This is a genomic window from Halorubrum rutilum (assembly GCF_024494565.1).
Map to the genome: position 1 here is coordinate 114655 of NZ_JANHDN010000008.1, position 55245 is coordinate 169899.

Below are 55245 nucleotides of genomic sequence, written 5' to 3' on the forward strand. Positions count from 1 at the left end.
GCGAGCGAAGCGAGCGCAGGGCACGTCAGGACGCGAACGCCGAAGCAGGCGCTCCGCGACGCGGAGCGCCTGCGAGAAGTGAGCGTCCTGACGGAGATTTGAACTCCGGTCCCTGGCTCCGCAAGCCAAGAGGATAGTCCACTACCCTACCAGGACTCAAGCAGACGTACCGCGGTGGAACTTAAGACGGTTACGGTCCGGAGGCCGCGTGGCGGAGGGTCGCACGCGACGCGGCGGGCGAGAGGCGACCGCGCGCGAATTGCACACCTTTTGTATCGAGGGGACCGATGAACGGATATGACTGAACCTCGATCCGCGGCGTCGCCGCCGCGGAGCCGACGAGCGACCGCGCCTCGGGCCGGCCCAGCGGCGGGCGCGCGTTCGGCCGCGGAACCCCGGCAAGGACAACGCTTATCCGCGGACTCGACAACCGAGGAGGTACGCGTATGGGAGCCATAGAGGACGTCTACGAGGACCTCGACACCGACGTCGAGTTCGAGGAGTTCGAGGCGGCGGTCGAGGACAAGGTCGAGCAGATGGGCGGGCTCGCCGACGAGGAGACGGCCGCGATGCTGATCGCCCACGAGCTGCGCGACGAGGAGGCCGACACGATCGCCGACATCGAGCCGGGGATGAACGAGGTGAAGTTCCTCGGGAAGGTGACCTCCATCGGCGAGGTCAAGACGTTCGAGCGCGACGACGAGGAGGCCGAGGAGGGGCGCGTCTGCAACGTCGACGTCGCGGACGCGTCCGGCTCGGTGCGCGTCGCGCTCTGGGACGACATGGCCGCGGCGGCCGACGAGGAGCTGGAGGTCGGCCAGGTGCTCCGCGTCATGGGCCGCCCGAAGGAGGGGTACAGCGGGCTGGAGGTGAGCGCCGACAAGGTCGAGCCGGACGAGGACGCCGAGGTCGACGTGCAGGTGCTCGACACCTACCGCGTCGAGGACCTCTCGCTCGGCGCCGCCGACGTCGACCTCGTCGGCCAGGTGCTCGACACCGACTCGATCCGGACGTTCGACCGCGACGACGGCAGCGAGGGGCGCGTGGCCAACCTCACCGTCGGCGACGAGACCGGTCGCGTGCGCGTCACCCTCTGGGACGACAAGGCCGACCTCACCGAGGAGTTCGAGCCCGGCGAGGTCGTCGAGGTCGGGGACGGCTACGTCCGCGAGCGCGACGGCGACCTGGAGCTCCACGTCGGCGACCGCGGCACCGTCGAGCGCGTCGACGAGGACGTGGAGTACGTCCCGGAGACGACCGACATCGCCGACCTGGAGATCGGGGAGACGGTCGACATCGGCGGGGGCGTCATCGAGACGGACCCGAAGCGCACCTTCGACCGCGACGACGGCAGCGGGGGACAGGTCCGGAACGTCCGCGTCAAGGACGACACCGGCGAGATCCGCGTCGCGCTGTGGGGCGACAAGGCGGACCGCGAGATCGAGCTGGCCGACCGCGTCGTCTTCACCGACGTCGAGATCCAGGACGGGTGGCAGGACGACCTGGAGGCGTCCGCGAACTGGCGCTCGACGGTCACCGTCCTCGACGAGGGCGCGGAGACGGCGAGCGGGGCCGCCGGCGGCGCGGCGGGAGCGAGCGGCGGGAGCGGCGACGGGGGCGACGAGCGCGGCGGGGAGAACGCCGGGCTCGGAGCCTTCGCGGAGGACGGACAGAAGGCGGCCGCCGAGGCCGTCGCGGGCGAGACCGGCGACGGCGGAAGCGGCGGCGAGAGCGCCGGATCCGGCGGGGCCGCGGCCGCGACGGCGGAACGGTCGGCCGAGGACGTCGAGTTCACGGGCACCGTCGTGCAGACCGGCGACCCCGTCGTGTTGGACGACGGCCAGCGGACGAAGAGCGTCGAGACCGACGCCGGCCTCCGGCTCGGCGAGGAGGTGACCGTGCGGGGCGCGGAACGCGACGGGACGATCCACGCGGACGACGTGTTCTGATCGCCGAGAGGCGGCTCCGGACTCCCGCTCGTCGGGTCCGGGATGCGGGAAGCGACGCGTCGAGTCGCCGCGACGCCAGCGCTCGGGCGCGGAGACGGCGGTAACGGAAAGCGTTATACCGTGCACGGACGCGACTGTGTGTATGAGTGTCGAGTTGCCGTTCGCGCCGGTGGACGGGATCATCCGGCGGAACGCCGGGGAGCTCCGCGTCAGCGCCGACGCCGCCGAGGAGCTGGCGCGCCGCATCCAGTCGCACGGCGCGGAGCTGGCGATCGACGCTGCCGAGCGGGCGACCGAGGACGGGCGAAAGACGCTGATGGCGTCGGACTTCGGCGTCGAACAGGTGATCGCTCGCGAGGACCTCACCCTCCCGGTCGCGCCCATCGACCGGATCGCGCGGCTCCGGATCGACGACCGCTACCGGGTCGGCGTCGACGCGCGGATCGCGCTGGCCGACATCTTGGAGGACTACGCCGACAACGTCGCGAGCGCGGCCGCGACGCTCGCGCGACACGCCGACCGACGGACCGTACAGGCCGAGGACATCGAGACGTACTTCGCGCTGTTCGAGTAGATGCGGTTCGGCTACAGCGAGCGGTGTCTCGCGCACGACACGGGGGAACGACACCCGGAGAACCCGGACCGACTGCGCGCGATCCGCCGCGGGCTCACCAAGCGCCACGGCGTCGAGTACGTCGAGGCGGACCCGGCGGCCCGCGAGGAGGTCGTCGCCGTCCACGACGCGGCGTACGTGGACGAGCTCGAGGCGTTCGTCGACGACGGCGGCGGGAGCTGGGACCCCGACACCGTCGCGAGCGAGGGGACCTGGGACGCCGCGCTCACGGCCGCCGGCCTCGCGCAGTGGGCGGCCCGATCGGCGCTCGACGGGGCCGACGGCCGGAACACGCCGTTCGCGCTCGGCCGCCCGCCCGGACACCACGCGGTGCCCGACGACGCGATGGGGTTCTGCTTCTTCAACAACGCCGCCGTCGCGGCCCAGACCGCCCTCGACGAGGGCGCCGCGGATCGGGTCGCGATCTTCGACTGGGACGTGCACCACGGGAACGGCACCCAGGACGTGTTCTACGACCGCGGCGACGTGCTCTACTCGTCGATCCACGAGGACGGGCTCTACCCGGACACCGGCGACCTCGAAGAGATCGGCCGCGACGACGGCGAGGGGACCACGGTGAACCTCCCGCTCGGCGCCGGCGCCGGGGACGCCGACTACCGCTACGCCATCGACGAGGCGATCGGACCGGCGATCGACCGGTTCGACCCCGATCTGCTGATCGTCTCGGCGGGGTTCGACGCCCACCGCCACGACCCGATCTCGCGGATGCGCGTCTCGTCGGAGGGGTACGCGATGATGACCGATCGGATCCGGTCGGTCGCCGACGACGCCGGCGCGGTCGAGGCCTACGTGCTGGAGGGCGGCTACGGGCTCGACACCCTCGCCGAGGGCGTCTCGATGGTCCACGAGACGTACGACGGCCGAACCCCGGTCACGGACGACGAGGAGCCGGACGCGAAGACGGAGTCGCTGGTGGCGGAGCTGCGGGAGCTGCTCGACCTGTAGGCGGCCGGTCGCCCGACGAACGGCTCGCTTCGCTCGCCGTGTCGTTCGTCGGAAACGCCCGGAGCGGGATGTGAACCACGGTCGTTCCGCTCGTGTCACTCGCTTCACTCCCTGATTCAAATCCCTTCGTCTGCGTTCGTCGACGCCGGACTCGCTCGTCGCTCCGCTCCTCGCTCGTAATCGGCGTCGACAGAAGCGCCCGGAGCGGGATTTGAACCCGGAGGACTTCGCTCACTGCGTTCGCTCGTCCTCAGATTCAAATCCTTTTGCGACCGTTTTCGACGAACGGCTCGCTCCGCTCGCCGTGTTGTTCGTCGAAAACGCCCGGAGCGGGATTTGAACCCGCGTCACGACCGTGACAGGGTCGTATGATGGGCCACTACACCATCCGGGCAAACAGCGACAGAAGCCCCGAAACGGGGGACGCCCGGAGCGGGATTTGAACCCGCGTCACGACCGTGACAGGGTCGTATGATGGGCCACTACACCATCCGGGCTTGTCGCACTCGTTCGTACCCCTGTCTGGCAAATAAGGCTTGTCATCGCCGGCGACGGTGGGGACGGATACCAGGGACGAGACGGCCGGCGACGGGCCGATCGCGGCGGTAGCCTTTTGTATGATAACCGCGTGAGTGAGAGTATCGTACGCCCGTCGTCGTGAGCCGCGCGCGGCGGCGCCGGTTGGCAAGTCTTATGCCGCTGGCCCATATAGCGATCTGTAGTATCTCGTGATAGCTTCTCTCAATAACCACCACCCATGGTAGACGTAAGCCAACACGAACTCGTTCCGGACCACGTCCTCCTCGACGACGACGAGGTCGACGAGGTCCTGGCCGAGTACGACGTGAAGCGGACGAACCTACCGAAGATCAAACGCACGGATCCCGCGCTCCCCGACGAGGCCGAGGTCGGCGACGTGGTGAAGATCGTTCGAAACTCTCGCACGACGGAGGAGGCCGTCGTGTACCGACTAGTCGTCTCATGAACAGGCAAGACCGACGCGTGGTCTCACGCGAGTACTTCTCGGACGAACGGCTCGCCGAACACCACTTCCGCTCGTTCAACAACTTCCTGGACCGCGGCATGCAGGAGGTCGTCGACGAGAAGGAGACGATCGAGACCGACATCGGCGACAAGGAGGGCCAAGAGCCCGTCTACGTCGAACTCGGCGACGTGCGGATGGTCACCCCCCGCGTCCGCGAGGCCGACGGCTCCGAGGAGCTGCTGTATCCCCAAGAGGCGCGGCTCCGGAACATCACCTACTCGGCGCCCGTCTTCATGGAGATGTCAATCGTGCGCGGCGGCGAGGACGAGCCCGAGCAGGTCGTCGACACGACCGAGACGAAGGTCGGTCGGATGCCGATCATGGTCGGCTCGGACAAGTGCAACATGGCCGGCTTCTCCGACGAGGAACTCATCGACATCGGCGAGGACCCCGTCGACCCCGGCGGCTACTTCATCGTCAACGGCTCCGAGCGCGTGCTGATGACCTCGGAGGACCTGGCGCCGAACAAGATCCTCGCGGAGTACGACTCGAAGTACGGCGACGAGATCCAGGTCGCCAAGACGTTCTCCCAGCGCCGCGGCTACCGCGCGCTGGTCCTCTGTGAGCGCAACCGCGAGGGGCTCCTCGAAGTGTCGTTCCCGTCCGTCTCGGGCTCGATCGACTTCGTGACCCTCGTCCGCGCGCTCGGGCTGGAGTCGGACGAGGAGATCGTCCACCGCGTCTCGGACGACCCCGAGATCGTGAAGTTCATGCTGGAGAATCTGGAGGAGGCCGACGTGCAGACGACCGAGGAGGCCATCGAGACCCTCGGCGAGCGCGTCGCCTCCGGCCAGGGGAAGAACTACCAGCTCAAGCGGGCGAACTACGTCATCGACCGCTACCTCCTCCCGCACCTCCACGAGGAGGGCGTCGAGGAGGAGGACGTGCGGATCAACAAGGCGTACTACCTCTGCCGGATGGCCGAGGCGTGCTTCGAGCTCGCCTTGGACCGCCGCGAGTCCGACGACAAGGACCACTACGCCAACAAGCGCCTGAAGGTCTCCGGCGACCTGATGCGCGACCTGTTCCGGACCGCCCTGAACAAGCTGGCGCGCGACGTGAAGTACCAGCTGGAGCGCGCGAACATGCGGAACCGGCAGCTCACCGTCAACACGGTCGTCCGCTCGGACGTGCTGACCGAGCGGCTCGAACACCCGATCGCGACGGGCAACTGGGTGGGCGGCCGCTCGGGCGTCTCCCAGCTCGTCGACCGGACGGACTACATGGGCGTGCTCTCGCACCTGCGGCGCCTGCGCTCGCCGCTGTCGCGGTCGCAGCCGCACTTCGAGGCGCGGGACCTCCACGCGACCCAGTGGGGTCGCATCTGTCCCTCCGAGACGCCGGAGGGGCCGAACTGCGGGCTCGTGAAGAACTTCGCGCAGTCGATGGAGCTGTCGCAGACGGTCGAGGACGAACAGGGGCTGAAACGAGAACTGGCGTCGATGGGTGTCGAGGGGATCCCCGGCATCGAGGGCGTCGAACGACAGACGGCGGACGACTGATCATGGCACAGGCAGAACGCGAAGCGAAGGTGTACGTCAACGGGAGCCTCGTCGGGACCCATCCGGACCCCGAGGCGCTCGCCGAACAGATCCGCGAGGCGCGCCGCCGGGGCGACGTCTCGGACATGGTGAACGTCTCGGTCAAAGACCGGACCCAAGAAGTGATCGTCAACGCGGACGCGGGGCGCGCCCGCCGGCCGCTGATCGTCGTCGAGAACGGCGAGCCCCTGCTGGGCGACGAGGAGGTCGAGGCGCTCGAACGCGGCGACATCGAGTTCGAGGACCTCATCGACCGCGGCTACGTCGAGTTCATCGACGCCGAGGAGGAGGAGGACATCCTCGTCGCCGTCGACGAGGAGGACGTGACCGAGGACCACACGCACCTCGAGATCGACCCGCAGCTCGTGTTCGGTATCGGCGCGGGGATGATCCCGTACCCCGAGCACAACGCGAGCCCCCGGATCACGATGGGCGCGGGGATGATGAAGCAGTCGCTCGGACTCCCCTCGGCCAACTACCGGATCCGGCCGGACACGCGTCAGCACCTGCTGCACTACCCGCAGCTGGCGATGGTGAAGACGCAGACCTCCGACCAGATCAGCTTCGACAAGCGGCCGGCGGCGCAGAACTTCGTCGTCGCCGTGATGTCCTACGAGGGGTTCAACATCGAGGACGCGCTGGTGATGAACCAGGGCTCCGTCGACCGCGCGCTCACCCGCTCGCACTTCTTCCGGACGTACGAGGGCGAGGAGCGCCGGTACCCCGGCGGCCAGGAGGACCGCTTCGAGATCCCCGAACAGGACGTGCGCGGCGCGCGCGGTGAAGACGCGTACACGCACCTCGACGAGGACGGCCTCGTCAACCCCGAGACGAAGGTGGACGAGTCCTCGGTCCTGCTCGGCAAGACCAGTCCGCCGCGCTTCCTCGAAGAGCCCGACGACATGGGCGGGCTCTCCCCGCAGAAGCGCCGCGAGACCTCGGTGACGATGCGCTCGGGCGAGTCGGGCGTCGTCGACACGGTGACGCTGATGGAGGGCGAGGACGGCTCCAAGCTCTCGAAGGTGAAGGTGCGCGACCAGCGCGTCCCCGAGCTGGGCGACAAGTTCGCGTCCCGACACGGCCAGAAGGGCGTCGTCGGCCACCTCGCCCCGCAGGAGGACATGCCGTTTACCGAGGAGGGGGTCGTCCCCGACCTCGTGATGAACCCGCACGCGCTCCCGTCCCGGATGACGGTCGGCCACGTGCTGGAGATGCTCGGCGGCAAGGTCGGCTCGCTGCGCGGCTCCCGGGTCGACGGGACGCCGTTCCAGGGCGAGGACGAGGAGGAGCTCCGCGAGGGGCTCGAAGAGCACGGGTTCAAGTCCTCCGGCAAGGAGGTCATGTACTCCGGCGTCACCGGCGAGAAGATCGACGCCGAGATCTTCGTCGGGACGATCTTCTACCACAAGCTGTACCACATGGTGTCGAACAAGCTCCACGCCCGCTCGCGCGGGCCGGTCCAGGTGCTCACGCGCCAGCCGACCGAGGGGCGCGCCCGCGAGGGCGGCCTGCGCGTCGGGGAGATGGAGCGCGACACGATCATCGGCCACGGCGCGTCGATGGTGCTCAACGAGCGGCTGCTGGAGTCCTCGGACGCCGAGACGGTCCACGTCTCCGCGGAGACCGGGCTCGTTGCCGTCGAGGACCGCGAGCAGCGCCGCGTGTACGACCCGGTGACGGGCGACGAGGACGACATCCACGAGCTGGAGGTCAGCTACGCGTTCAAGCTGCTGCTCGACGAGATGATCGCCCTGGGAATCCGACCGAAACTCGAACTGGAGGACGCGATTTAGATGTCAATGCAAACACCGAAAGTGCTCGGCGGGATCGACTTCGGCCTCATGGACCCGGAGACGTACCGGGACATGTCGGCGACGAAGGTGATCACGGCCGACACGTACGACGACGACGGCTACCCGATCGATATGGGGCTGATGGACCCGCGGCTGGGCGTCATCGACCCCGGGCTTGAGTGTCGGACCTGCGGCTCGCACTCCGGCTCCTGTAACGGCCACTTCGGCCACATCGAGCTGGCCGCGCCGGTCATCCACGTGGGCTTCACCAAGCTCATCCGGCGGCTGCTGCGCTCGACGTGCCGCGAGTGCGGCCGGCTCGCCCTGGACGACGCGCAGCGCGACGAGTTCCGCGACCGATACGAGCGCGCGAAGGAGCTCGGCGACGACGAGCACGACGTGCTGAAGGCCGCCGTCCGGCAGGCCCGGAAGGCGTCGACCTGCCCGTTCTGCGGCGAGCCGCAGGCGGACATCAAACACGAGAAGCCGACCACCTACTACGAGGTCCAGGACGTGCTCTCGGGCGACTACTCCGAGCGCATCGCGGCCGCGATGCAGCCCGACGAGGAGGCGGACGATCCGGGCACGTCGCCCCAGGAGCTCGCCGAGAAGACCGACATCGCCCTCGACCGGGTCAACGAGATCATGGCCGGCGAGTTCCGCCCGCGCAAGGAGGACCGCCGCGCCATCGAGACGGCGCTCGACGTCGACCTCACGGAGGAGGACATGAACAAGCTGATGCCCTCGGACATCCGCGACTGGTTCGAGGACATCCCGGACGAGGACCTGGAGGTCCTCGGCATCGACGCGGAGGACTCCCGACCGGAGTGGATGATCCTGACGGTCCTCCCCGTTCCGCCGGTCACCACCCGCCCGTCGATCACGCTCGACAACGGCCAGCGCTCCGAGGACGACCTCACGCACAAGCTGGTCGACATCATCCGGATCAACCAGCGGTTCATGGAGAACCGCGAGGCGGGCGCCCCGCAGCTGATCATCGAGGACCTCTGGGAGCTGCTCCAGTACCACGTCACCACGTTCGTCGACAACGAGATCAGCGGGACGCCGCCGGCGCGCCACCGCTCCGGCCGCCCCCTCAAGACCCTCAGCCAGCGGCTGAAGGGCAAGGAGGGTCGCTTCCGCGGCTCGCTGTCCGGGAAGCGGGTGAACTTCTCCGCCCGGACCGTCATCTCGCCCGACCCGACGCTCTCGCTGAACGAGGTCGGCGTGCCGGACCGCGTCGCCAAGGAGATGACCCAGACGCTCAACGTCACCGAGCGCAACGTCGAGGAGGCGCGGCAGTACGTCCGGAACGGCCCCGAAGCCCACCCCGGCGCCAACTACGTGCGCCGCCCCGACGGTCGCCGGCTGAAGGTGACCGAGAAGAACTGCGAGGAGCTGGCCGAGAAGGTCGAGGCCGAGTGGGAGGTGAACCGCCACCTCGTCGACGGCGACATCGTGATCTTCAACCGGCAGCCCTCGCTCCACCGGATGTCCATCATGGCCCACGAGGTCGTGGTGATGCCGTACAAGACGTTCCGGCTCAACACCGTCGTCTGTCCGCCGTACAACGCCGACTTCGACGGCGACGAGATGAACATGCACGCGCTCCAGAACGAGGAGGCCCGCGCCGAGGCGCGCGTCCTCATGCGCGTCCAGGAGCAGATCCTCTCGCCGCGGTTCGGCGGGAACATCATCGGCGCGATCCAGGACCACATCTCCGGCACCTACCTGCTCACGCACTCGAACCCCGAGTTCACCGAGACGCAGGCGCTCGACCTGCTCCGGGCGACCCGGGTGGACGAGCTGCCCGAGCCCGACGGGGTCGACGACGACGGCCGCGACTACTGGACCGGCCGGACGCTGTTCTCCGAGCTGCTGCCCGACGACCTCACGCTGCACTTCTCGTCGTCGACCGGCGACGACGTCGTCATCGAGAACGGCCAGCTGGTCGAGGGGACGATCGACGAGGACGCCGTCGGGGCGTTCGGCGGCGAGGTCGTCGACACCCTCACCAAGGAGTACGGCGAGACGCGCTCGCGCGTGTTCATCAACGAGATCGCGGCGCTGGCGATGCGCGCGATCATGCACTTCGGCTTCTCGATCGGGATCGACGACGAGTCGATCCCGCCGGAGGCCGAAGAGCAGGTCGACGACGCCATCGAGAGCGCCTACGACCGCGTCCAGGAGCTCATCTCGACGTACGAGGCCGGCGAGCTGGAATCGCTGCCGGGCCGCGGCGTCGACGAGACGCTGGAGATGAAGATCATGCAGACGCTCGGGAAGGCCCGCGACTCGGCCGGGGAGATCGCCGACCAGCACTTCGGCGACGACAACCCGGCGGTCGTGATGGCCCGCTCTGGCGCGCGTGGCTCGATGCTGAACCTCACGCAGATGGCCGGCTCCGTCGGCCAGCAGGCGGTCCGCGGCGAGCGGATCAACCGCGGCTACGAGGACCGGACGCTCTCGCACTACAAGGAGAACGACCTCTCCGCGGAGGCGCACGGCTTCGTGGAGAACTCCTACCGCGGCGGACTCACGCCCGAGGAGTTCTTCTTCCACGCGATGGGCGGCCGCGAGGGGCTCGTCGACACGGCGGTCCGGACCTCGAAGTCCGGCTACCTCCAGCGCCGCCTCATCAACGCGCTCTCCGAGCTGGAGGCGCAGTACGACGGCACGGTCCGGGACACCTCGGGTCGGATCGTCCAGTTCGAGTTCGGCGAGGACGGCACCTCGCCGGTGAAGGTCTCGTCCGGGGAGGGCGACGGGATCGACGTCGACGACATCGTCGACCGCGTCGTCGACTCGGAGTTCGAGTCCGACGACGAGAAGGAGCGGTTCCTCGGCGAGCGCACGCCGCCGACGAACCTCTCGGAGCACTCCGGACCGGGGCTGAACAAGGCCGCGGGGGTGGAGTCGGATGACTGAGTACGACCACGTCACCGACGACATGGAGGCGGTCGTGGAGGCGACCGAACTCCCCGCCCGCCTCAAGGAGGAGGTGTACGAGGCGCTCGAACGGAAGGCCGAGGAGACCGGTGAGATCACGGTCGAGCAGGCCACCGAGGTCGCGACGGGCGTCGAGAATCGATACGTCGAGACGCGGGTGGACCCCTTGGACCCCGTGGGGACCGTTTCTGCACAATCGATCGGTGAGCCCGGTACGCAGATGACAATGAACACCTTCCATTACGCCGGGGTTGCGGAAATTGACGTCACCCAGGGGCTCCCCAGGCTCATCGAGCTGGTGGACGCCCGGAAGACGCCGGACACGCCGATGATGACCGTCCACCTGGAGGGCGAGTACGCGACGGACCGCGAGAAGGCCCACGAGGTCGTCTGGTCCATCGAGGCGACGCGCATCCTCGCGCTCGGCGACGTGTCGACGAACGTCGCCGACATGCTGGTGCGGATCGACCTGAACGACGACACCCTCCTCGAACGGTGGCCGACCCACTCGGACCCCTCGGAAGTGGCCGGTATCATCGCCGAGACCATCGAGGACTCGCTGGGCGTCGACGCCCGGCAGTCGGGGACCGTCGTCGAGTTCGGCCCGAGCGAGCCGAGCTACCGCGAGCTGCTCCAGCTCGTCGAGCGGCTCCGCGACATCGTCTTCAAGGGGATCGAGGAGATCGAGCGCGTCGTCATCCGGAAGGAGGAGATCGACGGCGAGGAGGAGTTCGTCCTCTACACCGAGGGGTCGGCGTTCGGCGACACCCTCGACATCGAGGGCGTCGACGCCTCGCGGACGACGTGTAACAACATCCACGAGATCTACCGCAACCTCGGGGTCGAGGCGGCCCGCGAGACGATCATCGACGAGACGAAGAACACGCTCGAAGAGCAGGGGCTCGACGACGTGAACGTCCGCCACCTCATGCTGGTGGCCGACATCATGACGAACAACGGCGAGATCGACTCGATCGGTCGCCACGGTATCTCCGGGAACAAGGACTCCGTGCTCGCGCGCGCGGCGTTCGAGGTGACCGTCAACCACCTGCTCGACGCCGCGATCCACGGCGAGTACGACGAGCTCGACGGCGTCATCGAGAACGTCATCGCCGGGAAGCCGATCTCGCTCGGCACCGGCGACGTCGACCTCCGGATGGGGTCGCGGGTCGTGGGCGACGACTGATGCACGTCGAGCTCTCCGACGAGGCGCGGCGCTACATCGGTCGCTTCGACGAGCTGACTGGGGTCGCGCCGAAGGACTGCCTCGTGGAGGGCGACCGGCTCGTGTTCCTCGTCCCGGCCGGCGAGATGGCCGCCGCGATCGGGCAGGCCGGCGAGACCGTCGAGGAGGCGGAGCGGCGGCTCGGGAAGTCCGTCGAGCTGGTCGAGGACGCGGACACGCCGGAGGCGTTCGTCGCGAGCGCGCTCGCGCCCGCGGCGGTCAACGCCGTGACGATCTCCGAGCAGAACGACCGGGTGGCGTACGTCGAGGTGCCGGAGCCGGACCGCGGCGTCGCCATCGGCGCCGACGGCGCCAACATCGAGACCGCACGGATCCTGGCGAAGCGGCACCACGACATCGACGACGTACAGCTGACCTGAGCGTCGGCGACGAACGACGGACGCTCGCCACCGTTGAGCCGATAAGCCGTCGCGAGCGCCCGTCGTTTCGGCACCCTGATTTCGCAAAACTCCCTCAGATCGTTCGAGCGGTGCCTCTCGGCCGTTCTGAGGGCGTTTCTCCGCGTCGAAAGACGACGCTTAAGTAGCTCCGTTGGGAAGTGGGAGTACGATGGCGAACGGCAAATACGCGGCCCGTAAGCTCAAACAGGACCGGCAGAAGCGCCGCTGGTCCGACTCCGAGTACGCTCGGCGAGAGCGCGGGCTCAAGAAGAAGTCCGACCCCCTCGAGGGCGCCCCGCAGGCCCGCGGGATCGTCTTGGAGAAGGTCGGGATCGAAGCAAAGCAGCCGAACTCGGCGATCCGAAAGTGCGTCCGCGTCCAGCTCATCAAGAACGGGAAGCAGGTCACCGCGTTCTGTCCCGGTGACGGCGCCATCTCGTTCATCGACGAGCACGACGAGGTCACGATCGCCGGGATCGGCGGGGCCAAGGGTCGCGCGATGGGCGACCTCTCCGGCGTCAACTACAAGGTCGAGAAGGTCAACGGCGTCTCCATGATCGAACTCGTTCGCGGCAACGCGGAGAAGCCCGTCAGATGAGCGGCGAGGAGACCGAGGCGCCGTCCGACGGGGACGTCGCCGCCGACGAGCCGGAGCCGGACGCGCCCGCGAGCAGCGAGGCCGCCAACGAGAACGCCAAGCTGTTCGGCGTCTGGGACGTCACCGAGATCGCCTACGAGGACCCCTCGACGAAGCGCTACATGACCGTGACGCCCATCGCGCACACGATGGGCCGTCACGCGTCCAAGCAGTTCAAGAAGAGCGAGATCTCGCTGGTCGAGCGGCTGATCAACCGCCTGATGCAGACCGACGAGAACACGGGGAAGAAACAGCAGGCGACGCGGATCGTCCGCGACGCCTTCGACATCGTCCACGAGCGGACCGAGGAGAACCCGGTCCAGGTCCTCGTCCGGGCGGTCGAGAACGCCGCGCCCCGCGAGGAGACCGTCCGCCTGAAGTACGGCGGCATCTCCGTCCCGAAGGCGGTCGACGTCGCGCCCCAGCGCCGCGTCGACCAGGCGCTGCTGTTCATCTCCGACGGCGTCGCCAACGCGACGTACAAGTCGACGACCTCCGCCGCCGAGGCGCTCGCCAACGAGCTCGTCACGGCCGCGGACTACGACGCCGACCGCTCCTACTCCATCGCGCAGAAGGAGGAGCGCGAGCGCGTCGCCGCCGCGGCCCGCTAACGCCGGTTCGGAGTTCGGACCGACGGGACGCGTTTCGCGGATTTTCCGTTTCGATCCGACGCGGAGAGCGGCGGCGCTATATCGGCACGGGCGCGTGTCGTGACCGGAAAAGTCGCGATCGACAGCGGGAGTGGGTATAGTACGTTGTGAGAGAGATCGTTTATAAGTCAGAACGTGGTGTTGCTGTTGGTGGTTTATACGTGATCGACGCTGCTGCGGAGAAGACCCCCAAAGCCCCAGCCGCGCTCGGCGAACCCCAGCGACGAAAGGACCGCAAGGAGGGAGCGTTAGCGACCGACTGAGGACCGCAGCGAGCTGTGGGAGTCGAGCGCGGCTGCCCCTTTGAATCCCACCCCCCGCAACCGCACGGCAGCCTCACGCCTCCCCAGCCTCGCGGTTCGCGCTCTGTGAGCGCTCACCGCGTCCCTCGCACCGTCGGCTCGCGGCCCTTCGGGCCGCTCGCCGGGGCGCGCCACCGCCACGTCTATTTATAAGTGATCGTCGCCGTCGCTCACGGCTATTTAAATACCGAACCGGCACCGCCGATCTGCAACACTCACTCCCGCCATCGCCCACGGCCGACAGCATCAACGTTGCATCGATCGGATGGCCGCCGCTACGAGGGCGACCACGTCGAAAAATGTGAATTCGGATGTCCGAACCGCGGGTCTTCAAGGGCGCGCTCAGTCGTCGGCCGGCGCCGCGCCGGAGCCGCCGTCCGAGTGCTGCTGTTTGACCCACGAGAGCTTGCCGCCGGCCGCGAGGATGTCGCGCTCGCGCTCGGAGGCGTCGAGGTCGGCGGTGAACTCCCACTCGCCGTTAACGCTCACGGTGAACTCTTCCTGCCCGGAGCGGACGCCCGCGGGCACGTCGTCGACGATCGCGAGGTCGTCGCCCTGCTCGATCTTCTCGTACGTCTCCGCGTCGATCGCGAGCGGGACGATCCCGAAGTTGAAGAGGTTCGCCTTGTGGATGCGGGCGAAGCTCTGCGCGAAGACGGCCTCGATGCCGAGGTACATCGGACAGAGGGCGGCGTGCTCGCGCGAGGAGCCCTGCCCGTAGTTCTCGCCGGCCACGAGGACGCCGCCGTCGGCGTCGAGGGCGCGCTGCGCGAACGTGTCGTCGACGCGAGAGAGCGTGAACTCGGAGAGCTTCTCGATGTTCGAGCGGAACTTCAGGATGTCCGCCGTCGCCGGGATGATGTGGTCGGTGGTGATGTTGTCCTCCATCTTGAGGAGGGCCTCGCCGCCGTCCACGTCGATGTCGTCTTTCAGCGGCACGTCGCCGATGTTCGGCCCCTTGACGAGGCCGTCGTCGATCGCCTCGTCGGGCGAGATGATGTCGGAGTCGTCGCGACCCATCCCGGGGCCGTACTTGTCGCCCATCTCCAGCCCGGGCGCCTCGAGGTCGCCGAGGTCGTCCGCGAGGTCGCGGGGGTCGACGATCTCGCCGGTGATGGCCGCCGCGGTGGCGACCTCGGGCGAGCAGAGGAAGACGGAGTCGTCCTCAATGCCGGAGCGACCCTCGAAGTTGCGGTTGAAGGTGCGCAGGGAGACGGAGTCGGAGGCGGGCACGTGGCCGATACCGATGCACGCGCCGCAGGTCGCCTCGGAGAAGTTGACGCCGGCCGCCATCATCTCCGCGGTCCAGCCCTCGCGGGCCAGCATCTCGGAGGCCTGCTTAGAGCCGGGCGCGACGATCATCTCGGTGCTCTTGGCGACCTCGCGGCCCTCCAGCATCTTCGCGCTGGGGAGGATGTCCTCGTAGGCGCCGTTGGTACAGGAGCCGATGATGACCTGCTCGACGTCGGTGCCCTCGTACTCGCTGACGGGGGCGACGTTGTCGGGCATCGAGGGCGCGGCCACGAGCGGTTCGAGGTCGGAGAGGTCGACCTCGATCGTCTCGGCGTACTCCGCGTCGTCGTCGGGCTGGAGGTCGACGTACTCCTCCTCGCGGTCCTGGCGCGCGAGCCAGTCCTTCGTCTTCTCGTCGGTCGCGAAGATCGAGGAGGTGGCGCCGAGCTCGGTGCCGAGGTTCGTGATCGTCGTCCGCTCGGGGATCGAGAGGTTCTCGGCGCCGGGACCGGTGTACTCGAAGATCTTGCCGACGCCGCCCTTGACGGTCAGCTCGCCGAGGAGGTGGAGCGCGACGTCCTTCGCGGTCGCCCACTCGGGGAGCTCGCCCTCGAGGTGAACGTTGACGACTTCCGGCATCTCGACGTAGTAGGGGCCGCCGCCCATCGCGACGGCGATGTCGAGGCCGCCCGCGCCGATCGCGAGCTGGCCGAGCCCGCCGGGGGTCGGCGTGTGCGAGTCGGAGCCGAGGAGGGTCTTCCCCGGCGCGGCGAAGTTCTCCTTGTGGACCTGGTGGCAGATACCGTTGCCGGGACGAGAGAAGTAGGCGCCGTACGTGCCGGCCGCGGAGCGGAGGAAGCGGTGGTCGTCGGTGTTCTTGAAGTCGAACTGGTACGTCTGGTGGTCGCAGTACTGCGCGGCGAGCTCCGTCTGGACCTCGTCGAGGTCCAGCGCCTCGAACTGGAGCCACACCATCGTCCCCGTGGTGTCCTGCGTCAGCACTTGGTCGATCTCGATGCCGATCTCCTCGCCGGGCGTCAGCTCGCCCTCGACGAGATGGTCATCGAGGATCTTCTCCGTAATCGTTTGTCCCATATCATCCGCACGTGGCCCTCCCGTGGATATAAAACCCGCGAGTTTCCCGAAAGATCGACCGTGTTAGACCCGCCGAACCGGCAGTTCTTGGGGGATTGTCGGCGGGGTACCGCCCCTCGTGTGAGGGGTAGACGTAACGAGAGTATAAGGCTCATAAAGGCCGTTACCGGCCGAATTGACCGGATTCACGACGCGAAGGCGAACGGGCCGCTCGCCCCCCGGCGGCGTGCGACACCGTTTAGGCTCGCCCGCGGGTTCGGTCGAGCATGTTCGACTCGGGAGCGACGGTCGCGGCGGCGCTCGAAGCCGGCGACGCCGACCTCGACGGCGCGCAGCGACAGCCGAACGGCGTCGACCTGACGGTCGGCGAGGTCTTCGAGCAGACGACTCCCGGGCGGATCGGCCGGGACGGCAAGCGCGTCGGCGAGCGCGAGCCGGTACCGACCGAGGACGGCGCGTACCGGCTGGAGCCCGGGACGTACGTGGTCCGGTACGGCGAACCGGTGCGGATCCCGGACGGGCGGATCGGGTTCGTGCTCCCGCGGTCGACGCTGTTGCGGAACTCCTGTACCCTCGACACCGCGGTCTGGGACGCCGGCTACGAGGGCGTCGGCGAGGGGCGCCTCGACGCCGGCCACGCGATCGAGATCGAGCCGGGAGCGCGGATCGCGCAGCTGGTGCTCGCCGAGGCCGACCACGACGGGACGTACGAGGGCGCGTACCAAGAGGAGAACCTCTGAGCGCGTCGCTCGTCGGCGTGAAAGGAACGAACGCCGCGCCCGTGCCGGAAAAAGTGGCGCGGGCGCGGCGTTCAGTAGGTCCCCGCTGACGCTTCGGCCCTCCAAGCGAAGCGTCACGTGATGGAAGCGGTGGAACGCACTTAAGCGTAGCGGGGGCGGCAGCGCTGTCGGATTCAGAGTCGATGAAGTCGGGTCGAGATCAACCGACGCGACCGCGCTACTGCTTCGCCGGGTGGTCCTCGCGGAGCCGGGACTGCCCCGGACCGAGCAGTCGCTCGCGGAGGGTGCCGTCGCCGCGAGGGGCGTCGCCGGCGTCGGCTGGATCGGGAACGAGCCCGCGCTCGCGCAGCTCCGGCACCACGAGGTCGACGAAGTCCGTCAGCGAGTCGGGGCGGACGACCTCCTTCACGTTGAACCCGTGGACGCCGACCTCCTCGTGCCAGTACGCCAGCTCGTCGGCGATCAGTTCGGGGGTTCCGACGACCTTCGGCGAGGTGGTGCCGAGCCCGCAGAACTCCGCGACCTCGCGGACGGTCCACTCGCGGTCCGGCTGCGCCTTCGTGAACGCGTTCATCGTCCCCTGGATCGCGTCCGTCTCGATGTGCTCGACCTTCTGGTCGGGATCGAGCGCCGAGAGGTCCATGTCGAGGAAGCCGGAGAGGAGCGCGAGCGTCGCCTCGACGTCGACGTGACGCTTGTACTCCTCGTACTTCGCCTCCGCGAGCGCCTGGGTCTCGCCGACGACGGGGACGAAGCCGATGAAGAACTTCAGGCTCTCGGGGTCGCGACCGTGGTCCGCGGCGCGCGACTTCACGTCGGTCATGTACTCGCGCACGCCCTCCTCGGTCGGCTGGCTGGCGAAGACGGCCTCGGCGTTCGCGGCCGCGAACTCCCGCCCGCGGTCGGAGGAGCCGGCCTGGTAGACGACGGGGGTCCGCTGCGGCGAGGGCTCGCAGCCGTGGGGGCCGGGCACCGAGAAGTGCTCGCCCTCGTGGTCGATCGCCGACACCTTCTCGGGGTCGGTGTACCGGCCCGCCTCGCGGTCGATCTCGACCGCGTCGTCGTCCCACGACTCCTCCCACAGCTCGTAGCAGACGTCGAGGAACTCGTCGGCGCGGTCGTAGCGCGTCTCCTTGTCCATCCGCTCGTCGAGCCCGAGGTTCTCGGCCGCCGACTGCAGGTAGGAGGTGACGACGTTGATCGCGACCCGGCCGTCGGTGAGGTGGTCGAGCGTGGAGAACTCCCGCGCGAGCTGGTACGGGTGGGTGTACGTCGTCGAGCGCGTCACGGCGAATCCGAGGTCGTCGGTCACCTCCGCCATCGCCGGGACGACGAGCTGCGGGTCGCTCGCGGGCGTCTGGACCGCCTTCTCCACCGCGGTGTGGCGGTCGTCGCCGTAGACGTCGTAGATCCCGCGCACGTCGGCGAAGAACACCGCGTCGAAGCCGCCGCGCTCGGCGGTCCGCGCGACCTCGGTCCAGTACTCCCGGTCGGTGTACTCCGGCGAGCGGTCGCCGGGATAGGTCCACGACCCCGGCGAGACGTGCTCGACGGAGGCCATGGTGAAGAGGTTGAGATGCAGGCGGTCGGACATGGGGCCACGTACGCGGGGGCCGCGTAATACCCCACAGAAAGGGGCGTCACTTGTCGGGGTCGGGGACGCGCCCGGCGGCGACGGGGATTCCGGCGAACGCCTACGGCGACGTCGTCTCCGGCGATGAGACGTACGCGGCGAAGTCGGAGGTCGTGATGATGCCGATCGGCGTGTCGCCGTCGACGACGGGCACGTGGTGGAAGCCGTGTTCGACCATGAGCGCGGCGACCGCGGAGACGGAGTCCTGCGCGCCGGCCGTGATCGGGTCGCGCGTCATGTACCGCTCGACGGTCGTCTCCGCCTTGGGCTGGCTCTTCGCGACGATGTCGACGAAGTCGGTCGTGGTGAGGATGCCGACCAGGGCGCCGTCGTCGTCGACGACCAGCGCCGAGCTGACGTCGTTGTCCAGCAGCACGGCGGCCGCGTCCTCGACCAGCGTGTCGGGCGTTACCGTGTGGAGATCGCTCGTCATCAGGCGCGCGACGAACACGTCGTCGATGTCGTCCATGGCCGAGAATCCGTCGCTCGGGGTATAAGGATTCCCACGCGGCGCGGCGGCGGACCCGGGTCGACGCGGGGGGAGCCTCACAGGAACCGCGAGAGCCCCGACTGCCGGCGCGGGCCGTCGCCGTCGGGGTCGGCCGTCCACGCGGTCCGCTCGTCGCGGAGCCCGTCGCGGTCGACCGCCGGCGGGTCGGCGGGGTCGTACGCCTCACACCCCGCGCCGCAGTCGCGCCCCGGGTCCACCACGCGGTCGAAGCGCTCGCAGTACGGCCGGCCGTCCGCGGTGCCGGCGGCGTGGGCGCACTCCGGCGGGGCGGGGCGCCATCCCTTCCCGTAGGCGCGCTCCGCGATCCGGCGCCGCTTGCGGGCCAGCGCGTCCGGCCCGACGAGGGACACGTCGGTGCGGAGCGACCGCTCCTCGCGGATCTCGACCCCGGGGGCGTCGGGGTCGAGCGGGGAGGGCTCCCGGACCACCTCGCGCTCGCCCGTCTCGGGGTCGAACCGCCAGACGCCGACCGGATCGGGAATCCGGTTGAGGTGCGCGCGGGTGACGTACGAGGCGGTAGCGAGAACCGCCTCGTCGAACAGCCCGAGGGCGGCGTCGTACCGCAGCTGGGCCGCCAGGTCGCCCGGCGTCCCGAGGTCGGGCTTGTTCTCGACCGCGGTCAGCGAGCCGACCCAGTCGTCCGGGTAACGGGCGGTCGCGCGCACGACCGGGCGCCCGTCGCGGCGCTCGCGTTCGAGGTAGCCGACCTCGACCGCGCGCTCGACGACCGCGGCCGCCCGGTCGGGCGGGAGGTCGAACGCCTCGGCGACGGGGACCGCCTCGCCGGGACCGACCGCCGCCTCGATCGCGGGGTCCGGGATCCGCTCGGGCGCGATCGCCGCCCGGCGGTCGAACCCCGGCCCGGGCTCCAGCACGCAGACGTCGACGATCCGGCCGCCGGGGTTCGTGACCCCCGCGCCGAGCTGGCGGGCGACGACCCGGTCGGGCGATTCGAGCGCGGCGCACAGGGCCAGCTCGAACCGGAACTCCATGTGGGCGGGGAGGGGCGCCGACGAGTAAAGCGCGTCGGCGCGGTGGGGCGTCTCGGCGCGAGGGCGCGACGGCGTCGGCGGGGAGAGCGGCGGCGCCGCCGGGGGGAGCGCGACCGCGCCGCCGCGGTCGAAACCGGTATTCCCCGCCGGCGTCAACGCCGACCATGCGCCGGGTCACCCGGAACCTCCTCGTCGCCATCGCCCTGGTCGCCGTCGCCCTGCTCGCGCTGGGCGCCCTCCCGAGCTACCTCGGGAGCGGCGACCCCTACTACCTGACCGCCGAGCCGATCGAGACGGACGAGTCGGCGATAGACGTGAACAACGTCTCCGAGCGTCGGTACCCGTTCCTGACGAGCGCGCTCGCGAGCGACGACGGCCGATCGGACCCGTACCTGGCCGACTCGTACGGGATCAAGGAGTGGTTCACCCACACGCCGTTCGACGAGGTGGACGCGCTGACGCGACAGCTTCCCGAGGCCGCGACCGACGACGGGGTCCGCGTGCGGTACGAGGGCGCCGTGTACCGCGTGGAGGTGGTCCAGCCGTGAGCGACGACGACGGGCGATCGAGCGGCGAGGGCGACGCGGCCCGTCGCGACGACGCCCCGGCCGCCGACCTGCGCGACCTCCCGGCCTTTTCCGACGGGCGCAACCACTCGCTGCCGGGCGAGCCGGAGTGGCCGGTCAGGGAGGTCGCCGTCGAGTACGACCCCGGCTGGTTCGTCGGGGGGTACGACCGCGTCGAGCAGCCGGACGGGTCCGAGAAGAACTACTACTGGGCGGAGCTGCCGCCCGCGACGGTCGTGATCGCGGTCGCCGACGACCGGGTGCTGTTCGTCGAGCAGTACCGGCCGACGGTCCGGAACACCCAGCTGGAGCTGCCCGCCGGGATCGTCGAGCGCGGCGAGTCGTACACCGCGGCGGGGGCGCGAGAGCTCGCCGAGGAGACCGGCTTCGCGCCCTCGTCGACGTCGCTGCTCCAGGAGGTGTGGTGCTCGACGGGCGTGCTCCGGCACAGGCGCGGCTACGTGTTCGCCGAGGGGCTCGACCCGGTCGACGTCGACCACGACAGCAACGAGTTCCTCGTCCCGCGGACGGTCCCGGTCGACGAGGCGCTCTCGGTCGCCCGCGAGCCGCCGACGAACGACGCGACGCTGGAGGGGCTGCTGCTCGCCGAACACGAGGGGGTACTGTAGGCGGGCGACCCCGGCGGCCGGGCCGGCGACGCGAAATCCGACGAACGTCCAGTTCGCCCGGACGAAGCGGAGGTATTAGTCGTCTCGGCCCCTGTCTCCGTTCATGAGCCAGACCTCGGAGCAGTCGGTGTTGCTGTCGGACGACCCGCCCCTCGACCTCCGGCTCTCGGAGTCGGAGCTGGAGGCGACCCGCGAGCGCATCGTCTCGTTCATCGCGGACGTCGTGGACGACGCGGGCGCGGAGGGCGCCGTGCTCGGCCTCTCGGGCGGGATCGACTCGACGCTGACCGCGCACCTCGCCGTGGAGGCGCTCGGCGAGGACGGCCTGCACGGGCTCACGATGCCCTCGGCGGTCAACGACGCGGACGTGATGAGCGACGCCGAGCGCGTCGCCCGCGACCTCGGGATCGAATACGACGTGATCGAGATCCAGCCGATCGCGGAGTCGTTCTTCGACGCCGTCCCCGAGGCCGCCGAGGACCGGACGGCCGCGGGCAACGTCTACGTCCGGACCCGCGCCGTGCTGAACTACTTCGTCGCCAACGCGGAGAATCGGGTCGTCCTCGGGACAGGGAACCGCGCCGAGGCGATGACCGGCTACTACACGAAGTACGGCGACCAGGCGGTCGACTGCAACCCGATCGGCAACCTCTACAAACAGCAGGTGCGCCAGCTGGCCGCGCACGTCGGCGTCCCGCGGGACCTCGTGATGCAGGAGCCGACCGCGGGGATGTGGGAGGGCCAGACCGACGCCGAGGAGCTGGGCCTCGACTACGACGTCGTCGACGCGATCGTAGCGGTCCACGTCGACGGCGGCCTCTCCCGGGCGGCGACGGTCCGCGAGCTCGACGTGCCCGCGGAGGCGGTCGACCGCGTCGTCGACCTCCACGAGCGCAGCGCCCACAAGCGGTCGATGCCGCCGGCCCCGGAGCCGTAGGAGCGTCAGCGGGGATGAGGAGAGTTTCGAGGACGGAGCCGACCGGTCAGGCGTCGTGCGCGCGCTGTTTCGTGACCTCCGCGATACCGGCGTTGGCCGAGCAGTTCGGGCACGCGTGGATCCGGCCGCGCGCGTCCGAGAACACGCGGGCGAACCGGTCCGAGACGTGCGCGTCGCAGTGTTCACACGTGGGCATGGCAGGGGCTCCCCTCGTGTGAGGTGGCGTCGTGTATCATGGTTCTCGTGCGCGTGAGAGTTGGTCACGAACGCCTAAGTGAGCTTTCCGAACTCCGTCCGAAATTACCCCAAAATCCAGGGGACCCAGAAAACGGTCGCCGCGCGTCGGGACCGAGGCGCACGGCCCCGGTCGCGCTCCCGGTCCACGCCGAACCCGTCAGAACGCCCGCAGCGCTTCGAGCACGTCCAGCGCGGAGCCGTCGTCGATGGCCTCGCGGGCCGCCGTCAGCCCGTCCTCGATCGAGTCGGCGTCCTCGCGGGCGTAGATCCGGAGGGCGGCGTTGACCGCGACCGCGTCGGCGAAGGCGCCGTCGCGCTCGCCGGCCAGGACCGCCTCGGTGATGGCGGCCGACTCCGCGGCCACGTCGTCGACCGCGAGGTCCGCCTCCTCCAAGTCCATCCCGTAGTCGGCGGTCTCGATCTCGAAGTCGTCGAAGGACGCGCCGTCGCTGCCGGCCTCGGCGTCGCCCTCGCCGTCTCCGGCGCCGTCGCTCCCGCCGGCCGCGTCCCACTCGGCGACCTTGGTGTAGCCGGGACGCACGTCGTCGTACCCCTCCATGCCCTGGAACATCAGGACGCGGTCGAGGTCGTGGAACTCGCTCGCGACGAACGTGTCGACCACCTTCTTCGCGAACGCGAGGTGGTAGAAGGAGCCGAGGTGCGTCGAGGCGCCGGCGGGGTTCGCCAGCGTCTCGATCGTGTTGACGAACGTCCGGACGCCCATCATGTCGCGGCGGTCGAACAGGTCGTCGATCGCGGGGTTGAACGCGGGTTGGTAGTAGAAGCCGAAGCCCGTCTCGTCGACCATGTCGGCCGAGTCGGCGGGCGTCAGTTCGGTGCGGACGCCGAGCTCGTCGAGGACGTGCTTGTACGCGTCCTGCTTCTGGGTCGGGACCCGGTCGCCGGAGTGGACGACGACCGGGGTGCCCGCGGCGGCCGCGACCGCGCCCGCCGCGACGCCGAGGATCGCGGACCGTCCCTTCCCGTCGTAGTTGGCACCGCAGTCGACGGGGTCGGCGTCGGGCTCGGCGTACTCGACGCGCTCGCACATCACGTCGACGTACGCGCCGAGCTCCTCGGCCGTGTTCCGCTTCCAGCGGTTCGCGAGCCAGAACGCCCCGAGCGTCGTCGGGTCGGGCTCGCCCGCGAGGATCCGCTTGAACGCCTCGGTCGCCTGCGCGCGCGTCAGGTCGTCGGCCGACTTGTGGCCGGAGCCGCAGACCTCGGTCATCAGCCGCTTGAGGGGCCAGTCGCCGAACTCCTGGGTCGCCTGAGCCATACGCCCCGTTCGGGTCCTCGAACGAAAAGTCCCTCGCTCGGCTCCCGTGCGGTGGGAACGACCCGGGCGGACCGGCGCCGATCGGAACGCGCGCGAGCCGCGGGACCCGTCGACCGGACGCCTCGTGCCGGCTCCGTGCCATTCGTTCGCACACAAAAACAGATCGGTCGCGTAGTTTCTGACGTGTTTAATTCAGTTTTGTCCAGTATTTGTTCTCAGAAGAACTGTGTTAGAGTGCAAAAAGCGTTAGAACTATATGTGCGTCCATCTATTGGAGAATCGTACCCGATGACGTCCAAATCCGTCGCGACCGCGCTCACGCTGTATCGCTCCCGCACCCTGACGCTCGAACAGGCCGCCACCGTCGGCGGCTGCTCGGCGGCGCAGTTGGAGGAGAGCGCCCGGGCGTTCGCGCCCGCCTCGGGCCGGGCCCCCGCGGACGACTGACGGCGGTCGGCGGTCGTCACGACGCGCTCGCCTCGACGGGCCGGACGCTACGTCGCGAGGCGAGCGTCCGTCGCCGTCTCGTTTCCGCCGCTCGTCGCGTTGCCGCCCGCGGAACCGCCGTTCCCCGCCCCGGCGTCGTCGGTCGCGTCGTTCCGGTCCCCGGTCACGAGGAACTCCACCACGCCGGCGAGGAACTCGTCGTTGTCGCCGACGTTGTAGCGGTCCGCGGCGATGAACCGAGCGTCGCCGACCGCGAGGACGTTCCCGTCCCGCAGCGCGACCGTGTGCTCGCGCTGCGCGTCGCTGTCGGCCGTCCGGGCGGTCGGGCTCGTCACCAGTATCGGTTCGGCGTCGTCGGTCGAACGCACCTCGGTCGGGGTGTACAGGACGACGTCCTCGGCGTCGGCGATCGACCCGTTCCCGTCGGTCAGCGAGGCGCCCTCCGGCGGGCGCACGAGCACGTGGCGGTAGTTCCCGTCGTTGCGCTCCTGGTCGTACACGTACCGCGTGTCGAAGTAGAGGTCGAAGCGCCCGCCGAGCTCGCTCAGCTCGCTCTCCTGCTCGGAGAGGGACGAACCGAGCACGCCCGCGGAGACCTCGAATCGGTTCGGGTTGCCGAATATCACGACGCGTCCCCCCTCGTCGGCGAACGTCTCGATCGCGTCGAGCTCGCGCTCCGAGTAGGCGGTCTCCGGGTCGACGATCACGAGTCCGTCGGCCCCGTCGAGCGAGTCCGCGAGGCCCTCGGACGGGTACTCCACGTCGTGGTTGGCCGCCGATATCGCCTCCGCCAACGGTCCCAGTCGGCTTCGACTGTCGGGCCCGGCGTCGACCACGACCGTCCCGCCGGCCGGGACGACGGGGGGTTCGGGCTCGATCGACCCCGTGGACGGCAGCCCCGTGGTGACCGTCCGATCGGGGTCTAACGCCCGGAACTCCGGCTCCGGCGCCGTATCGACGAACAGCGTCGGGACGACGGCGGCCGCGACCGCGATCGCGGCGGCGACGGCGACGGTGACGAGCAGCCCCCTCGCGACGGTGCCGCGCCGCCCCGCGAGGAGGCCGCCGTCGCCGGACGCCGCCTCGGACCCGTCGCCGGAGGTTCCGGGGTCGTCGCCTCCGGACGTTCCGGGATCGCCCGCCTCGGGCCCCTCCGAGTCGTTCTCGTCCGGCGTTTCGGTCACGGGCTCACCTCCGGGACGCCGCCGAGGCGCTCGGCGTCGGGGAAGTCCTCATTGGTCGCGTTTCCGGCGTCGACGGCGGCGCCGAGGTCAGTCCGGTCGGTCCGTCGCTCGGCTCCGCCGGGAGGCACCGCGGCGGAACCCCGCGAGTCGAGCCGCACCAGCGTCTCGTCGCGCGCCTCGACGGCGCCGGGGTGAGCCATCAGGACCGTCGGGAACGACCCCCGACGCGTCGCGTCCGCGGTTCGGATCGGTTCGAACCGCTTCTCGTCCGCGTTCCCGGCGTGGTACGTGGCCCTGAGCGCGTAGGTGGCGGTCCACTCACCCTCGCCGACGTCGGTCGGCGTGATGACCTCGACCGCGGGGCGGTCGAGCCCGGCGCGGTCGGCCGCCGCCGCGACCGCGGTCCGCCGGTCGCCTATCGCGTCCGCCATGCCGTTGTCGACGGCGGTCGACCCGCCGAAGATCGTCGCCGCGGCGACCTCGTTCTCCGTGAGTTCGAGCCGGTCGCCGCGGTGCTCCGCGACCGACCCGACGAAGGCGTTCCGCGACGTTTCGAGGGTGGTGAAGAACTCGCGCTCCCCGAACCCCTCGACCTTGTCTGGGCCGGTCGCCCCGAGCACGGCGTTGGGCTCGACGTCGGGCGGGACGGTCCCGAGCACGCCGACGCTCCCCACGAACGAGCTCGGCTTCACGTACACCTCGTCGGCGGGAGCGATCGCGAAGTAGGCCCCGGAGGCCGCGACGCCGTCGACCGTCGCGACCACCGGCACGGACTCGCGTAACCGCAGCGTCTGCATGTACATCGACTCGCTGGCCGCGGCCGACCCGCCGCCGCTGTTGGCGACGATCACGACCGCGTCGGCCTCGGCGCGGGCCTCGGCGAGCATGGCCCGGTACTCGGTCGCCTGTTCCCCGTCGATCGTCCCCTGGATCGGAACGACCGCGACCGTCCCGTCCGGACCCGTCGCCGTGTCCACGGCCGCGGGCGCGAGCGCCGCCCCGAGCAGCACGCCGAGGACCACGAACAGGACGTAGCTGTCGACGGCCCACGAGAGCGCGGACCGCGTACGCTCGAACATCGTGTGATATGCACACGCACAGCATGATAAGTGCCGCGCCGGGCGTCCCGAAACGCGTAGGTACGCGCGTCACGTAGCGGTCTCAATGAGTCTGGACGCCGACTGGCGGGCCGACCTCGACGCGGTCGACGCGGCCCTCATCGACGAGTACCAGAGCGGCTTCCCCGTCGCGGAGCGCCCCTTCGAGCGGGTCGCCCGCGAGGTCGCGGCCGAGACGGGGAGCGAGGTCGACGCCGAGGAGGTCCTCGACCGCGTCCGCGGGCTCCGCGAGCGCGGGGTGTTCCGGCGGTTCGGGGCCGTCCTCAACCCCCCGGTCATCGGCTCGTCGACGCTTGCGGCCGTGCGCGCGCCGGAGGACCGGTTCGACGAGGTCGCCGAGGTGATCAACGGCTACCGGCAGGTGAACCACAACTACCGGCGCGACCACGAGTGGAACCAGTGGTTCGTCGTCACCGCGGGCTCCCGCGAGACGCGCGACGCGATCCTCGCGGAGATCGAGGAGCGCACCGGCTGCGAGGTGCTCGCGCTCCCGATGCTCACGGACTACTACATCGACCTGGAGTTCCCCGTGGTCAACGGCGACCGATTCGCGCGGGAGTCGGGCGAGGCGCGAAGCGCCTCGAACTCCGCGAGCGGGGAGCGGAGCGACCCGCGAGCCCCCGACCACACCGCGGTCTCCGCCACCCGCATCTCGGAGAGCGCCCGCGGCGACCTCGCCGCGCTGGAGGCCGACCTCCTCCTGGCGATCCAAGACGGCTTCCCGCTGTCTTCGACCCCCTACGCCGACGTGGCGAGCGAGGTCGGGGCGCCCGTCGACGACGTCCTCGCGGCGGTCGAGCGCCTGCTCGCCGACGGCTGTATCAAGCGGATCGGCTGCGTCGTCAACCACGTCGTCACGGGGTTCACGAACAACTGCATGGTGGTCTGGGACGTGCCCGACGACGAGCTCGACGCGCGCGGCGAGGCGGTCGGGAGCCTCCCGTACGTCACCCTCTGTTACCACCGGCCGCGCCGGCCCGATCAGGGGTGGGAGTACAACCTGTTCACCATGATCCACGGGCGGGAGGCCGAGGCGGTCGACGCGAAGATCGACGAGCTGGCGGCCGAGCACCTCCCCTTCGCCCACGAGCGGCTCTACTCGACGGAGACGCTGAAACAGACCGGCGCGCGCTACGAGGACCTCGTCGCCGACGGCGACGGCTGAGGGGACCGGAAGAAGTGGGAGAGCGTCGGAGGAAGCCGAAGAGACCGGTACGTTCACGGGGGTCGCGACCCCCGGATCGGTATGTCCGACGCGTTCGACCGGCTCGGGTACGGGACGTACGAGCTGCGGCACGGCGAGGAGTGCGTCTCGGGGGTCAGACGCGCGATCGAGACGGGGTACCGGCACATCGACACCGCGCAGGGGTACGACAACGAGGCGTCGGTGTCGGCGGCGATCGACGCGACCGACGTCGACCGCGAGGAGCTGTTCGTCGCGACGAAGCTCTCGACGGACAACCTCTCGTACGACGACGCGGTCGCGACCGCGCGGGTGAGCCGCGACCGCCTCGGCGTCGACTCGATCGACCTCCTCTACGTCCACTGGCCGATACACACCTACGACCCCGCGGAGACGCTGCCCGCCCTCGACGCCCTCGTCGACGAGGGCGTCGCCGACCGGATCGGGCTCTCGAACTTCCGGCCCGACCAGCTGGCGGAGGCCGTCGACCGCCTCGACCACGACGTGTTCGCCCATCAGGTCGAGTGTCACCCGCTGCTCGGACAGGAGGAGTTACGCGAGCTCGCGGTCGAGCGCGGCCACTGGCTCGTCGCGTACTCGCCGATCGCGCGCAACCGCGTCGCCGACGTGGACGTCCTGCGGGAGGTCGCCGCGAAACACGACGCGAGCCCGGCGCAGGTGAGCCTGGCGTGGCTGCTCTCGAAGGAGCGCGTCGCGCCGATCCCGAAGGCCGCGAGCGTCGGTCACATCGAGGAGAACTGGGCCGCGCGCGACCTCGACCTCGACCCCGAGGACGTCGAGCGGATCGACGCGATCGACCGGCGCGAGCGCGTCGTCGACGTCGAGGGGGCGTCGTGGAACCGGGCGTGACCGGGGCCCGGTCCGGGCGGATATATAGCCGTTCGGAACCGAACCGGCCGGTACGTCCGCCTCATAGTCGGTTTTAGGGGGCGTCCCGCCGATCTCCCGAGCGTGATCGATCCCGACGATCCGTCGCGACGGCCGGCGCTGATCGCCGCCACGCCCAGCGCCGAGCGGGTCGCCGAGTGGGTCCGGACGCTCGCGCTGCTGGCCGGCGTGCTCGGGGCGCTGATCGCGCTGTTGACGCTGGAGTCCCTCGTCCGGCTGTGAGCGAGGCCGCGGTCGGCCTCCGCGTCGCCGCCGGCGAGCCCGGGGCGCGACCGGCGCCGGGCGAAACTGAACGCCGTTGGGCGCCGGACCGGAGGCGTGACGTCCCGTCCGGCGCGGTTTCACTTCCGCTTTCGGGCGCGTTTTTAAACCCCGTCGGGACGAGATGTCGGATATGAGCCAGTCCACGTTCGACGACGACGACCTGTTCGGGGAGGCGGCCGCGGAGACGCGCGCGGAGGTCGAAGAGCACCTCGCGGCCGCCCGGGCCGAGCTCCCCGACCCGGACGACGTGTGGGAGACGGACGCGGACAACGTGCTCGGCGCCCTCAACGGGCTGAAGTCGGCCCTCGACGTCGGCGACGCGGTCGACTCCGTCCGGTCGGCGAAGAAGGCGTACGTGCTCGGCGAGCGCGCCGACGCCTTCGAGGACGCCGACGACCTGAAGGCGGAGATCGAGGAGCTGGAGTCGCTCGTCGGCGACATCGAGAGCGCCGCCGAGGCGGTCGGCTCGCTCACCGGCACGGTCCCCGCGATCCGCGGGGCCCTGCAGGACGCGGCCGAGGCGGGCGACGACGAGTAGTCGGCGTCTCGGTCGCGACGGAGGGAGCGACGTTCCGACGGGTGATCCGAGCGGCGCGCCGAGCGCGGGGGCTGCCGGGGTACCAACGTCGCTTTAGTCGTAGGGGGATTACTCGCCGTATGGACTGTCCCGTCTGCGGAACCGCGGTCGTGGCGTTCAGCGAACTGCCGGACGAGCTGCGGGAGCGCCTGGAGGCGGACCCGGGGCGACAGCGGCAGTCGGTCGAGCACCGGCGGGAGAAACACACCGCGTGTCCCGACTGCGCGTTGGAGATACACGGGTGCGGCCAGCCCTACGCGATCCCCGAGGACGCGACGCCGGCGCGCTGAGGGTTCCCGATGGCTTTTTAAGTAGACTCCCGGTCGACGACCGCCCTCGCGAGCTCCGCGAGCGCGTCGCTCGCGAGCCCCAAGAGCGCCTCGCCGCGCGCCGCGTCGCCGGCGGCCGGATCGCCGACGGCGCCGTTCTCGGTGAACTCGTCCGAGTCGTGCGCGAGGTTGACGCCCGAGACCCACTCGCCCCACCGGTCGGCGGCCCCCTCGCTCGCGGCCGCGACGCGGTCCTCGCGGACGAGGTCGGGGTTGGTCGCGCGTAACAGCGCCGTCTCCAGCGGACCGGCGTGGCCCATGTCGCCCGCGTGCTCGCCGACCGCCTCGAACCAGGTGAACGCGACCGCGTAGCCGTCGTGGGCGTCGTCGCGGGAGAACCGGCGGGCGACCTCCGCGAGCGCCTCGACGTTGCCGCCGTGCCCGTTGACGAACACGACCCGGTCGATCCCGTGGCGCGTCAGCGACGCGGCCGCCTCGCGGACGTACGCCCGGAAGGCGTCGGGCGAGACCCACATCGTCCCGTCGAAGGCGCGGTGCTCCTCGGCGACGCCGACCGGGATCGGCGGGGCGACCGCGACCGCGCTCGGGGTCTCTTCGGCCCCGTTGCCGTCGGCGGTCGCATCCCCCTCCTCATACGCCGCCGCGCCCGCTTCCGCGACCGCGACGGCGTTGAGCGTGTCGGTCCCGAGGGGCGCGTGGGGGCCGTGCTGTTCGGTGCTGCCGACGGGGACGAACGCGACGTCGACATCGGCGTCGCGCACGTCGGTCCAGGTGGCGTCCGCGAGTCGCATACCGACCCCACGGTGGGGCGGGCCGTATAGCCGACGGTCTCCGGGCGGGAGCGGGGCGGTCAGCCCGCCAGACTCGGTCCCGACCGAACCGAAGGGGGAGCGGATCGGCCCGGGGAGTTATTCCGCTCGCCGACGACGCGCCACGCATGAGCAACGAGAACGAGGATCACGGTCGAACGGCGGGGGTGACGTTCGGGCCGCTGAAGCGGGCGCTCCGCGAGCACCGGTACCCGGTGTCGGTCGGGGAGCTGGTGGAGCAGTACGGCGGCTTCGAGCTGGAGACCGACGGCGGGGGCGAGCGGCTCGAAACGGTGCTGGAGCGGTGCGAGCGGACGCGGTTCCACGAGCCGCGGCAGGTGCGCGACGCGGTCCTCGACGCGCTGGGCGAGGAGACCGGAGACGGCGCGGCGACAGAGGGAGCCGGAGGGGAGGAGCGCGGGGACGGCGCCGCGGACGGCTGGAGCCGGCTGTCGACGTGAGCGGTCCGGGGAACCCGAACGGACCGGCCCGCGCGCCTCAGTCGTCGTCTGACTCCGCGTCCTCGATCAGGCGCGCGGTGCGCTCCTGGGCGCGGTCGATGAACTCCTGCGGGAGCTCGTCGATCTCGCCGGCCTGGACGCCCCAGAGGTGGGCGTACAGCCCGCCGTTCTCCAGCAGTTCGGCGTGGGTCCCGCGCTCGACGACCTCGCCGCCCTCCAACACGAGGATCGCGTCGGCGTCCTTAATCGTGGAGAGCCGGTGGGCGATCGCGAACGTCGTCCGGTCGGCCGTGAGCCGGTCGAGCGAGCGCTGGATCAGCATCTCCGTCTCGGTGTCGACGTCGGAGGTCGCCTCGTCGAGGACGAGGATGTCGGGGTCTTTCAGCACCGCGCGCGCGATGGTGACCCGCTGGCGCTGGCCGCCGGAGAGCTTCACGCCGCGCTCGCCGACCATCGTGTCGTAGCCGTCCGGGAGGTTCTCGATGAACTCGTGGGCCTCGGCGGCCCTGGCGGCCTCGCGGACCTCCTCGTCGGTCGCGTCGAAGGTGCCGTACGTGATGTTCTCGCGGACGGTGCCGTAGAACAGGTACGACGACTGGCCGACGTAGCCGATCGACCGGCGGAGCGACTTCAGGGTCACGTCGCGCACGTCCTGCCCGTCGATCTCGATCGACCCCTCGTCGACGTCGTACATCCGGAGCAGCAGCTTGAGGACGGTCGACTTCCCGGCGCCGGTCGGGCCGACGAGGGCGAGCGTCTCGCCGCCCTCGACCGCGAAGTCGACGTCGGAGACGATCGTCTCCTCGTCGTAGCCGAAGCTCACGTCGTCGTAGACGACTTCGCCCTCGTCGACGACGAGGTCCTCGGCGTCGGGCTCCTCGGCGAGCCGGGAGGGCTCATCCATCAGCCCGAAGATCCGCGCGGAGGAGGCGCGGGCGCGCTGGTACATGTTGATTATCTGTCCGAACTGCGCCATCGGCCAGATGAACCGCTGGGTGTAGAGGATGAAGACGACGAAGTTCCCGACGGTGAGCGTCCCGGTGAACGGGCCCGGCGGCGTCTCCCGGAACACCCAGAGCCCGCCGACGACGAACGTGAGCACGAAGCCGATGCCGGCGAGCACGCGGAGCGCCGGGAAGAACTTGATCCGGGTCCGGATCGCGTCCCAGTTGGCGTCGAAGTAGTCCATCGAGACGTCGTCGACGCGGTCGGACTCGTACGGCTCCGTGTTCGACGACTTGATCACCTGGATGCCGCCGAGGTTGTTCTCCAGCCGCGAGTTCATCTTCCCGACCGACGAGCGCACCTCGGCGTACTTCGGCTGGATGGTCCTGATGAACAGGTAGGTGAACCCGGCGATGATCGGGACGGGGAGGAGCGCGACGAGGGCGAGCTGCCAGTTGATCCACACGAGCAGGAACCCGATCCCGAGCACCATCACCGACAGGCGAAACAGGGAGTTCATCCCGTCGTTGAGGAACCGTTCGAGCCGGTTCACGTCGTTCGAGAGGATCGACATCATCTCGCCCGTCTGCTTGTCGGAGAAGAACTCCATGTTCAGCCGCTGCATCTTGTCGTAGGTGTCGGTCCGGACGTCGTGCTGGATGTTCTGCGCGAAGCCGTTGAACCCCCAGTTGCGGACCCAGTGGAACGCGGCCCCGAGCCCGAACGCGCCGCCGATGACGGCGACGGTGAACCAGAACTGCGCCGCCTGGCCGGTCGGGAGCCACGCCTCGGGGAGGAGGACGAGCGGGATCTGCTCGCTGAAGACCGCGTCCTCGTAGAACACGGCGTCGATGGCGATCCCTAACATTAGCGGCGGGAGCAGGTCGAGGAGGCGCGCGAAGACGCTGGCGACGACCCCGACCGACACGTGCGGGAGGTAGTCGCGACCGTACGCGAGGAACAGGCGTTTCATCGGGTTCTCGATCTTGTCCCGCTGTTCCTCGAAGGGGTCGTCCTCCTCCCACTCGGCGCTACTCATTACCGGATCCTATCGGACCGGGCGGCAAATGGGTTTCCTTCGGCCCGGAATACACCGGCGGAAATCGCCGGTATCGGGCGTCGAAACCGGCGATCGGGCGAGATCGGGGTCAGACCGTGCGGCGCTCCGCGTCGGGGTCGACCCCGGCGGCGTCGAGGTCCTCGCGGATGCGTCGTCGGAGGGGATCGGGGATCTCCTCGCGGGGGACGGGGGCGGCCGTGGCGGCGGTCGCGTCCGAGTCGCCGTCGGTGGTCGCCTCTCCGTCGTCGGGGGAGGCGTCCGGATCGTCCCCGGCGGTCCCGTCTGGGTCGGCCCCGGCTGTCGCGTCCGGGTCGCCGGCGGGGACCGTCCAGTAGAGGACGCGCTCCGGCCCCGCGTAGAACTCCACCGCGAACCGGTCGCCCCCGCCGTCGTAGTGGACGCGCGCCGCGTCGCCCTCGGCGCGCCACCCCTCTCGTCCGACCAGCGCGGCGATCGAGTCGTGCACGGTCGGTTCTGGGCCGGCGGACACATGTCGGTGTCGCCGGCGGACCGCGGCGGCCGGGGGTCGCTAGTCGCGGGCGCGCTCCGTCGCCCCGTCGCCGCGGCCGGCCCGTCAGGACCGCCGACTCCCCACCGTCATCGACACCGGTTTACAACCGCCGCACCGACGAACGGGCATGTCCCTTCGCGTCACGTTCCTCGGCACGGGCGGCGCCGTCCCGACCACCGAGCGCGCGCCGAGCGCGCTGTTCGTCAACCGCGAGGGCGATCGCCTCCTCTTCGACTGCGGCGAGGGGACGCAGCGCGGCATGATGCGGCACGGCACCGGGTTCGGGATCGACCGGCTGTTCGTCTCGCACCTCCACGGCGACCACGTCCTCGGGATCCCCGGACTGGTCCAGACGCTCGGCTTCAACGACCGGACCGAGCCCCTGACGGTCCACTGCCCGCCGGGGACCGAGGGCGACCTCCGCGACCTCGTGCACGCGGTCGGCCACGACCCCGCGTTCGAGGTCCGGATCGAGCCCGTCGCCCCGGGCGAGGTCGCGCTCGACGCCGACGGCTACGAGGTCCGCGCGTTCGAGACGGAGCACCGGACGGTCTCGCAGGGGTACGTCCTCGACGAGGACGACCGGCCCGGGCGGTTCGACCGCCCGAAGGCGGAGGAGCTCGGCGTCCCCGTCGGCCCGAAGTTCGGCCGGCTCCACGAGGGCGAGCCGGTCGAGGCCGAGGACGGGACGGTCGTCGAGCCGGACCAGGTCGTCGGCCCGCCGCGGCCCGGGCGGACGCTCGTCTACACCGCCGACACGCGCCCCCGAGAGCGGACCGTCGAGGTCGCCGAGGCGGCCGACCTGCTCGTCCACGACGCGACCTTCGCCGACGACATGGCCGACCGCGCCCGCGACACGGCCCACTCGACCGGCCGCGAGGCCGGGGAGGTCGCCGCGCGGGCGAACGCGAAGCGGCTGGCCTTGGTGCACGTCTCCTCGCGGTACGCGGCCGACGCCTCGCCGATCCGCCGGGAGGCGCGGGAGGCGTTCGGCGGCGAGGTGCTGCTCCCGGACGACGGCGACCGCGTCGACGTGCCGTTCCCCGACGCGGACGGGTAGGGCGAGGCGGGGCTCGGACCGACCGCTCCCCTCCGGGAAACCTTGATGCGTCGCGCCGCCGATCCCTCGCGTATGTCCGACGACTGTATCTTCTGTTCGATCGTCGCCGGGGACATCCCGGCGCGGACCGTCCACGAGACCGACGACGTGCTGGCGTTCCTCGACGCCAACCCGCTCGCGCGCGGCCACACCCTCGTCATCCCGAAGTCGCACGCGCAGCACCTCGGCGACCTCGACGAGGACCTCGCGAGCGACCTGTTCGCGGCCGTGGCGGAGCTCACCCCCCGTATCCGGTCGACCGTCGGCGCCGACGGCGCCAACGTCGGGATCAACGACGGCGAAGCGGCCGGCCAGGAGGTCCCGCACGTCCACGTCCACGTCATTCCGCGGTTCGAGGGCGACGGCGGCGCCCCCCTCCACGCGGTCGGCGGCGAGCAGCCCGACCTCACCGACGACGAGCTGGACGCGGTGGCCGAGGCGATCGCGGAGTAGGCGGGCGGCGTGCAACAGCGTTAACAGCGGACCGCCGAGTAGCCGAGCGCATGCAGGCGAGGACCCTCGCGCTCGTCGGGGCGACCGGCGGCGCGGGAACGACGCGAACCGCGGTCGAACTGGCGGCGCTCGGCGCGCGCGACGGCCGCGACGTGGCCGTGGTCGACGCAGCGTTCACGACGCAGGGGCTCTCCGAGTACGTCTCGGGGCGGATCGGCACCGACCTCACGGCGCTGCTCACCGACGAGACCGACGCGTCGCTGTCGGCGGCGACGTACCCGATCGATGTCGGCGGCGGCGCCGGAGGCGATCGGGGGGACGAGAGCGGGAGCGGCGACGGAAGCGCTCCCGAGGACGCGACCGGGCTCCCGGGGCGCGCCGACGCGGTGCCGGCCCGGGCGCCGTTCGAGCGCGTGGCGCGCGCCGAGACGGCAGAGGCCGGGCGGAAGCTGGAGCGGCGGATCGACGAGGCGGCGACCGCCTACGACGCCGTCGTCGTCGACACCGCCCCCGTCGGGTCGAACGCGGCGGTCGCGGCGGTCGCGGCGGCCGACCGCGTCGAGGCGGTGACGCCCGCGACGGCGCACGGGCGGGACGCGCTCCAGCGGCTCCGCGGCCGCGTGGCCGACGTCGGCGGGAGCGTCGACGGGACGGTCGCGGTGGCCCGCGCGGGGGAGAACGACGCCGAGCGCGACGGCGGCGGCGCCGACAGTCGGCTCCCCGCGGTCGACCCCGGGGTCGGCGACGCCCCCGCGGCGGCGAGCGGGACCGGGGCGTACGTCGAGGCGCTGGCGGGGACGTACGAGCGCGCCTTCGACGCGGCGCTCGGGATCGAGTTCGAGGAGTCGGGGCTAGTCGATCGGATCCGCTCTTGAGGGGCAAGACGGGGTCGGAGAGGGAACGATCGGGTCGCGACTCAGCGCAGTCCGTCGGGCGAGCCCAGCGCGCCGCCGGGGGTGTCGCCGTCGCCGCGGAGCCCGTCGCCGAGCGGGGCCGCGCCCGCGACGTGGGCGTCGACGGCGTCGGCGACCGCGGGGACCGGGTCGTGGGTCTCGACGTACGTCGCCAGCGCGAAGTCCGCCTCGTCGCCCCCGGCGAGCGCGACCGCCTCGCTCCGGGCGGTCCGGCCGTCGAGCCAGTCGCGGACGACGCTCCGGCGGCTCGGGGCGAGCGGGCAGACCCCCTCGACGCCGCAGCGGTGGAGCGCCTTCGCGCCCGTCATCGGCGTCACGCCGGCCTCGCGGGCGGCGTCGCCGACGCTCCGCCCGGCCGTGTACGCGTCGACCAGCGTCGCGGTCGCGGCCGGGGTACACGGCAGGTCGTCGGCGTGGTCCGCGAGGCGGTCGACGAGCGGCGTCTCCGTGTCGTCGGCGACGGCGACGCCGCGCTCGCGCTGGCTCGCGGTCACCTCCAGCCCGTCCGCGATCTCCGACAGCGTCATGCGAACGCATGGCTCGCTCATCGGGTTAAAACCACGGTACCCCAGCGCGACGAGAGCCGAAATCACCGACCGGTTACCGGTCGGTTTGGACGCCGCGATCCGGGCGGTCGCCGCCGAATTCTCCCGGGTTTAAGTAAGGGATCGGGCCCGAGTTCGACGTGTGATGAGCCGAGCACGCTCGACCCGCGCCCGTTCGCACCGCACCGAGACGACCGACCGCGCCGAGGAGGCGACCGCGACCGCAGACGAGGAGTCGACGAGCGCTGCGACCGCCGAGGAGGCGACGACGGCCGTCGACGAGTGCCCGGAGTGCGGCGGCCGGACGCGGGTCGATTCGGCCGAGCGCGTCTGCGACGACTGCGGGCTCGTCGTCGAGGCCGACCGGATCGACCACGGCCCGGAGTGGCGCTCGTTCGACGACGACGACTCCGATCCCAAGCGCACCGGCGCCCCGCTGACGCGCTCCCGGCACGACCGCGGGCTCTCGACGGAGATCGGTCGGTCGACCCGCGTGAAGGGGCGCAAGCGCCGGCGGCTGGCCCGGATGCGGACCCAGCACAACCGCGCGCAGATCTCGACCAAGCGCGACCGCAACAAGGTGTACGCGTACACCGAGATCCGGCGGCTGACGGGCGTGCTGGAACTCCCCGACAGCGTCCGGGACACGGCCTGCGCGCTGTTCGACTCCGCGCAGGGGGAGAGCCTGCTGCGCGGCCGCTCGCTGGAGGGGTTCGCGGTCGCCTGCGTCTACGTCGCCTGCCGCACCGCGGACGTGGCCCGAACCGTCGGCGAGGTCTGCGCCGAGGCGAAGGCGACCGAGGACGAGCACCGGGCCGCGTTCGACGCGATGAACCGCGAGCTCGGGCTCCCGATCGGACCGACCGGCCCGGCGGAGTACCTCCCGCGGTTCGCGAGCGACCTCGGCTGCGCGGCCGAGGTGGAGCGCCGCGCCGGCGAGCTCGCGGAGCGCGCCGTGAGCGAGGGGATCGCGAACGGCCGCAACCCGGTCGGCGTCGCCGCCGCCTGCCTGTACACGGCGGCGCGCGAGCTCGGGACCGACTGCACGCAGCAGGAGGCGGCCGACGTCGCCGACGTGACGCCCGTGACGGTGCGGCGGACGTACGTGGACCTGACCGGGGAGTGAAGCGGGAGCGCGGGGCGGACGGGTGGGGCGGCCCGCCGCGCGGTAGCGTCGCTATCGACCGTTCGAGGACGCATCGAGGCGAGCCGTCCACCGCTCCCGCACCGCGAGGTGCGCCTGCGCGATGACCCCGAGGAGCGGGAGCTCCAGCAGCGGCCCGATGACGAGCGCGAGCGGGATCAGCGGATCGTTCGGGAAGGCGACGACCGCGATGGCGAGCGCGGTCGGGGAGTTCCGCGAGAGGATGGTGTTGTTGAAACAGACCATCTCGGCGTACGAGAAGGAGAGCAGGCGGCCGGCGAGAAGCCCGACGACGAGGTTGACCGCGTAGAACAGCGCGACCGGAATCGCCATCAGCGCCAGCAGCCGCGGGTTCTCGACGATCGCGTCCCCCTGCGACGCGAACATCGCCCCGATGGCCAGTGCGAGGAAGCCGATCTGTATCGGACTCAGGCGGGGCAGGAACCGCTCGCGAAACCACGCCGTCCCCTTCGTTCGGGTGAGGGCCCACCGGGCGGCGGCGCCGACCGAGAGCGGGCCGACGAGGACGAGGAGGACGCTCTCGGCCAGCAGCGCGAGCGGCAGGTCGACGAGCGTCCCCGCGAACGCGTAGAGGTACACCGGGAGCAACACGAGCTGGAGGACGAGGTTGTACGGCAGCACGGAGGCCGCGAGCGGCACGTCGCCGTCGGCGACGTCGGTGAACACGAGGTACCAGTCCGTACACGGCGTCACCAGGAGCATGACGAGCCCGATCCAGAGCGCGGGCTGGGTACGGAGGAAGAGGGCGCCGAGCCCGACCGCGAGCAGGGGGCTCCAGACGAAGTTGACCAGCAGGCTCGACCCGACCACGCGGCGGTTGCCGAACGCCTCCCGCAGGCGGGAGAGCGGAATCCCGACGAACGCGGCGAACAGCATGACCATCAGGAACGGGACGATGAGCCGGTCCGCGACGGGAGCGACCCCGTCGACCTGCCCGGCGGCGAGGCCGAGCGCGACGGCCGCGAAGACGAGCGCCGACTGGTACTTCTCGACGAGGTCCATCGTCCCGATGCATCGCCCGAGCCGTGCTAAGGCTGTGGGTCGGCCTCGGAGAGAAGGGAGAGGCGACGGCGGGGCCGTCGCTTCGTGACGACCCGTCCGGCGGACGGGGCGGCGTCAGCGGGGAGTCACCGCCGGCCGGGAGACGGCGACGGCCGGTCGCCGCGACCGGCCGACGGCGACCGACAGCGGACAGGCGGTGTGGAGGGCAGGGAGGGCGCCCCGACCGCCCGGCGGGCGCCACGCATCTAGGTCGAAGAGCGAGAGGTGATTCTACGTTAGCCGTTAACAGTACGGATAAACCGAACAGCACGTTCGAATCGGACAGGTTGCGCCATGCGTGTCGACTAGGTTACCCGCCGAGCTTGTGCTGGAACGCGAAGAAGACGCGGCGGCCGGTGTCGGTGAGCCGGACCGTGTCCGAGCGCCCGACGTCCTCCAGCTCGACGTAGCCGCGGTCGCGCAGCGGCGCGAGCACGTGCGTCTCCAGCGCGCGGTACTTCGCGGTCCGGCTCTCGCCGGCCTCGCGGAGGAACGACAGGCCGCGCTCGCGGGCCCACTCGATCAGGTTCCACTTGTCCGTCGTCAGGTGGTCGTCGTCGCGCTCGTGGAGCCACCCGAGGATCGCGACCTGATCGGTCGTCGGGGCGTCCATGGGGTAGAGCGGGAGGTCGACCGTCGCCGCGACGCCCGCCGTGAGCGGCTCCTCGCGCACGTCGTGACGGTGGGTTTCGGGCTCGACGCTGTAGGGGCGCGCGCCGACGATCATACAGGCGATGGCGACGCCGACCGCAGCGACCCGCGGCCCGGTCGAGACGTTGGCGAACAGCCGGTCGCCGTCGGGCTCGCCGGCCCCGTGCCTCGCGGCGATCGTGGTCGTGACGCCGAGCACGTCGTACACGTCCGCGAGCGCGACCGGAACCGCTCGCACCGAGGCGAACTCGGCGGCCTCCGCCCACGCGTCCCGCTGGTAGTCGGTGAGCCCGTCGACGTCGACCCGGCCGCCGTCCGGGCCCGCGGCCGCCGCCTCGAAGTCGACGGTACCGCGGGCGGCGTCGCGGTCGGGCGCGTCGGCCAGCAGGTAGACGACGTCGGCGCCGTGGTCGCGGAGGGGCTCGACGATGCGGTCGCGCTCGTGGCCGAGCGGCGCGACGTGAACGCGGCGTTCGGAGACGCGGGGGACCGTCGTGTCCATATCACCGTTGTCCGCGGCGGTCGATTAAAACGTGCGCCGCTCGGGAGCGCTCCCGGGCGGTCGGTACCGATCGCGTGACGTGGGGACTCACGGCACGAAAACCGTTAAGCCCGGCTGTCGCCTACGAGGACGCATGAGCGCTGACCGGTCCGCCCTCCGGCGGGCCATCGAGCGCGGCGAGCGCGACGGGGGCGCGATCGAGTTCAAGGAGCGACTGACACGCGAGGTCCACCTGGCGGAGGGGCGGATGGAGTCGCTCGTGGCGCAGCTCCGGCACCGCGTGCTCTCCGGCGACGGCGAGGCGACGTACGTCCTCGGCGTCACCGACGACGGCGGTCTGGCCGGGATCGCCCCCGACGCCTTCTCCGAGACGATGGACGTCCTCTCGCTGCTGGCCGACGAGGCCGACGCTCACATCGCCGACGTGGAGACCTGGAGCGCCGGCGTCGGCGACGACGCGACCGACGCCGGGCTCGTCGGGCTCGCCACCCTGCGCGACGGCGGGATGTTCGAGACGGACGACGACCACCTCGTGGTCGGGACGGCGGGCCACGTCGACCACGGGAAGTCGACGCTCGTCGGCACGCTCGTCACCGGCCGGGCCGACGACGGGCAGGGCGGCACCCGGGGCTTCCTCGACGTCCAGCCCCACGAGGTCGAGCGGGGGCTCTCCGCCGACCTCTCGTACGCCGTCTACGGCTTCGAGGAGGGAGGCGACGAGCCGGTCCGGATGGACAACCCGCACCGCAAGTCCGACCGCGCGCGGATCGTCGAGGAGGCCGACCGGCTGGTCTCGTTCGTCGACACGGTCGGCCACGAGCCCTGGCTCCGGACGACGATCCGGGGGCTCGTCGGCCAGAAGCTCGACTACGGGCTCCTCGTCGTCGCCGCCGACGACGGGCCGACGAAGACGACGCGCGAGCACCTCGGCATCCTGCTGGCGACCGAGCTGCCAACGGTCGTCGCGATCACGAAGGCGGACGCCGTGAGCGACGAGCGGCTGGCCGCGGTCGAGCGGGAGACCGAGTCGATGCTGCGCGACGCCGGGCAGACCCCGCTGCTCGTCGACCGCCATGGGATCGACGCGGCGGTCGCGGAGGTCGGCGACGGCGTCGTCCCGCTCCTCCGGACCAGCGCGGTGACGAAGGAGGGGCTCGGGACGCTCGACCGGCTGTTCGAGACGCTCCCCAAGCGCGCGACCCCGGAGCGCGAGGAGTTCCGGCTGTACGTCGACCGGAGCTACAAGGTGACCGGCGTCGGCGCGGTCGCGTCCGGCACGGTCAACTCCGGCACCGTGGAGGCCGGCGACGAGCTCCTGCTCGGCCCGATGGCCGACGACTCCTTCCGCGAGGTGGAGGCCCGGTCGATCGAGATGCACTACCACCGGGTCGACAAGGCGACCGCCGGCCGGATCGTCGGGATCGCGCTGAAGGGCGTCGACGAGGAGGAGATCGAGCGCGGGATGGCCCTCGTGCCCCGCGAGAGCGACCCGGAACCGGTCCGCGAGTTCGAGGCCGAGGTGATGGTGCTGAACCACCCGACCAGGATCCAGGAGGGGTACGAGCCGGTCGTCCACGTGGAGACCGTCTCCGAGGCGGCCGTCTTCGCGCCCGAGGGCGGGCGGCTCCTCCCCGGCGACACCGGACGGACGCGGATCCGGTTCAAGTTCCGGCCGTACCTGATCGAGGAGGGCCAGCGGTTCGTCTTCCGCGAGGGGTCGAGCAAGGGCGTCGGGACGATCCGGGACGTCGACCCGGCGGAGTGAGTCGGTCGGCGAGGAGCGGGTGACGACCGGGCGGTTCAGTCGTCGGCCACGGAGACGACCTCCATCAGCGGGTAGCCGTCGCGCATCGCCATCCGGGTGCGGACGGCGACGCCCTCGCGTTCGATCCGCATCTCGACGTCCATCAGCGAGCCGGTGAGCTCGGTGTAGCCGTTCTCGTGGTCGATCGCGTCGGCGACGCGGTCGTCGCGGATCTCGACGGTCACCGACTCGCAGAACGGCTGGTTCTCGATCGACTCGGCCATCGCGGCCTCCAGGCTCCGCGCGCTCGACGGGCTGACGGGCGTCCCGGCGAACTGGTGATACAGGGAGCCGAACTTGATCCCGGCCTCGAAACACGCCTCCTGGGCGTCGGTTGCCATGCGCGCACTCGGGCGGGAGCGACCTAAGGGGCTTCGGAGGGGGCCGACGCTACCGGCGGCGCGAGGGGAGGACCGAGCTACTCGGCGGCGCGGGGAGATCCCCCGAGGAGCGCCTCGGCGGGGAGCGGCTCGATCCCCGTCTCGTCGAGGTACCGCTCCAGCCGCGGGACCCGGTCGGCGAAGTCCTCGGGGTCGTGCGAGTCGGTGCCGACGACGAACCGGACGCCGCGGTCGCGGAAGGCGTCGACGAGCGGGTCGGTCGGGTGGAACAGGTCGAACTCGCCGCGGTCGCCGGCGCGGCCGGCGTTGACCTCCGGGACGGTTCGGGAATCCGCGCAGGCGGCCGCGACCCGCTCCCGGTGGGCGGCGGTCGTGAGCCCGCGGAGCGCCGGGTGGTTCTCGACGAGGTCGGCGTGCGCGAGCACGTCGAACAGCTCCGACTCGACGAGCGAGACGACCGCGTCGTAGTAGTCGTCGACGAACGCCCGGCGCTCGGCGTCGCTCGCGTCGTCGAACGACTCGAACGGGAACACCTGCCTGCCGGCGACGTAGTGGACGCTGCCGACCGCGTAGTCGAAGTCGGCGTCGGCGAGGAACGCCGCGATCGCCGGCTCCAGCTCCGGCTCGTAGTCCATCTCCACCGCGTCGTAGAGGGTCAGGTCGGTGCGGTCGGCGGCGATCGCGAGCGCCTCGCGGCGGCGCTCGTACGTGCGGTCGAAGTTGCGGTTCCACAGCAGGCGCTCGTCGCGCCACGCCTCGCTCAGGCTGCAGTGGTCGGCGAACCCGACCGCGTCGAGCCCCGCCGCCTCGGCCGCGTCGACCATGAGCGGGATCCCCGACCCGTCGGAGTAGGACGTGTGCGCGTGGACGTCGACGGTCACTCGTGAACGGAGGGGCCGGAGCGGCCTAAGCCCGTCGCGAGGGGCGGCGGAGGGCCGGGGAGCCGGAACCGAAGCCGTTTGGTTCGGGGGGCGGAATCCCTCCGTATGAACGCGCTACGCGTCGCCGGGGGGCGCGTCCTCCGCCCGGACGGCTCCGTGACCGACGCCGACGTGACGATCGACCGCGACGCGGGGCGGATCCTCGCGGTAGGGGAGGCGACCGCCGACGGCGAAGCGGGGGGACGCGTCGAGGACGTCCCCGACGCCGACGAGACGCTCGACGCCGCGGGGTCGCTCGTGATCCCCGGCCTCGTCAACGCGCACACCCACGTCGCCATGACGCTGCTCCGCGGGTACGCCGACGACAAGCCGCTGGACGCGTGGCTGCGAGAGGACATCTGGCCGGCCGAGGCCGAACTGACGCCCGACGACGTCGAGGCCGGCGCCGCGCTCGGCGCGCTGGAGATGGTCCGATCCGGGACGACCGCGTTCGCGGACATGTACTTCGCGATGGACCGGGTCGCCGACGTCGTCGACCGCGCCGGCCTGCGCGTGCGGCTCGGCCACGGCGTCGTGACGGTCGGGAAAGGGGAGGCCGACGCCCGCGCCGACGTCGAGGAGAGCCTCGCGGTCGCCCGCGAGCTCGACGGCGCCGCCGACGGCCGGATCCGGACCGCCTTCATGCCGCACTCGCTGACGACCGTCGGCGAGGAGCTCCTGCGCGAGGGGGTCGCCGCGGCCCGCGAGGCGGGCGTGCCGGTGCACCTCCACGCGAACGAGACGGTCGACGAGGTCGAGCCGATCGTCGACGAGCGCGGCGAGCGACCGATCGCGTACGCCGCCGACCTCGACGCGCTCGGCCCGGACGACTTCTTCGCGCACGGCGTCCACGTCGACGGCTCCGAGATTGAGCGCCTCGCGGCCGCCGGGACCGCGGTCGTCCACTGCCCGGCCTCGAACATGAAGCTCGCCAGCGGGATGGCGCCGGTCCAGCGCCTCCGCGAGGCGGGGGTCACGGTCGCGCTCGGCACCGACGGGGCGGCCTCGAATAACGACCTGGACGTCTTCGACGAGATGCGTGACGCCGCGATGATCGGGAAGCTCGCCGCGGACGACGCCGCGGCGGTCCCGGCCGAGGCGGTCGTCGAGATGGCGACCGCGGCGGGCGCGGACGCCCTCGGCCTCCCCGGCGGCCGGATCGAGCCGGGCGCGGCCGCGGACCTGGCCGTCGTCGACCTCGACGCCCCGCACCTCACGCCGGTCCACGACCCAGTCTCCCACCTCGCGTACGCGGCGCGCGGGAGCGACGTGCGGCACACGGTCTGTGACGGAGAGGTACTCATGCACGACCGCGAGGTGCTGACGCTCGACGCCGAGCGGGTGCGGGAGCGCGCCGCGAGCGCCGCGAGCGACCTCGTCGAGCGCGTCGACGGCTGAGCGCGAGGCCCCGTGGCGGCGGAATCTCGCCGAGACGAACCGGAGAGTCGAGGCGGACGGACAGAGTTAATCGGTCGCCGACCGACGGGTCGGTCGTGATCGACCTGCCCGTCGTGGTCGCGTTCGTTCCGGCGGTGATGGCGGTCGTCGTCTCGCCGGGCCCGGACTCGATATACACGGTCACGCGGAGCCTCAGCGAGGGGCGCGCGGCCGGCGTCGCCGCGGCGGTCGGGACCGCCACCGGCGTGCTGGTGCACGCGGGCGCCGCGGTCCTCGGGCTGTCCGCGCTGCTCCGGACGACCGCGGAGGCGTACGTCCTCATGAAGTACGTCGGCGCCGCCTACCTAGTTTATCTCGGCGTGCGGCTGCTCGGGGACGACGAGACGTTCGAGATCGACGAGCCGGTGGAGTCCGGGGACGGCTCGCTCGTCGACTCGTACCGGAAGGCGCTCACGATCAACGTCACCAACCCGCAGGTGGCCGTCTTCGTCCTCGCCTTCTTCCCGCAGTTCGTCCCGGCGACCGCGGACGCCGCCCTCCAGCTGTCCGTCCTCGGACTGGTGTACGCGGGGCTCAGCCTCGCGTACCTCGCCGCGGTGGCGCTGTTCGCCGACCGGGTCCGGCACCTGCTGCTGGAGTCGGCGACGGGGCGGCGGGCCGTCCGCTACGCGAGCGGGAGCGTCCTGATCGGGTTCGGGCTGAAGCTCGCTCTCGAGGAGGGTCGGATCTAGCGAGCGGCGAGGGTCGGACTCCGCGGGAGGTGGGACGGTGGGAATCCCGCAGGATGTGAGACGGACGCGAACCCCGCGGGATGTGAGACGGAGGTGACGGCCGTCGCGCGCGAGCCGCGCCCGAGCGCCGATCCGGACCGGACCGCCGCTCGATTCGGGGCGGGATCGGGGGTTCGACCCGCGAAACACCAAATGCGCCGCACAGGCCCGTTAACCCGGATAAAATCCGGATTAAACCGAGTTAAGCGAACTCCCGTTTTATCCGGTAACGGCGGTACGACCCGAGTGGACAATGAGAGGACGCACGACAGCACTCCTACTGGTCGCGGTCGTCGCGCTCGGCGCGATGACCGGCGTCGCCGCCGCCGACGGTCACCTCGAAGTGGCCGTCGACGACGCCGACGGGGAACCGACGGTCACGGTGACCGAGAACGACACCGCGGTCGAGAACGCCACCGTGGTCGTGAGCGCGGTCGACGCGGAGAACGAGTCGTACGCGGGGACGGGCGAGTACGAGACGGACGCGAACGGCACCGTCGAGCTCCCCGCTCCCGAGGAAGACGTGACCGTCGAGGTCACGGCCGCCGCCGACGGTGAGACCGCGTCGACGACGGTCGACCTCGAAGCGCCGGACGGCCTCGAACTCGACGTCGAGGACACCGAGGGCGAGCCGGTCGTCACGGTCACCGAGAACGACACCGCGGTCGAGAACGCCTCGGTGAACGTCACGACCGCCGACGGCCAGGACGTCACCTACGTCGGCGAGGGCGACTACGAGACCGACGAGAACGGCACCGTCGAACTCCCCGCCGCCGAGGAGGACGTGACGGTGAACGTCACGGCGACGGTCGGGAACGACTCCGTCTCGACCGCCGTCGACGTCGAGGCCCCCGAGGGGCTCGAACTCGACGTCGAGGACACCGACGGCGAGCCGGTCGTCACGGTCACCGACGACGACGAGCCCGCGGAGAACGCCTCGGTGAACGTCACGACCGCCGACGGACAGAACGTCACCTACGTCGGCGAGGGCGACTACGAGACCGACGCGGACGGCACCGTCGAGCTCCCCGCCGCCGAGGAGGACGTCACCGTCGACGTGACCGCGGAGTACGAGAACGACTCCGCCTCGACCACGGTCGACCTGACGACCGGCGAGGACGCCGAGGTGCGCAGGCCGTTCGGCCTGCAGGTCCGAGAGTTCATCGCGAACCTGGACGACCGCGAGGGCGGCATCGGCGCCGCGGTCTCGGACTTCGTGACGGAGAACAACCCGGGGAACGCGCCGGACCAGGCGGGCGGCCCGGGCGAGGCGGACGACGAGGACGCGGGCGATGATGATGGAGACGCGGACGACGAGAACGAGAGCGACGCTCCCGGGAACGGGAACGCGCCCGACCACGCCGGCGGCGACGGCGAGCGCGGACCGCCGGACCACGCCGGTGACGACGACGCGGACGACGACGAAGTCGAAGAGGATGAGACCGAGGAAGACGACGTTGACGATGACGATGCGGACGAAGACGAGGCCGAGGAGGACGACGCGGAAGAGAACGAGGCCGATGAAGACGACGCTGACGACGATGAGGCCGAAGACGACGACGCGGACGACGATGACGACGAAGACGACGCGGACGACGCGGACGACGGCGAGCGCGGACCGCCGGACCACGCTGGCGGTCCGGGCGGGAACTGACTGCGCGACCCGACGGCCCGGGGGATCCGGGCGGTGACCGACGGCTGGAACGGCTTTTTTCCCGGATCGAGTCCGGTGTCGGCAGGGTTTAGTGCGCCGTGAGCGAACCGGTGGGTATGAGCGAAGCCGCGTATCCGCCGGTGTCACAGCACCTCTCGGACGTCGAATCGGCCCGAGAGGAGGGGCGCCGGAAGATGGACTGGGCGCTCCAGCACATGCCGATCCTGAACGCCCTCCGCGAGGAGTTCGCCGACGAGCGGCCGCTCGCCGGCGAGACGGTCGCGATGGCGATGCACGTCGAGGCGAAGACGGCGAACCTCGTCGAGCTGCTCGCCGACGGCGGCGCCGAGGTCGCGATCACCGGCTGTAACCCGCTGTCGACCCACGACGACGTGTCTGCCGCGCTCGACGCCCACGAGTCGATCACCTCCTACGCGGTCCGCGGCGTCGACGACGACGCCTACTACGACGCGATGCACGCCTGCGTCGCCCACGAGCCCACCATCACCGTCGACGACGGGATGGACATGGTGAAGCTCGTCCACGAGGAGTACCCCGGCCTGATCGACTCCATCGTCGGCGGCGCCGAGGAGACGACCACCGGCGTCGACCGCCTGCGCGCGATGGACGCCGACGGCGAGCTTCACTACCCCGTCTTCGCCGTGAACGACACGCCGATGAAGCAGCTGTTCGACAACGTCCACGGCACGGGCGAGTCGTCGCTCGCGACCATCGCGATGACGACGAACCTCTCGTGGGCCGGGAAGGACGTCGTCGTCGGCGGCTACGGGCAGTGCGGGAAGGGCGTCGCGAAGAAGGCCTCGGGCCAGAACGCGAACGTCGTCGTCTGCGAGGTCGACCCCCGGAAGGCGCTGGAGGCGCACATGGAGGGGTACGAGGTGCTCCCGATGAAGGAGGCCGCGAAGAAGGGCGACGTGTTCGTCACGACGACCGGCAACCGCGACGTGATCACCCGCGAGCACTTCGAGGAGATGAGCGACGGCGTCCTCCTCGCGAACGCCGGCCACTTCGACGTGGAGGTGAACCTCGACGACCTCGACGACCTCGCGGTCGACCGCTACGAGGTCCGCGACGGCGTCGAGGGGTTCGAGATGGCGGACGGCCGCGTCCTGAACGTCATCGCGGAGGGGCGGCTCGTCAACCTCGCCGCGCCGATCGCCCTCGGCCACCCGGTCGAGGTGATGGACCAGAGCTTCGGCGTCCAGGCGGTCGTCGTCCGCGAGCTCGCCGAGAGCGGCGACGCGTACGACGCCGGCGTCCACGACGTGCCCGACGAGCTCGACCGCGAGGTCGCGGACATCAAGCTCGCGGCCGAGGGCGTCGAGTACGACGAGCTCAGCGACGAGCAGCGCGAGTACATGGACAGCTGGGAGCACGGGACCTAATCGGCGAGTCGTGGCGGGCCGGTCTGACTCGGCGGAACCGATTCCCCGACCGCACCGGTCCGACCCGCTTTTGTGCCGCGCGACCGTACCGACTCCATGAACCTGACCGCGGTGTTACACGCCGGATTCGGCGTCTCGGTGTTGGCCGGAATCATCGTCTCCGACACGACGCTTCGGATCGCCGCCTTCGCGCTCGGGGTCGTCCTCTTCGTCGCCGGTATCGTCGTGTCGCGGCGGGGCGACTGAGGGGGAAAGGCCGCGCGCCCTTTTTGAGTCGCGACCGCCTACGGGGGTTAGTGACAGTCACGAGCGTCCACGACCCGAGCCACCGCGAGGCGCTCTGGGAGCTGGAAGACGCCTTCGAGCGCGGCGACCTCGTCAGCCTGTTCGGGCGCTGCACCGTCGCCTACGAGGGCCGCGCCGCCTCCGACCTCGGCCCCGGCGACCGGCTGCTCGTGTTGAAGCCCGACGGCGCCGCCCTCGTCCACACCGACGAGGGGCGCCAGCCGGTCAACTGGCAGCCGCCGGGGTCGGAGCACCGCGCCGCGGTCCGCGAGGGGCGACTCCGGGTCGTGTCGACGCGGACGAACCCCGCGGAGACGCTGACGGTCCGCTTCTCCGACGTCCACCAGCTCTCCGGAATGGCCGTGACGGGCGGCCGCGACCTCGCGCTCCACGGCAGCGAGGAGGACCTCCGGACTCGAATCCTGGAGCGCCCCGAGCTCGTCGAGCCGGGGTTCGAGCCGAAGGCGACCGAGCGCCCCTCCGGCGCCGGCCCGATGGACGTGTTCGGCGTCGACGCCGACGGCACCCCGGTCGTCGTCGAGCTGAAACGGCGGCGCGTCGGGCCCGACGCCGTCGGCCAGCTCGCCCGGTACGTGCGGGCGCTCCGCGAGGAGTTGGGGGCGACGGAATCGGCGGGGGACGACGGCGACGGCGTCGGCGGCGGCGACGGCGAGACCGAGCCCGCCGTCCGCGGGGTGCTCGTCGCGCCCTCGGTCACGGACCGGGCCGCCGAGCGGCTCGCGGACCGCGGGTTCGACCACGTCGCGCTCGAACCGACGCCCGAGGAGTGAGGCGGGAGCGCGGGAGGGAGCGGCCGAGAGCCGACCCGCCGGCGCCCGAATCGCGGGCGGGCGGCGTCGCGGTATCGAAGGGTTTATCGCCGCAGCACGGGCTACATCGGACAAGTAGCCATGTCTGACAAACCCGCCTCCATGTATCGGACGATCGACAAGCCGTCGTACACCCGCCGCGAGTACATCACGGGCATCCCGGGCTCGAAGATCGCCCAGCACAACATGGGCGACCTCTCCGCGGAGCCGGACGACTACCCCGTCCAGATCAGCCTCCGCGTCGAGGAGGAGCTGCAGGTCCGACACGGCTCGCTGGAGAGCGCGCGCCTCTCGGCGAACCGCCACCTGATCAAGGAGCTCGGCGAGGGCAACTACAAGATGACCCTCCGCAAGTTCCCCCACCAGGTCATCCGGGAGAACAAGCAGGCGACCGGCGCCGGCGCGGACCGCGTCTCCGACGGGATGCGCCAGGCGTTCGGCAAGCCGGTCGGGACGGCCGCCCGCCTGAACGCGGACGACATCGTCTTCACCGCCTACTGCGACGTCGAGCAGGCGCCCGCGGTGAAGGAGGCGTTCCGCCGCGCGTACAACAAGCTCTCGCCGCCGTGCCGGATCACGGTCGACCGCGGCGAGAAGCTCCTCGTCTCGTAGTCGGGCCGCCCCTTTTCGAGGCGTGGTTCTCGCAGCCGTGAGCCGCGCGGCCGCGAGACCGTCGCGCGGCGAGCCGAACTCCTGAAATACCTTCCTCCCGTACCGAACGACAGTGTCACAGCAGTTGGCCGAGGTCGAGACGCTGTTCCTCCACGAGGCGCGGAGCGACTACACCGTGGTCGCGAACCGAGACGGGAAGCGGGTGCTCCGCGGGCGGCTCGAACTCAAGGAGACCTCCGCGGGCCCGCGCCCGGGGAAGTTCCGGGTGATCCGCGACGGCGAGGACCACCCCCGCCAGCCGGACGAGTTCGTCGACCTCGCCCGCGCGGCCGAGCGGATCCGCATCTCGGAGCAGACCTCGCCGGAGAACCGGACGCGGCTGCAGGCGATGCTCGACGGCTACCAGCTGGAGGCGACGGCGGTCCGGACCTGCCGGCGCTGCGCGAACGACGGGCGGTACGGCCCGATCACGAGCGAGAGCGCGGTCGAGCACAACGACGAGCTGATCTGCCGCGACTGCGCCCGCAGGGAGCTGGAGCGGGAGCTCTCGTACAAGGGGGAGTTCACGGGCGCCGCCGAGGAGCGCCTCGAAGAGCTGCTGTACGAGTCCGGCGACCTCGACCGGATCGTCAACCTCCTGCAGGGCGGGCTCGACCCCGACCTCACCAAGTACGACGAGGTCTCCGCCAACGTCGACGACGTGAGCCCCGTCCGGACCGAGGACCTCGACCTGCATCCGGACCTCTCCGCCCACCTCCAGGGGCGCTTCGAGGAGCTACTTCCGGTCCAGAGCCTCTCCGTGCGGAACGGCCTCCTGGAGGGCGACGACCAGCTCGTCGTGAGCGCGACGGCGACGGGGAAGACGCTCGTCGGCGAGCTGACCGGGATCGACCGGGCGCTGAAGGGGGAGGGGAAGCTCCTCTTCCTCGTGCCCCTGGTCGCGCTCGCCAACCAGAAGCACGAGGACTTCGAGGACCGCTACGGCGACCTCCTGAACGTCTCGATCCGGGTCGGCTCCTCGCGGGTGAACGACGACGGCAACCGTTTCGACCCGAACGCCGACGTGATCGTCGGGACCTACGAGGGGATCGACCACGCGCTCCGGACCGGGAAGGACCTCGGCGACGTCGGCACCGTCGTCATCGACGAGGTCCACACCCTGAAGGAGGGCGAGCGGGGCCACCGGCTCGACGGGCTCATCTCGCGGCTGAAGTACTACAGCGAGGATCGGATGGAGACGCACGAGGGGTACGGCGGCACGCAGTTCGTCTACCTCTCCGCGACCGTCGGAAACCCGGAGTGGCTCGCCAAGAAGCTCCGGGCGACCCTCATCGAGTACGAGGAGCGGCCCGTCCCCATCGAGCGCCACGTCACCTTCGCAGACAGTCGGGAAAAGGCCGACATCGCCGACAAGCTCGTGAAGCGGGAGTTCGACACGAAGTCGTCGAAGGGGTACCGCGGCCAGACGATCGTCTTCACGAACTCCCGGCGGCGCTGCCACGAGATCAGCCGAAAACTGAGATACGACTCCGCGCCGTACCACGCCGGCCTCGACTACAAGCGCCGGAAGAAAGTCGAGCGCCAGTTCGGGAACCAGGACCTCTCCGCGGTCGTCACCACCGCGGCGCTCGCGGCCGGCGTCGACTTCCCCGCCTCGCAGGTGATCTTCGACTCGCTGGCGATGGGGATCGAGTGGCTCTCGGTCCAGGAGTTCTCGCAGATGCTCGGCCGCGCCGGGCGGCCCGACTACCACGACCGCGGGCGCGTCTACCTCCTCGTCGAGCCCGACGGCGTCTACCACAACTCCATGGACCGCACCGAGGACGAGGTCGCGTTCACCCTGCTCAAGGGGGAGATGGAGGACGTCGCGACCCACTACGACGAGGCGGCCGCCGTCGAGGAGACGCTGGCGAACGTCGTCGTCGCCGGCAAGAAGGCCAAGCGGCTCAACGACCGGATGATCGGCGAGGTGCCGACGAAGCACGCGGTCGGGAAGCTGCTGGAGTGGGAGTTCATCGACGGCTTCGAGCCGACGCCGCTGGGCCGCGGGGTCACGCGGCACTTCCTCGCGCCCGACGAGGCGTTCTTCGTCCTCGACGCGGTCCGGAAGGGGACGGACCCGTACCAGATCGTCGCCGACCTCGAACTGCGCGACGACGAGGAGTGAGGGGAGGCCGTCGCGGGGGCGGCCGAGTTGGGTTCGGAGCGCCGCCGCAACGAAACGCTTTACCGGCCGATACGGGTACGTATGGACGCGGGACCGTGGGTTAGTGGTATACTCCGGGCCTTGGGTGCCCGTGACCCCGGTTCGAATCCGGGCGGTCCCACTTTCGCGGCGCGAGCAGCAGGTGCCCCGGGTGGCGTTCGAAACGAGGCGGCGAGAGCGGGATCGCTCTCGATCCGCCTGCCGCCTTTCGAAATCCTTTTGTCTCGATTCGGCGTTGGTTCGAGTGCGAGCCGCCTTAGCTCAGACTGGGAGAGCACTCGACTGAAGATCGAGCTGTCCCCCGTTCAAATCGGGGAGGCGGCATATTCTGAATCCGCGAGCGACAGCGAGCGGATGAAGAAACGACACCGAGCCGATTTGAGCACGGAAGTCGCAGCGCGCGAACGGAGAGAGTGCGACCGTCTTCCGGAGTTCAAATCGGGGAGGCGGCATTTTCCTGCGACCAACGGGAGCAGTGAAAATGCTCCTGACCCGATTTGTGCAGACGAGTCGCGAGCCCGAGCGGGGCGAGGGCGAGCGTCTCGGCGAGTTCAAATCGGGGAGGCGGCATATTCCGAATCCGCGAGCGTAGCGAGCGGCGAGAGCTTCGAAGCCGGGCGAATACTCATTAGCCGCCCGTCGTTACCTACGCGAATGAGCGACGAGACGGAGTCCGACGCCGACTCGGCCGGCCCGCTCGCGCGGCGAAAGCGCTCGCTCCGCCGCGTGATGGGCGCGGTCTACGTGGTCGCGGGCGTGAGCCACTTCCTCGCGCCGGAGTCGTTCGCGCGGGCGGTTCCGCCCGAGTTCCCGCGGCCGCGGGCGCTCGTCTACCTCTCGGGGGTCGCCGAGGTGCTCCTCGGACTCGGGATGCAGTTCGACCGCACGCGACGCGCGTCGGCGTGGGGGATCGTGGCGCTGCTGGTCGCCGTCTTTCCGGCGAACGTCTACATGGCGACCGACGACGTCGCGGCCGAGTTCGTTCCCAGCCGATTCGCGGAGGTCGCCCGCGCGGCGGCGTGGGCGCGGCTTCCGCTTCAGGCCATGCTAGTGCTGTGGGCGTGGTGGCATTCGCTTCCGGATCCGGGAGCCGGAGACGGTGTCGACGGCGACGTAGGACCCGGAGCGGAAACGGGGACCAAGACGGCGGCGAGGACCGGGACGGAGACGAGGACGGCGGGCTAGGTGGCGGGACCGAGCGGCGCCGCACAGCGGCGGCAGTAGTCGAAGCCGGACTCGTTGTCCGCCCCGCACTGCGGGCACGTCGCGGTGGGGGCGTCCGGGTCGCCCGAGTCGCTCGGATCGGTCGTCCTCCCGTACTCGTCTTCGGGGCCGGCCGGGGGTCCCGGGTCGTACTCCTCGTCTTCCGGGTACGTCTCCGCCTCCCCGGCGCGGCGGCGCCGGCGGAGGTCGCGTCCCTCGCGGACGATGCCGCGCAGCACGTGGAGTCCGGCCCCCAGCGCGACGAACAGCAGTACCCCCGTGACGGCGAGGTAGATCGAACTGGCGTCGACCATGCGAACCCTACGGACCGGAGGCTTAGGTATTGTGGGGTGATCGCACGGGACGCGGTCGGGGCGCCCGCGGGACCCGCGCGGAGCGACGCTTATGTTCGTCCGCTGCGATCGGCCCGTCGTGTTCAGGTCCCTTCGCGAGAACGGCCCGGCGCTGCTCGTCCCGGCCGCCTGGATCGTCGCCGCCGCGACGGTCCTCGGCGTCGTCTCGACGCGCGCCCTGCTCGTCGCGCACGTCGTCATGAGCGCCCTGCTCGTCGCGTTCGTCGCCGCCTCGTGGCGCGACATGGCGACCGGCGTGCTCCGCGCGTGGAAGGTCGTCATCGTGGCGGGGACGCCCGTGACGCTCGCGGGCGTCGGGGGGTTCCTCGCGCTCGGCGCCCCCGCGATCCCGCCGGATGCCCTGCTCGCGGCCTCGCTGTACGGCTGGGCGCTCCTCCCCGCGGCCGGCTTCGCGTACACCGGGCGGCGCGTCGAGGCGGGCGCACGGATCTACGACGTCGGCGTCGCCTGCTGCGTCGCCGGCGCGGTCGGCGTCGCGCTGGCGCCCTCGGCGACGTGGACCGCGGTCGCGCTCGCGGTCGTCGGCGTCGGCCAGACGGCCGGCATCCTGGACGCCGCGCTCCGGTACTGACGCGCGGGCCCGCGAGCGCGGAACCGACGGAACGGTCGGTGTGAGCCGCCGGGAGCGGGCGGACGGTCACCGATCGACCCGATAACCGCCCACAACGAGAACGATCGGTCGCCGTCCGCCGTGGTAACTGTACACTCGCAATCCTTATCCCCCGACGGGGCGTCCGTTGGGATGCAATGGCGACCGGAAAGGTTGATTTCTTCAACGACACTGGCGGCTACGGATTTATCGAGACTGACGACGCTGACGACGACGTGTTCTTCCACATGGAAGACGTCGAAGGGCCGGACCTCGAAGAGGGCCAGGAGCTCGAGTTCGACATCGAGTCCTCGCCCAAGGGGCCCCGCGCGTCCAACGTCGTTCGGCAGTAAGCCGATCCGATACGGTGGGTCGGTCCGGCTGACGCCGAACGCGACTCTGACACGCGACAACGAGACTTCTGCCCGCCCCCGGACTCACGTCCGACGCGGGTTCTTATCACGACACCGAGCGTCGCTGCCGCCGATCGGTCACGGTCCGCGACGGGCGGTCCGGTCCGTGACGGGCAGTCCGATCCGTGACGGCCGGGCGACGGCGCGACGACGACGACCGACGGGTCCGGACGCGCGTCGGTCGAGAAGAGAAGAGCGGCCGCGACGGCCGGCTCAGATGTGCTGCCCGAAGAGCCCGTCTCCCTTCGTCACCTCGACGTCGCCCTCGACCCTCGTCTGACAGGCGAGGCGGACGTCGTGGCTCGGGTGGTGCGGCGGGAACCAGAGGCGGAGCGTCTCCTTCTTGCTCGGCTCGCTCACCTCGCCGTCGACCTGGACCGCACAGGAGC

General features: G+C 70.8%; 56 protein-coding genes and 5 tRNA genes (1 of these 61 only partly in view). 40 read left to right on the plus strand and 21 right to left on the minus strand.

Going from position 1 to position 55245, the window contains the following annotated elements; genetic code table 11:
- Nucleotides 1-83 precede the first annotated feature (83 nt).
- Nucleotides 84-156: transfer RNA gene (locus tag NO900_RS15480), tRNA-Arg, on the minus strand.
- Nucleotides 157-446: 290 nt separating this feature from the next.
- On the opposite strand from NO900_RS15480, the gene NO900_RS15485 reads away from it, so the two are divergent.
- From NO900_RS15485 to NO900_RS15495, 3 genes are all read left to right on the plus strand, one after another.
- A complete protein-coding gene (locus NO900_RS15485) occupies nt 447-1949 on the plus strand; it encodes a single-stranded DNA binding protein (protein ID WP_256409933.1) in 1503 nt (500 codons plus the stop codon).
- Nucleotides 1950-2091: 142 nt separating this feature from the next.
- Nucleotides 2092-2523 (plus strand): histone, encoded by a 432-nt coding sequence (locus NO900_RS15490; RefSeq protein ID WP_094522281.1) that lies wholly within the window; start codon nt 2092-2094, stop codon nt 2521-2523.
- The gene (locus tag NO900_RS15495) at nt 2524-3528 is read left to right on the plus strand and encodes a histone deacetylase family protein (protein WP_256409934.1); all 1005 of its coding nucleotides are present in this window, start codon (nt 2524-2526) and stop codon (nt 3526-3528) included.
- A 321-nt stretch (nt 3529-3849) separates the two neighbouring features.
- Here NO900_RS15495 and NO900_RS15500 read toward each other — a convergent pair.
- Together NO900_RS15500 and NO900_RS15505 are read right to left on the minus strand one after the other, a co-directional pair.
- Nucleotides 3850-3922, minus strand: a tRNA-Asp gene (locus NO900_RS15500).
- A gap of 30 nt (nt 3923-3952) precedes the next feature.
- Nucleotides 3953-4025 (minus strand) — tRNA-Asp (locus NO900_RS15505).
- A gap of 260 nt (nt 4026-4285) precedes the next feature.
- On the opposite strand from NO900_RS15505, the gene NO900_RS15510 reads away from it, so the two are divergent.
- The 8 genes from NO900_RS15510 to NO900_RS15545 all read left to right on the plus strand — a co-directional run bounded on the left by NO900_RS15510 (nt 4286) and on the right by NO900_RS15545 (nt 13730).
- Nucleotides 4286-4513 carry a DNA-directed RNA polymerase subunit H gene (locus NO900_RS15510; protein ID WP_092567274.1) on the plus strand — a complete coding sequence of 76 codons (228 nt, stop codon included), beginning with the start codon at nt 4286-4288 and terminating at the stop codon, nt 4511-4513.
- A complete protein-coding gene (locus NO900_RS15515) occupies nt 4510-6075 on the plus strand; it encodes a DNA-directed RNA polymerase subunit B'' (RefSeq protein WP_256409935.1) in 1566 nt (521 codons plus the stop codon). The genes NO900_RS15510 and NO900_RS15515 overlap by 4 nt, the downstream gene beginning before the upstream one ends.
- Before the next feature lie 2 nt (nt 6076-6077).
- The gene (gene rpoB / locus NO900_RS15520; RefSeq protein ID WP_256409936.1) at nt 6078-7907 is read left to right on the plus strand and encodes a DNA-directed RNA polymerase subunit B; all 1830 of its coding nucleotides are present in this window, start codon (nt 6078-6080) and stop codon (nt 7905-7907) included.
- Between the two features lie 6 nt (nt 7908-7913).
- Nucleotides 7914-10835: a DNA-directed RNA polymerase subunit A' gene (locus tag NO900_RS15525; protein WP_256409937.1), complete on the plus strand. Its 2922-nt coding sequence runs from the start codon at nt 7914-7916 to the stop codon at nt 10833-10835.
- Entirely contained in the window at nt 10828-12042 is a 1215-nt protein-coding gene (rpoA2, locus tag NO900_RS15530) for a DNA-directed RNA polymerase subunit A'' (RefSeq protein WP_256409938.1), read from the plus strand. Before NO900_RS15525 ends, rpoA2 begins: the two co-directional genes overlap by 8 nt.
- Nucleotides 12042-12461 (plus strand): NusA-like transcription termination signal-binding factor, encoded by a 420-nt coding sequence (locus tag NO900_RS15535; RefSeq protein ID WP_256409939.1) that lies wholly within the window; start codon nt 12042-12044, stop codon nt 12459-12461. The genes rpoA2 and NO900_RS15535 overlap by 1 nt, the downstream gene beginning before the upstream one ends.
- Nucleotides 12462-12651: 190 nt before the next feature.
- Nucleotides 12652-13080, plus strand: coding sequence for a 30S ribosomal protein S12 (locus NO900_RS15540; RefSeq protein WP_004048726.1), 429 nt, complete (start codon nt 12652-12654; stop codon nt 13078-13080).
- Nucleotides 13077-13730: a 30S ribosomal protein S7 gene (locus tag NO900_RS15545; protein ID WP_256409940.1), complete on the plus strand. Its 654-nt coding sequence runs from the start codon at nt 13077-13079 to the stop codon at nt 13728-13730. The genes NO900_RS15540 and NO900_RS15545 overlap by 4 nt, the downstream gene beginning before the upstream one ends.
- Nucleotides 13731-14413: 683 nt before the next feature.
- On the opposite strand, the gene NO900_RS15550 is transcribed toward NO900_RS15545, so the two are convergent.
- Nucleotides 14414-16399: an aconitate hydratase gene (locus NO900_RS15550; RefSeq protein WP_256409941.1), complete on the minus strand. Its 1986-nt coding sequence runs from the start codon at nt 16397-16399 to the stop codon at nt 14414-14416.
- Nucleotides 16400-16665: 266 nt separating this feature from the next.
- Between NO900_RS15550 and NO900_RS15555 the strand changes: the two genes are divergently transcribed.
- Nucleotides 16666-17139 (plus strand): deoxyuridine 5'-triphosphate nucleotidohydrolase, encoded by a 474-nt coding sequence (locus tag NO900_RS15555; protein WP_256409942.1) that lies wholly within the window; start codon nt 16666-16668, stop codon nt 17137-17139.
- A 217-nt stretch (nt 17140-17356) separates the two neighbouring features.
- Here NO900_RS15555 and NO900_RS15560 read toward each other — a convergent pair whose 3' ends face one another.
- The 3 genes from NO900_RS15560 to NO900_RS15570 form a co-directional block, all read right to left on the minus strand.
- Nucleotides 17357-18733 (minus strand): LLM class flavin-dependent oxidoreductase, encoded by a 1377-nt coding sequence (locus NO900_RS15560; RefSeq protein WP_256409943.1) that lies wholly within the window; start codon nt 18731-18733, stop codon nt 17357-17359.
- A gap of 100 nt (nt 18734-18833) precedes the next feature.
- Complete coding sequence (locus tag NO900_RS15565; protein ID WP_256409944.1) at nt 18834-19241, minus strand: CBS domain-containing protein; 408 nt, start codon at nt 19239-19241, stop codon at nt 18834-18836.
- Nucleotides 19242-19318: 77 nt separating this feature from the next.
- Nucleotides 19319-20275, minus strand: a complete 957-nt coding sequence (locus NO900_RS15570) for a DUF5787 family protein (RefSeq protein ID WP_256409945.1) — start codon at nt 20273-20275, stop codon at nt 19319-19321.
- A gap of 164 nt (nt 20276-20439) precedes the next feature.
- On the opposite strand from NO900_RS15570, the gene NO900_RS15575 reads away from it, so the two are divergent.
- The 3 genes from NO900_RS15575 to NO900_RS15585 all read left to right on the plus strand — a co-directional run bounded on the left by NO900_RS15575 (nt 20440) and on the right by NO900_RS15585 (nt 22407).
- On the plus strand, nt 20440-20823 hold the full coding sequence (locus NO900_RS15575; protein ID WP_256409946.1) for a hypothetical protein: 384 nt from the start codon (nt 20440-20442) through the stop codon (nt 20821-20823).
- Nucleotides 20820-21470, plus strand: a complete 651-nt coding sequence (locus NO900_RS15580) for an NUDIX hydrolase (protein WP_379792147.1) — start codon at nt 20820-20822, stop codon at nt 21468-21470. Before NO900_RS15575 ends, NO900_RS15580 begins: the two co-directional genes overlap by 4 nt.
- A gap of 103 nt (nt 21471-21573) precedes the next feature.
- Complete coding sequence (locus NO900_RS15585; RefSeq protein WP_256409947.1) at nt 21574-22407, plus strand: NAD+ synthase; 834 nt, start codon at nt 21574-21576, stop codon at nt 22405-22407.
- A 46-nt stretch (nt 22408-22453) separates the two neighbouring features.
- Here the strand turns inward: NO900_RS15585 and NO900_RS15590 are convergent, their stop codons facing one another.
- Both NO900_RS15590 and NO900_RS15595 read right to left on the minus strand, forming a co-directional pair.
- Nucleotides 22454-22603: a DUF7563 family protein gene (locus tag NO900_RS15590; RefSeq protein ID WP_170938266.1), complete on the minus strand. Its 150-nt coding sequence runs from the start codon at nt 22601-22603 to the stop codon at nt 22454-22456.
- Nucleotides 22604-22801: 198 nt separating this feature from the next.
- Nucleotides 22802-23923 carry an anthranilate phosphoribosyltransferase gene (locus tag NO900_RS15595; protein WP_256409948.1) on the minus strand — a complete coding sequence of 374 codons (1122 nt, stop codon included), beginning with the start codon at nt 23921-23923 and terminating at the stop codon, nt 22802-22804.
- A 288-nt stretch (nt 23924-24211) separates the two neighbouring features.
- Between NO900_RS15595 and NO900_RS15600 the strand changes: the two genes are divergently transcribed.
- A complete protein-coding gene (locus NO900_RS15600; protein WP_256409949.1) occupies nt 24212-24370 on the plus strand; it encodes a DUF7317 family protein in 159 nt (52 codons plus the stop codon).
- 47 nt (nt 24371-24417) lie between these two features.
- Here the strand turns inward: NO900_RS15600 and NO900_RS15605 are convergent, their stop codons facing one another.
- Together NO900_RS15605 and NO900_RS15610 are read right to left on the minus strand one after the other, a co-directional pair.
- A complete protein-coding gene (locus NO900_RS15605) occupies nt 24418-25554 on the minus strand; it encodes a DUF4350 domain-containing protein (protein WP_256409950.1) in 1137 nt (378 codons plus the stop codon).
- Nucleotides 25551-26633, minus strand: coding sequence for a S49 family peptidase (locus tag NO900_RS15610; RefSeq protein ID WP_256409951.1), 1083 nt, complete (start codon nt 26631-26633; stop codon nt 25551-25553). The genes NO900_RS15605 and NO900_RS15610 overlap by 4 nt, the downstream gene beginning before the upstream one ends.
- Before the next feature lie 85 nt (nt 26634-26718).
- Between NO900_RS15610 and ahbB the strand changes: the two genes are divergently transcribed.
- The 5 genes from ahbB (at nt 26719) to NO900_RS15635 (ending at nt 29895) form a co-directional block, all read left to right on the plus strand.
- Complete coding sequence (ahbB, locus tag NO900_RS15615; RefSeq protein ID WP_256409952.1) at nt 26719-27837, plus strand: siroheme decarboxylase subunit beta; 1119 nt, start codon at nt 26719-26721, stop codon at nt 27835-27837.
- Between the two features lie 81 nt (nt 27838-27918).
- Nucleotides 27919-28725 (plus strand): aldo/keto reductase, encoded by an 807-nt coding sequence (locus NO900_RS15620; RefSeq protein WP_256409953.1) that lies wholly within the window; start codon nt 27919-27921, stop codon nt 28723-28725.
- Nucleotides 28726-28827: 102 nt separating this feature from the next.
- A complete protein-coding gene (locus NO900_RS15625) occupies nt 28828-28986 on the plus strand; it encodes a hypothetical protein (protein WP_256409954.1) in 159 nt (52 codons plus the stop codon).
- A gap of 172 nt (nt 28987-29158) precedes the next feature.
- Entirely contained in the window at nt 29159-29566 is a 408-nt protein-coding gene (locus NO900_RS15630) for a DUF5790 family protein (protein ID WP_256409955.1), read from the plus strand.
- A gap of 119 nt (nt 29567-29685) precedes the next feature.
- The gene (locus NO900_RS15635; RefSeq protein WP_256409956.1) at nt 29686-29895 is read left to right on the plus strand and encodes a hypothetical protein; all 210 of its coding nucleotides are present in this window, start codon (nt 29686-29688) and stop codon (nt 29893-29895) included.
- A gap of 17 nt (nt 29896-29912) precedes the next feature.
- Here the strand turns inward: NO900_RS15635 and NO900_RS15640 are convergent, their stop codons facing one another.
- Complete coding sequence (locus NO900_RS15640; protein WP_256409957.1) at nt 29913-30686, minus strand: creatininase family protein; 774 nt, start codon at nt 30684-30686, stop codon at nt 29913-29915.
- A 146-nt stretch (nt 30687-30832) separates the two neighbouring features.
- Here NO900_RS15640 and NO900_RS15645 point away from each other — a divergent pair, with 146 nt between their 5' ends.
- Nucleotides 30833-31165 (plus strand): DUF5789 family protein, encoded by a 333-nt coding sequence (locus NO900_RS15645; RefSeq protein WP_256409958.1) that lies wholly within the window; start codon nt 30833-30835, stop codon nt 31163-31165.
- Between the two features lie 37 nt (nt 31166-31202).
- Here NO900_RS15645 and NO900_RS15650 read toward each other — a convergent pair whose 3' ends face one another.
- Nucleotides 31203-33149: an ABC transporter ATP-binding protein gene (locus NO900_RS15650; protein ID WP_256409959.1), complete on the minus strand. Its 1947-nt coding sequence runs from the start codon at nt 33147-33149 to the stop codon at nt 31203-31205.
- Nucleotides 33150-33258: 109 nt separating this feature from the next.
- A complete protein-coding gene (locus NO900_RS15655; RefSeq protein ID WP_256409960.1) occupies nt 33259-33636 on the minus strand; it encodes a DUF7538 family protein in 378 nt (125 codons plus the stop codon).
- Nucleotides 33637-33808: 172 nt separating this feature from the next.
- Between NO900_RS15655 and rnz the strand changes: the two genes are divergently transcribed.
- The 3 genes from rnz (at nt 33809) to NO900_RS15670 (ending at nt 36108) form a co-directional block, all read left to right on the plus strand.
- Complete coding sequence (gene rnz / locus NO900_RS15660; RefSeq protein ID WP_256409961.1) at nt 33809-34741, plus strand: ribonuclease Z; 933 nt, start codon at nt 33809-33811, stop codon at nt 34739-34741.
- A gap of 72 nt (nt 34742-34813) precedes the next feature.
- Nucleotides 34814-35233, plus strand: a complete 420-nt coding sequence (locus NO900_RS15665) for an HIT family protein (RefSeq protein WP_256409962.1) — start codon at nt 34814-34816, stop codon at nt 35231-35233.
- 50 nt (nt 35234-35283) lie between these two features.
- Complete coding sequence (locus NO900_RS15670; protein WP_256409963.1) at nt 35284-36108, plus strand: P-loop NTPase family protein; 825 nt, start codon at nt 35284-35286, stop codon at nt 36106-36108.
- Nucleotides 36109-36149: 41 nt separating this feature from the next.
- Here NO900_RS15670 and NO900_RS15675 read toward each other — a convergent pair whose 3' ends face one another.
- A complete protein-coding gene (locus tag NO900_RS15675; RefSeq protein WP_256409964.1) occupies nt 36150-36674 on the minus strand; it encodes a DUF7858 family protein in 525 nt (174 codons plus the stop codon).
- A 163-nt stretch (nt 36675-36837) separates the two neighbouring features.
- Between NO900_RS15675 and NO900_RS15680 the strand changes: the two genes are divergently transcribed.
- A complete protein-coding gene (locus tag NO900_RS15680; RefSeq protein ID WP_256409965.1) occupies nt 36838-37818 on the plus strand; it encodes a transcription initiation factor IIB in 981 nt (326 codons plus the stop codon).
- Between the two features lie 51 nt (nt 37819-37869).
- Here the strand turns inward: NO900_RS15680 and NO900_RS15685 are convergent, their stop codons facing one another.
- Nucleotides 37870-38859 carry an arsenic resistance protein gene (locus NO900_RS15685; protein WP_256409966.1) on the minus strand — a complete coding sequence of 330 codons (990 nt, stop codon included), beginning with the start codon at nt 38857-38859 and terminating at the stop codon, nt 37870-37872.
- A gap of 349 nt (nt 38860-39208) precedes the next feature.
- Nucleotides 39209-40051: an HFX_2341 family transcriptional regulator domain-containing protein gene (locus NO900_RS15690; protein ID WP_256409967.1), complete on the minus strand. Its 843-nt coding sequence runs from the start codon at nt 40049-40051 to the stop codon at nt 39209-39211.
- Between the two features lie 133 nt (nt 40052-40184).
- Here NO900_RS15690 and NO900_RS15695 point away from each other — a divergent pair, with 133 nt between their 5' ends.
- Entirely contained in the window at nt 40185-41816 is a 1632-nt protein-coding gene (locus tag NO900_RS15695; protein WP_256409968.1) for a GTPBP1 family GTP-binding protein, read from the plus strand.
- A gap of 35 nt (nt 41817-41851) precedes the next feature.
- Here the strand turns inward: NO900_RS15695 and NO900_RS15700 are convergent, their stop codons facing one another.
- Together NO900_RS15700 and NO900_RS15705 are read right to left on the minus strand one after the other, a co-directional pair.
- Nucleotides 41852-42196, minus strand: coding sequence for a dihydroneopterin aldolase family protein (locus tag NO900_RS15700; protein WP_256409969.1), 345 nt, complete (start codon nt 42194-42196; stop codon nt 41852-41854).
- A gap of 77 nt (nt 42197-42273) precedes the next feature.
- Complete coding sequence (locus NO900_RS15705; RefSeq protein WP_256409970.1) at nt 42274-43077, minus strand: PHP domain-containing protein; 804 nt, start codon at nt 43075-43077, stop codon at nt 42274-42276.
- Nucleotides 43078-43182: 105 nt separating this feature from the next.
- On the opposite strand from NO900_RS15705, the gene NO900_RS15710 reads away from it, so the two are divergent.
- The 11 genes from NO900_RS15710 to NO900_RS15760 all read left to right on the plus strand — a co-directional run bounded on the left by NO900_RS15710 (nt 43183) and on the right by NO900_RS15760 (nt 53462).
- A complete protein-coding gene (locus NO900_RS15710) occupies nt 43183-44514 on the plus strand; it encodes an amidohydrolase (protein ID WP_256409971.1) in 1332 nt (443 codons plus the stop codon).
- Between the two features lie 95 nt (nt 44515-44609).
- Complete coding sequence (locus tag NO900_RS15715) at nt 44610-45245, plus strand: LysE family translocator (RefSeq protein WP_256409972.1); 636 nt, start codon at nt 44610-44612, stop codon at nt 45243-45245.
- 292 nt (nt 45246-45537) lie between these two features.
- Nucleotides 45538-46938: a DNA primase gene (locus NO900_RS15720; RefSeq protein WP_256409973.1), complete on the plus strand. Its 1401-nt coding sequence runs from the start codon at nt 45538-45540 to the stop codon at nt 46936-46938.
- A gap of 116 nt (nt 46939-47054) precedes the next feature.
- Nucleotides 47055-48344 carry an adenosylhomocysteinase gene (locus tag NO900_RS15725; RefSeq protein WP_256409974.1) on the plus strand — a complete coding sequence of 430 codons (1290 nt, stop codon included), beginning with the start codon at nt 47055-47057 and terminating at the stop codon, nt 48342-48344.
- Nucleotides 48345-48440: 96 nt separating this feature from the next.
- A complete protein-coding gene (locus tag NO900_RS15730) occupies nt 48441-48590 on the plus strand; it encodes a hypothetical protein (protein ID WP_256409975.1) in 150 nt (49 codons plus the stop codon).
- A gap of 50 nt (nt 48591-48640) precedes the next feature.
- Nucleotides 48641-49420 carry an endonuclease NucS gene (nucS, locus tag NO900_RS15735; protein WP_256409976.1) on the plus strand — a complete coding sequence of 260 codons (780 nt, stop codon included), beginning with the start codon at nt 48641-48643 and terminating at the stop codon, nt 49418-49420.
- Between the two features lie 120 nt (nt 49421-49540).
- Nucleotides 49541-50071: a 50S ribosomal protein L16 gene (locus NO900_RS15740; protein ID WP_256409977.1), complete on the plus strand. Its 531-nt coding sequence runs from the start codon at nt 49541-49543 to the stop codon at nt 50069-50071.
- Between the two features lie 112 nt (nt 50072-50183).
- Nucleotides 50184-52238: a DEAD/DEAH box helicase gene (locus tag NO900_RS15745; protein ID WP_256409979.1), complete on the plus strand. Its 2055-nt coding sequence runs from the start codon at nt 50184-50186 to the stop codon at nt 52236-52238.
- 89 nt (nt 52239-52327) lie between these two features.
- A tRNA-Pro gene (locus NO900_RS15750) sits at nt 52328-52398 on the plus strand.
- 129 nt (nt 52399-52527) lie between these two features.
- Nucleotides 52528-52601 (plus strand) — tRNA-Phe (locus NO900_RS15755).
- Between the two features lie 330 nt (nt 52602-52931).
- On the plus strand, nt 52932-53462 hold the full coding sequence (locus tag NO900_RS15760; protein WP_256409980.1) for a DoxX family protein: 531 nt from the start codon (nt 52932-52934) through the stop codon (nt 53460-53462).
- Here the strand turns inward: NO900_RS15760 and NO900_RS15765 are convergent.
- A complete protein-coding gene (locus NO900_RS15765; protein ID WP_256409981.1) occupies nt 53459-53794 on the minus strand; it encodes a zinc ribbon domain-containing protein in 336 nt (111 codons plus the stop codon). The two genes, NO900_RS15760 and NO900_RS15765, sit on opposite strands and share 4 nt — an antisense overlap.
- A 91-nt stretch (nt 53795-53885) precedes the next feature.
- Between NO900_RS15765 and NO900_RS15770 the strand changes: the two genes are divergently transcribed.
- Together NO900_RS15770 and NO900_RS15775 are read left to right on the plus strand one after the other, a co-directional pair.
- A complete protein-coding gene (locus NO900_RS15770; RefSeq protein WP_256409982.1) occupies nt 53886-54425 on the plus strand; it encodes a hypothetical protein in 540 nt (179 codons plus the stop codon).
- Between the two features lie 176 nt (nt 54426-54601).
- Complete coding sequence (locus NO900_RS15775; RefSeq protein WP_004048101.1) at nt 54602-54796, plus strand: cold-shock protein; 195 nt, start codon at nt 54602-54604, stop codon at nt 54794-54796.
- A gap of 273 nt (nt 54797-55069) precedes the next feature.
- On the opposite strand, the gene NO900_RS15780 is transcribed toward NO900_RS15775, so the two are convergent.
- Nucleotides 55070-55245 carry the 3' portion of a 2Fe-2S iron-sulfur cluster-binding protein gene (locus NO900_RS15780; RefSeq protein WP_256409983.1) on the minus strand. Its footprint extends 139 nt past the window's final position, so only the last 176 of its 315 coding nucleotides appear in the window; its start codon lies beyond the right edge, outside the window — the gene reads right to left on this strand; it ends in the stop codon at nt 55070-55072.

Coding starts and splice junctions, on each gene's coding strand:
- NO900_RS15485 (WP_256409933.1), top strand. CDS start 447: ATGGGAGCCATAGAGGACGTCTACGAGGACCTCGACACCGACGTCGAG.
- NO900_RS15490 (WP_094522281.1), top strand. CDS start 2,092: ATGAGTGTCGAGTTGCCGTTCGCGCCGGTGGACGGGATCATCCGGCGG.
- NO900_RS15495 (WP_256409934.1), top strand. CDS start 2,524: ATGCGGTTCGGCTACAGCGAGCGGTGTCTCGCGCACGACACGGGGGAA.
- NO900_RS15510 (WP_092567274.1), top strand. CDS start 4,286: ATGGTAGACGTAAGCCAACACGAACTCGTTCCGGACCACGTCCTCCTC.
- NO900_RS15515 (WP_256409935.1), top strand. CDS start 4,510: ATGAACAGGCAAGACCGACGCGTGGTCTCACGCGAGTACTTCTCGGAC.
- rpoB (WP_256409936.1), top strand. CDS start 6,078: ATGGCACAGGCAGAACGCGAAGCGAAGGTGTACGTCAACGGGAGCCTC.
- NO900_RS15525 (WP_256409937.1), top strand. CDS start 7,914: ATGCAAACACCGAAAGTGCTCGGCGGGATCGACTTCGGCCTCATGGAC.
- rpoA2 (WP_256409938.1), top strand. CDS start 10,828: ATGACTGAGTACGACCACGTCACCGACGACATGGAGGCGGTCGTGGAG.
- NO900_RS15535 (WP_256409939.1), top strand. CDS start 12,042: ATGCACGTCGAGCTCTCCGACGAGGCGCGGCGCTACATCGGTCGCTTC.
- NO900_RS15540 (WP_004048726.1), top strand. CDS start 12,652: ATGGCGAACGGCAAATACGCGGCCCGTAAGCTCAAACAGGACCGGCAG.
- NO900_RS15545 (WP_256409940.1), top strand. CDS start 13,077: ATGAGCGGCGAGGAGACCGAGGCGCCGTCCGACGGGGACGTCGCCGCC.
- NO900_RS15550 (WP_256409941.1), bottom strand. CDS start 16,399: ATGGGACAAACGATTACGGAGAAGATCCTCGATGACCATCTCGTCGAG.
- NO900_RS15555 (WP_256409942.1), top strand. CDS start 16,666: ATGTTCGACTCGGGAGCGACGGTCGCGGCGGCGCTCGAAGCCGGCGAC.
- NO900_RS15560 (WP_256409943.1), bottom strand. CDS start 18,733: ATGTCCGACCGCCTGCATCTCAACCTCTTCACCATGGCCTCCGTCGAG.
- NO900_RS15565 (WP_256409944.1), bottom strand. CDS start 19,241: ATGGACGACATCGACGACGTGTTCGTCGCGCGCCTGATGACGAGCGAT.
- NO900_RS15570 (WP_256409945.1), bottom strand. CDS start 20,275: ATGGAGTTCCGGTTCGAGCTGGCCCTGTGCGCCGCGCTCGAATCGCCC.
- NO900_RS15575 (WP_256409946.1), top strand. CDS start 20,440: ATGCGCCGGGTCACCCGGAACCTCCTCGTCGCCATCGCCCTGGTCGCC.
- NO900_RS15585 (WP_256409947.1), top strand. CDS start 21,574: ATGAGCCAGACCTCGGAGCAGTCGGTGTTGCTGTCGGACGACCCGCCC.
- NO900_RS15590 (WP_170938266.1), bottom strand. CDS start 22,603: ATGCCCACGTGTGAACACTGCGACGCGCACGTCTCGGACCGGTTCGCC.
- NO900_RS15595 (WP_256409948.1), bottom strand. CDS start 23,923: ATGGCTCAGGCGACCCAGGAGTTCGGCGACTGGCCCCTCAAGCGGCTG.
- NO900_RS15600 (WP_256409949.1), top strand. CDS start 24,212: ATGACGTCCAAATCCGTCGCGACCGCGCTCACGCTGTATCGCTCCCGC.
- NO900_RS15610 (WP_256409951.1), bottom strand. CDS start 26,633: ATGTTCGAGCGTACGCGGTCCGCGCTCTCGTGGGCCGTCGACAGCTAC.
- ahbB (WP_256409952.1), top strand. CDS start 26,719: ATGAGTCTGGACGCCGACTGGCGGGCCGACCTCGACGCGGTCGACGCG.
- NO900_RS15620 (WP_256409953.1), top strand. CDS start 27,919: ATGTCCGACGCGTTCGACCGGCTCGGGTACGGGACGTACGAGCTGCGG.
- NO900_RS15630 (WP_256409955.1), top strand. CDS start 29,159: ATGAGCCAGTCCACGTTCGACGACGACGACCTGTTCGGGGAGGCGGCC.
- NO900_RS15635 (WP_256409956.1), top strand. CDS start 29,686: ATGGACTGTCCCGTCTGCGGAACCGCGGTCGTGGCGTTCAGCGAACTG.
- NO900_RS15640 (WP_256409957.1), bottom strand. CDS start 30,686: ATGCGACTCGCGGACGCCACCTGGACCGACGTGCGCGACGCCGATGTC.
- NO900_RS15645 (WP_256409958.1), top strand. CDS start 30,833: ATGAGCAACGAGAACGAGGATCACGGTCGAACGGCGGGGGTGACGTTC.
- NO900_RS15650 (WP_256409959.1), bottom strand. CDS start 33,149: ATGAGTAGCGCCGAGTGGGAGGAGGACGACCCCTTCGAGGAACAGCGG.
- rnz (WP_256409961.1), top strand. CDS start 33,809: ATGTCCCTTCGCGTCACGTTCCTCGGCACGGGCGGCGCCGTCCCGACC.
- NO900_RS15665 (WP_256409962.1), top strand. CDS start 34,814: ATGTCCGACGACTGTATCTTCTGTTCGATCGTCGCCGGGGACATCCCG.
- NO900_RS15670 (WP_256409963.1), top strand. CDS start 35,284: ATGCAGGCGAGGACCCTCGCGCTCGTCGGGGCGACCGGCGGCGCGGGA.
- NO900_RS15675 (WP_256409964.1), bottom strand. CDS start 36,674: ATGACGCTGTCGGAGATCGCGGACGGGCTGGAGGTGACCGCGAGCCAG.
- NO900_RS15680 (WP_256409965.1), top strand. CDS start 36,838: ATGAGCCGAGCACGCTCGACCCGCGCCCGTTCGCACCGCACCGAGACG.
- NO900_RS15685 (WP_256409966.1), bottom strand. CDS start 38,859: ATGGACCTCGTCGAGAAGTACCAGTCGGCGCTCGTCTTCGCGGCCGTC.
- NO900_RS15690 (WP_256409967.1), bottom strand. CDS start 40,051: ATGGACACGACGGTCCCCCGCGTCTCCGAACGCCGCGTTCACGTCGCG.
- NO900_RS15695 (WP_256409968.1), top strand. CDS start 40,185: ATGAGCGCTGACCGGTCCGCCCTCCGGCGGGCCATCGAGCGCGGCGAG.
- NO900_RS15700 (WP_256409969.1), bottom strand. CDS start 42,196: ATGGCAACCGACGCCCAGGAGGCGTGTTTCGAGGCCGGGATCAAGTTC.
- NO900_RS15710 (WP_256409971.1), top strand. CDS start 43,183: ATGAACGCGCTACGCGTCGCCGGGGGGCGCGTCCTCCGCCCGGACGGC.
- NO900_RS15720 (WP_256409973.1), top strand. CDS start 45,538: ATGAGAGGACGCACGACAGCACTCCTACTGGTCGCGGTCGTCGCGCTC.
- NO900_RS15725 (WP_256409974.1), top strand. CDS start 47,055: ATGAGCGAAGCCGCGTATCCGCCGGTGTCACAGCACCTCTCGGACGTC.
- NO900_RS15730 (WP_256409975.1), top strand. CDS start 48,441: ATGAACCTGACCGCGGTGTTACACGCCGGATTCGGCGTCTCGGTGTTG.
- NO900_RS15740 (WP_256409977.1), top strand. CDS start 49,541: ATGTCTGACAAACCCGCCTCCATGTATCGGACGATCGACAAGCCGTCG.
- NO900_RS15760 (WP_256409980.1), top strand. CDS start 52,932: ATGAGCGACGAGACGGAGTCCGACGCCGACTCGGCCGGCCCGCTCGCG.
- NO900_RS15765 (WP_256409981.1), bottom strand. CDS start 53,794: ATGGTCGACGCCAGTTCGATCTACCTCGCCGTCACGGGGGTACTGCTG.
- NO900_RS15770 (WP_256409982.1), top strand. CDS start 53,886: ATGTTCGTCCGCTGCGATCGGCCCGTCGTGTTCAGGTCCCTTCGCGAG.
- NO900_RS15775 (WP_004048101.1), top strand. CDS start 54,602: ATGGCGACCGGAAAGGTTGATTTCTTCAACGACACTGGCGGCTACGGA.